49 protein-coding genes, 5 pseudogenes, 1 riboswitch and 1 other annotated feature are annotated in these 57671 nt (G+C 47.6%); of the genes and pseudogenes, 21 read left to right on the plus strand and 33 right to left on the minus strand.

Going from position 1 to position 57671, the window contains the following annotated elements; all coding sequences use genetic code 11:
- Window positions 1-81 precede the first annotated feature (81 nt).
- Both ACQ5DJ_RS15020 and ACQ5DJ_RS15025 read right to left on the minus strand, forming a co-directional pair.
- Window positions 82-1065, minus strand: a complete 984-nt coding sequence (locus ACQ5DJ_RS15020) for an ABC transporter substrate-binding protein (protein ID WP_429843174.1) — start codon at window positions 1063-1065, stop codon at window positions 82-84.
- 203 nt (window positions 1066-1268) lie between these two features.
- A complete protein-coding gene (locus tag ACQ5DJ_RS15025; protein WP_429843175.1) occupies window positions 1269-2417 on the minus strand; it encodes an MFS transporter in 1149 nt (382 codons plus the stop codon).
- 170 nt (window positions 2418-2587) lie between these two features.
- On the opposite strand from ACQ5DJ_RS15025, the gene ACQ5DJ_RS15030 reads away from it, so the two are divergent.
- Genes ACQ5DJ_RS15030 through ACQ5DJ_RS15040 form a run of 3 tightly spaced genes read left to right on the plus strand, consistent with a single transcriptional unit; the run spans window position 2588 to window position 4796 of the window.
- Window positions 2588-3139 carry a helix-turn-helix domain-containing protein gene (locus ACQ5DJ_RS15030; RefSeq protein WP_429843176.1) on the plus strand — a complete coding sequence of 184 codons (552 nt, stop codon included), beginning with the start codon at window positions 2588-2590 and terminating at the stop codon, window positions 3137-3139.
- A 31-nt stretch (window positions 3140-3170) separates the two neighbouring features.
- Entirely contained in the window at window positions 3171-4259 is a 1089-nt protein-coding gene (locus ACQ5DJ_RS15035) for a M24 family metallopeptidase (protein WP_429843177.1), read from the plus strand.
- Entirely contained in the window at window positions 4260-4796 is a 537-nt protein-coding gene (locus ACQ5DJ_RS15040; RefSeq protein WP_429843178.1) for a GNAT family N-acetyltransferase, read from the plus strand.
- A gap of 116 nt (window positions 4797-4912) precedes the next feature.
- Here the strand turns inward: ACQ5DJ_RS15040 and ACQ5DJ_RS15045 are convergent, their stop codons facing one another.
- The gene (locus ACQ5DJ_RS15045) at window positions 4913-6511 is read right to left on the minus strand and encodes a peptide chain release factor 3 (protein WP_429843179.1); all 1599 of its coding nucleotides are present in this window, start codon (window positions 6509-6511) and stop codon (window positions 4913-4915) included.
- Between the two features lie 186 nt (window positions 6512-6697).
- On the opposite strand from ACQ5DJ_RS15045, the gene ACQ5DJ_RS15050 reads away from it, so the two are divergent.
- Window positions 6698-8224 carry a carboxypeptidase M32 gene (locus tag ACQ5DJ_RS15050; RefSeq protein WP_429843180.1) on the plus strand — a complete coding sequence of 509 codons (1527 nt, stop codon included), beginning with the start codon at window positions 6698-6700 and terminating at the stop codon, window positions 8222-8224.
- A gap of 210 nt (window positions 8225-8434) precedes the next feature.
- Here ACQ5DJ_RS15050 and ACQ5DJ_RS15055 read toward each other — a convergent pair whose 3' ends face one another.
- Entirely contained in the window at window positions 8435-8839 is a 405-nt protein-coding gene (locus tag ACQ5DJ_RS15055) for a DUF6223 family protein (protein ID WP_429843181.1), read from the minus strand.
- Window positions 8840-9254: 415 nt separating this feature from the next.
- Here ACQ5DJ_RS15055 and ACQ5DJ_RS15060 point away from each other — a divergent pair, with 415 nt between their 5' ends.
- The 6 genes from ACQ5DJ_RS15060 (at window position 9255) to ACQ5DJ_RS15085 (ending at window position 13360) form a co-directional block, all read left to right on the plus strand.
- Complete coding sequence (locus ACQ5DJ_RS15060) at window positions 9255-9941, plus strand: response regulator transcription factor (RefSeq protein WP_429843302.1); 687 nt, start codon at window positions 9255-9257, stop codon at window positions 9939-9941.
- Entirely contained in the window at window positions 9938-11059 is a 1122-nt protein-coding gene (locus ACQ5DJ_RS15065) for a sensor histidine kinase (RefSeq protein ID WP_429843182.1), read from the plus strand. Before ACQ5DJ_RS15060 ends, ACQ5DJ_RS15065 begins: the two co-directional genes overlap by 4 nt.
- 238 nt (window positions 11060-11297) lie before the next feature.
- A complete protein-coding gene (locus tag ACQ5DJ_RS15070) occupies window positions 11298-12017 on the plus strand; it encodes a 3-ketoacyl-ACP reductase (protein ID WP_429843183.1) in 720 nt (239 codons plus the stop codon).
- 208 nt (window positions 12018-12225) lie between these two features.
- Window positions 12226-12375, plus strand: a complete 150-nt coding sequence (locus ACQ5DJ_RS15075) for a hypothetical protein (RefSeq protein ID WP_429843184.1) — start codon at window positions 12226-12228, stop codon at window positions 12373-12375.
- Window positions 12376-12489: 114 nt separating this feature from the next.
- Window positions 12490-13065, plus strand: a complete 576-nt coding sequence (locus ACQ5DJ_RS15080) for a mismatch-specific DNA-glycosylase (RefSeq protein ID WP_429843185.1) — start codon at window positions 12490-12492, stop codon at window positions 13063-13065.
- Window positions 13066-13246: 181 nt separating this feature from the next.
- Window positions 13247-13360 (plus strand): hypothetical protein, encoded by a 114-nt coding sequence (locus ACQ5DJ_RS15085; protein ID WP_429843186.1) that lies wholly within the window; start codon window positions 13247-13249, stop codon window positions 13358-13360.
- A 292-nt stretch (window positions 13361-13652) separates the two neighbouring features.
- On the opposite strand, the gene ACQ5DJ_RS15090 is transcribed toward ACQ5DJ_RS15085, so the two are convergent.
- Both ACQ5DJ_RS15090 and metH read right to left on the minus strand, forming a co-directional pair.
- Window positions 13653-15518: a bifunctional homocysteine S-methyltransferase/methylenetetrahydrofolate reductase gene (locus ACQ5DJ_RS15090; protein WP_429843187.1), complete on the minus strand. Its 1866-nt coding sequence runs from the start codon at window positions 15516-15518 to the stop codon at window positions 13653-13655.
- Window positions 15519-15550: 32 nt separating this feature from the next.
- Window positions 15551-18997: a methionine synthase gene (metH, locus tag ACQ5DJ_RS15095; RefSeq protein WP_429843188.1), complete on the minus strand. Its 3447-nt coding sequence runs from the start codon at window positions 18995-18997 to the stop codon at window positions 15551-15553.
- 116 nt (window positions 18998-19113) lie between these two features.
- Window positions 19114-19215: riboswitch (SAM riboswitch) on the minus strand.
- A 213-nt stretch (window positions 19216-19428) separates the two neighbouring features.
- Here metH and ACQ5DJ_RS15100 point away from each other — a divergent pair.
- A complete protein-coding gene (locus ACQ5DJ_RS15100) occupies window positions 19429-19536 on the plus strand; it encodes a YjcZ family sporulation protein (protein WP_007724452.1) in 108 nt (35 codons plus the stop codon).
- A gap of 67 nt (window positions 19537-19603) precedes the next feature.
- Here the strand turns inward: ACQ5DJ_RS15100 and ACQ5DJ_RS15105 are convergent, their stop codons facing one another.
- On the minus strand, window positions 19604-21835 hold the full coding sequence (locus tag ACQ5DJ_RS15105) for a YcdB/YcdC domain-containing protein (RefSeq protein WP_429843189.1): 2232 nt from the start codon (window positions 21833-21835) through the stop codon (window positions 19604-19606).
- The gene (locus tag ACQ5DJ_RS15110) at window positions 21826-22398 is read right to left on the minus strand and encodes a sigma-70 family RNA polymerase sigma factor (RefSeq protein WP_429843190.1); all 573 of its coding nucleotides are present in this window, start codon (window positions 22396-22398) and stop codon (window positions 21826-21828) included. The genes ACQ5DJ_RS15105 and ACQ5DJ_RS15110 overlap by 10 nt, the downstream gene beginning before the upstream one ends.
- A gap of 197 nt (window positions 22399-22595) precedes the next feature.
- On the opposite strand from ACQ5DJ_RS15110, the gene ACQ5DJ_RS15115 reads away from it, so the two are divergent.
- From ACQ5DJ_RS15115 to ACQ5DJ_RS15125, 3 genes are all read left to right on the plus strand, one after another.
- Window positions 22596-23108 (plus strand): hypothetical protein, encoded by a 513-nt coding sequence (locus tag ACQ5DJ_RS15115; RefSeq protein WP_429843191.1) that lies wholly within the window; start codon window positions 22596-22598, stop codon window positions 23106-23108.
- Between the two features lie 24 nt (window positions 23109-23132).
- Window positions 23133-23397, plus strand: a binding site (T-box leader).
- Window positions 23398-23446: 49 nt separating this feature from the next.
- Entirely contained in the window at window positions 23447-25162 is a 1716-nt protein-coding gene (gene argS, locus ACQ5DJ_RS15120) for an arginine--tRNA ligase (RefSeq protein ID WP_429843192.1), read from the plus strand.
- A 125-nt stretch (window positions 25163-25287) separates the two neighbouring features.
- Window positions 25288-25650, plus strand: coding sequence for a hypothetical protein (locus ACQ5DJ_RS15125; RefSeq protein WP_429843193.1), 363 nt, complete (start codon window positions 25288-25290; stop codon window positions 25648-25650).
- An 82-nt stretch (window positions 25651-25732) separates the two neighbouring features.
- On the opposite strand, the gene ACQ5DJ_RS15130 is transcribed toward ACQ5DJ_RS15125, so the two are convergent.
- The 6 genes from ACQ5DJ_RS15130 to ACQ5DJ_RS15155 are packed head-to-tail and all read right to left on the minus strand — an operon-like array spanning window position 25733 to window position 30604.
- On the minus strand, window positions 25733-26914 hold the full coding sequence (locus ACQ5DJ_RS15130; RefSeq protein WP_429843194.1) for a thiolase family protein: 1182 nt from the start codon (window positions 26912-26914) through the stop codon (window positions 25733-25735).
- Between the two features lie 27 nt (window positions 26915-26941).
- Window positions 26942-27682, minus strand: coding sequence for an amino acid ABC transporter ATP-binding protein (locus ACQ5DJ_RS15135; protein ID WP_144616442.1), 741 nt, complete (start codon window positions 27680-27682; stop codon window positions 26942-26944).
- A 17-nt stretch (window positions 27683-27699) separates the two neighbouring features.
- Window positions 27700-28365, minus strand: coding sequence for an amino acid ABC transporter permease (locus ACQ5DJ_RS15140; RefSeq protein WP_106833467.1), 666 nt, complete (start codon window positions 28363-28365; stop codon window positions 27700-27702).
- 49 nt (window positions 28366-28414) lie between these two features.
- Complete coding sequence (locus ACQ5DJ_RS15145; protein ID WP_429843195.1) at window positions 28415-29233, minus strand: ABC transporter substrate-binding protein; 819 nt, start codon at window positions 29231-29233, stop codon at window positions 28415-28417.
- A gap of 43 nt (window positions 29234-29276) precedes the next feature.
- Window positions 29277-29939, minus strand: coding sequence for a 3-oxoacid CoA-transferase subunit B (locus ACQ5DJ_RS15150; protein ID WP_429843196.1), 663 nt, complete (start codon window positions 29937-29939; stop codon window positions 29277-29279).
- Window positions 29939-30604 carry a CoA transferase subunit A gene (locus ACQ5DJ_RS15155; RefSeq protein ID WP_429843197.1) on the minus strand — a complete coding sequence of 222 codons (666 nt, stop codon included), beginning with the start codon at window positions 30602-30604 and terminating at the stop codon, window positions 29939-29941. The genes ACQ5DJ_RS15150 and ACQ5DJ_RS15155 overlap by 1 nt, the downstream gene beginning before the upstream one ends.
- A gap of 281 nt (window positions 30605-30885) precedes the next feature.
- Between ACQ5DJ_RS15155 and ACQ5DJ_RS15160 the strand changes: the two genes are divergently transcribed.
- Window positions 30886-32307: a sigma-54 interaction domain-containing protein gene (locus tag ACQ5DJ_RS15160; RefSeq protein ID WP_429843198.1), complete on the plus strand. Its 1422-nt coding sequence runs from the start codon at window positions 30886-30888 to the stop codon at window positions 32305-32307.
- A gap of 359 nt (window positions 32308-32666) precedes the next feature.
- Here ACQ5DJ_RS15160 and ACQ5DJ_RS15165 read toward each other — a convergent pair whose 3' ends face one another.
- Together ACQ5DJ_RS15165 and ACQ5DJ_RS15170 are read right to left on the minus strand one after the other, a co-directional pair.
- Window positions 32667-33068 (minus strand): hypothetical protein, encoded by a 402-nt coding sequence (locus tag ACQ5DJ_RS15165; RefSeq protein WP_173620325.1) that lies wholly within the window; start codon window positions 33066-33068, stop codon window positions 32667-32669.
- A gap of 51 nt (window positions 33069-33119) precedes the next feature.
- Window positions 33120-33962 (minus strand): deoxyribonuclease IV, encoded by an 843-nt coding sequence (locus tag ACQ5DJ_RS15170; protein ID WP_429843303.1) that lies wholly within the window; start codon window positions 33960-33962, stop codon window positions 33120-33122.
- Window positions 33963-34101: 139 nt separating this feature from the next.
- Here ACQ5DJ_RS15170 and ACQ5DJ_RS15175 point away from each other — a divergent pair, with 139 nt between their 5' ends.
- The gene (locus ACQ5DJ_RS15175) at window positions 34102-34695 is read left to right on the plus strand and encodes a TetR/AcrR family transcriptional regulator (RefSeq protein ID WP_429843199.1); all 594 of its coding nucleotides are present in this window, start codon (window positions 34102-34104) and stop codon (window positions 34693-34695) included.
- Window positions 34696-34757: 62 nt separating this feature from the next.
- Entirely contained in the window at window positions 34758-35996 is a 1239-nt protein-coding gene (locus ACQ5DJ_RS15180) for an MFS transporter (RefSeq protein ID WP_429843200.1), read from the plus strand.
- Window positions 35997-36054: 58 nt separating this feature from the next.
- Here ACQ5DJ_RS15180 and ACQ5DJ_RS15185 read toward each other — a convergent pair whose 3' ends face one another.
- The 9 genes from ACQ5DJ_RS15185 to ACQ5DJ_RS15225 all read right to left on the minus strand — a co-directional run bounded on the left by ACQ5DJ_RS15185 (window position 36055) and on the right by ACQ5DJ_RS15225 (window position 45749).
- Entirely contained in the window at window positions 36055-36921 is an 867-nt protein-coding gene (locus ACQ5DJ_RS15185) for a universal stress protein (protein ID WP_429843201.1), read from the minus strand.
- 162 nt (window positions 36922-37083) lie between these two features.
- Window positions 37084-38145, minus strand: coding sequence for an HD-GYP domain-containing protein (locus tag ACQ5DJ_RS15190; RefSeq protein ID WP_429843202.1), 1062 nt, complete (start codon window positions 38143-38145; stop codon window positions 37084-37086).
- A gap of 120 nt (window positions 38146-38265) precedes the next feature.
- Window positions 38266-39207, minus strand: a complete 942-nt coding sequence (locus ACQ5DJ_RS15195) for a patatin-like phospholipase family protein (RefSeq protein WP_429843203.1) — start codon at window positions 39205-39207, stop codon at window positions 38266-38268.
- A gap of 27 nt (window positions 39208-39234) precedes the next feature.
- Window positions 39235-39546 (minus strand): hypothetical protein, encoded by a 312-nt coding sequence (locus ACQ5DJ_RS15200; protein ID WP_429843204.1) that lies wholly within the window; start codon window positions 39544-39546, stop codon window positions 39235-39237.
- A 47-nt stretch (window positions 39547-39593) separates the two neighbouring features.
- Window positions 39594-41156 carry a solute symporter family protein gene (locus ACQ5DJ_RS15205; RefSeq protein ID WP_429843205.1) on the minus strand — a complete coding sequence of 521 codons (1563 nt, stop codon included), beginning with the start codon at window positions 41154-41156 and terminating at the stop codon, window positions 39594-39596.
- An 89-nt stretch (window positions 41157-41245) separates the two neighbouring features.
- The gene (locus ACQ5DJ_RS15210) at window positions 41246-42772 is read right to left on the minus strand and encodes a solute symporter family protein (RefSeq protein WP_017247859.1); all 1527 of its coding nucleotides are present in this window, start codon (window positions 42770-42772) and stop codon (window positions 41246-41248) included.
- The gene (locus ACQ5DJ_RS15215) at window positions 42772-43119 is read right to left on the minus strand and encodes a DUF485 domain-containing protein (RefSeq protein ID WP_429843206.1); all 348 of its coding nucleotides are present in this window, start codon (window positions 43117-43119) and stop codon (window positions 42772-42774) included. Before ACQ5DJ_RS15215 ends, ACQ5DJ_RS15210 begins: the two co-directional genes overlap by 1 nt.
- A gap of 150 nt (window positions 43120-43269) precedes the next feature.
- On the minus strand, window positions 43270-43998 hold the full coding sequence (locus tag ACQ5DJ_RS15220) for a LytR/AlgR family response regulator transcription factor (protein WP_429843207.1): 729 nt from the start codon (window positions 43996-43998) through the stop codon (window positions 43270-43272).
- A complete protein-coding gene (locus ACQ5DJ_RS15225; protein ID WP_429843208.1) occupies window positions 43998-45749 on the minus strand; it encodes a LytS/YhcK type 5TM receptor domain-containing protein in 1752 nt (583 codons plus the stop codon). The genes ACQ5DJ_RS15220 and ACQ5DJ_RS15225 overlap by 1 nt, the downstream gene beginning before the upstream one ends.
- Before the next feature lie 131 nt (window positions 45750-45880).
- On the opposite strand from ACQ5DJ_RS15225, the gene asnB reads away from it, so the two are divergent.
- Window positions 45881-47728, plus strand: coding sequence for an asparagine synthase (glutamine-hydrolyzing) (asnB, locus tag ACQ5DJ_RS15230; protein ID WP_429843209.1), 1848 nt, complete (start codon window positions 45881-45883; stop codon window positions 47726-47728).
- 52 nt (window positions 47729-47780) lie between these two features.
- On the opposite strand, the gene ACQ5DJ_RS15235 is transcribed toward asnB, so the two are convergent.
- Entirely contained in the window at window positions 47781-48317 is a 537-nt protein-coding gene (locus tag ACQ5DJ_RS15235) for a hypothetical protein (protein WP_392428501.1), read from the minus strand.
- 207 nt (window positions 48318-48524) lie between these two features.
- Here ACQ5DJ_RS15235 and ACQ5DJ_RS15240 point away from each other — a divergent pair, with 207 nt between their 5' ends.
- Entirely contained in the window at window positions 48525-49706 is a 1182-nt protein-coding gene (locus ACQ5DJ_RS15240) for a NupC/NupG family nucleoside CNT transporter (protein WP_429843210.1), read from the plus strand.
- Window positions 49707-49797: 91 nt separating this feature from the next.
- On the opposite strand, the gene ACQ5DJ_RS15245 is transcribed toward ACQ5DJ_RS15240, so the two are convergent.
- From ACQ5DJ_RS15245 to ACQ5DJ_RS15270, 6 genes and pseudogenes are all read right to left on the minus strand, one after another.
- Entirely contained in the window at window positions 49798-51840 is a 2043-nt protein-coding gene (locus ACQ5DJ_RS15245) for a molybdopterin-containing oxidoreductase family protein (protein WP_429843211.1), read from the minus strand.
- A 94-nt stretch (window positions 51841-51934) separates the two neighbouring features.
- Window positions 51935-52147 (minus strand): annotated as a pseudogene (locus ACQ5DJ_RS15250) (DUF418 domain-containing protein); the annotation flags it as partial.
- A gap of 102 nt (window positions 52148-52249) precedes the next feature.
- Entirely contained in the window at window positions 52250-52486 is a 237-nt protein-coding gene (locus ACQ5DJ_RS15255; RefSeq protein ID WP_429843212.1) for a hypothetical protein, read from the minus strand.
- A 125-nt stretch (window positions 52487-52611) separates the two neighbouring features.
- A complete protein-coding gene (locus tag ACQ5DJ_RS15260; RefSeq protein WP_429843213.1) occupies window positions 52612-54324 on the minus strand; it encodes a methyl-accepting chemotaxis protein in 1713 nt (570 codons plus the stop codon).
- 274 nt (window positions 54325-54598) lie between these two features.
- Window positions 54599-55033 (minus strand): annotated as a pseudogene (locus ACQ5DJ_RS15265) (recombinase family protein); the annotation flags it as partial.
- An 84-nt stretch (window positions 55034-55117) separates the two neighbouring features.
- Window positions 55118-55324: pseudogene (locus ACQ5DJ_RS15270) on the minus strand (MFS transporter); the annotation flags it as partial.
- Window positions 55325-55340: 16 nt separating this feature from the next.
- Between ACQ5DJ_RS15270 and ACQ5DJ_RS15275 the strand changes: the two are divergent.
- Both ACQ5DJ_RS15275 and ACQ5DJ_RS15280 read left to right on the plus strand, forming a co-directional pair.
- Window positions 55341-55553: pseudogene (locus tag ACQ5DJ_RS15275) on the plus strand (MFS transporter); the annotation flags it as partial.
- Window positions 55554-55568: 15 nt separating this feature from the next.
- A pseudogene (locus tag ACQ5DJ_RS15280) lies at window positions 55569-55692 on the plus strand (IS256 family transposase); the annotation flags it as partial.
- Between the two features lie 192 nt (window positions 55693-55884).
- On the opposite strand, the gene ACQ5DJ_RS15285 reads toward ACQ5DJ_RS15280, so the two are convergent.
- Window positions 55885-57624 carry an amidohydrolase gene (locus ACQ5DJ_RS15285; RefSeq protein WP_429843214.1) on the minus strand — a complete coding sequence of 580 codons (1740 nt, stop codon included), beginning with the start codon at window positions 57622-57624 and terminating at the stop codon, window positions 55885-55887.
- Window positions 57625-57671: the final 47 nt, after the last annotated feature.

Consider the following 57671-nt stretch of genomic DNA (forward strand, 5'->3'; position numbering starts at 1 on the left):
TGGTCGCATTCTCTTGAAGGTGTTTTGATTTGTCTTACGTTATGGGGTCAGTCCCTCAACGGGTGGATAGGCTTTTTCTTCTTATTTGATTACGTTGCTCATTACATTCTCAATCATTTGGCGGTTAGCAATGACGCCTGTGTACAGCCAACTGAAATCTTTCGCAAACGTATAGGCATTTCCATTTTTCACAGCAGGGATATTCGCCCATACTGGGTCCTTTTGCAGCTGTTCCACAGCAATTGGATTACTGTTTACGATAATCAAGTACTCGGCATCGAGTTCAGCCAATTTTTCCATGGAAATCGCGTTCCAGTTTGCTTCTCCTGACTTGGAGATTTCCTGTACGATGGCAGGAACCTTAAACCCGAGGTCCTTGTAAAGCACATCGCCGCTAGACAAGTCTTGACGTGCTACGTACACATTTTTCCCCGTCATCCACAGTGCTGCCGCCGATTTTTCCTCAATCGCTTGCTGCAACTTTTGTTTGGACTCGGCTGCAAATGTCTCATAATCCGCAAGCACTTTCTTCGCTTCTTCTCCCTTGTTGAGGACTTCTCCTACTGTCAGGAGTTCTTTACGCCAATCGCTGTTCTTTTCTTTTCCAATGGTATAGGTTGGCGCAATTTTTTCGTACTGACTATACTTGTCGCCTTGGATTAAGGTCGCGCTATCCAAAATAATCAGGTCAGGGCTGTGGCTCATCACAACTTCTGGTGGCAGATCATAAGGAATCGCTGGAATACCCGCCAGCTCCTTTTGCAAGTAGCCTTGTACCTCGCTATTGCCTACTGACCATTGGGCAACTGGCTTCACTCCCAAGGCTACTAAATGATCCTCCAGATAAGAAGCGATCACGCGCTGCGGTTGGGCTGGGACCGTTACTTCATTTCCCATCGCATCCTTCAGTACTCGTGGAGCTTCAGCCCCTGGTGTCGCAGTCTGACTGTCACCTGTTTGTGTATCTGGATTCGCAGCGTTCGGCTGGCCAGAACAAGCGCTCACGATTGTAACTAGGCTTGCCAATACGACACTGGCTATCGAAAGTTTGGCTGTTTTCTTCATTGGTGTATTCCTCCATCTACGTCATGCCATCAAGCAGCGGCAATTGCCAACTCGACCACATTTTCATTGAGAACAATTATCAAAATCACAATGGGTATTATATCGGATTATGGAACGATGCTCAACTTTTTGTTTATAGAAACGAAAAAAGACCCCCTGCTTACGAAGCAGAAAGTCCCTCTACTCTCTATTTTTTTATCCGCTTAGCGTGGAACCCCACTTAACAAGAATCGATGCAGTCCCCCGATCAGACACACGCCAGCTGTCACAAAAAACGCAATGAAATAGGAATGGTGCCAATTCCCCAGCAAGCCTGCCAATATTGGGCTCAATACCGCTCCGATCGACAATACCGCTGAGTAAATACTAAACACACTTCCGTATTGCTCTCGGGGTGAATGTACCGTCAAAATCGTCGCAAAAGCTGGGAACAGCATCCCAAAGCACGCCCCGAAGAAAAACATCATGACGTGAATCGGAATCGCCAAACCGATTGCGAGGGCGTACAGAAGAAGGCTAAGCACACCCAATCCAGCAAACGTTCTCGTCTCTACGGGGACGCGATACAGCCAAAACTGGCACAGAATCGCTAATGCCCCCAAGCCTTTCAAACTGAACAATATCCCAGTAACTGCCGGGGACAGCCCTTGTTTTTGGATGAGCAAAGGCACTTCATAGATGATTGTTCCTTGGGCGTAAATGATCGCAAATCCCCCAAGAAACGCAGGGTACAGCATTCGATTTTCCAGGATGGCGGTAAGGCTCTGCTTGCTTCCACCTTTGTTCCGTGGCGTGGACGGCGTGCTTCCCTCTACTCTTTGGGGCAACATCATCCAAGCGAAAACGCCAGCAATGATCATCATGTAGCCGAGAATCACGAATGATTGGCCATAGCCGAACTGCACCGCCAAAAAGCTACCGACTGCCGGGGATACGATACCCGCCGAGGTAAGGACCAATCCCTTTTTACCCATGATCTCGCCCTGCTCAAGTTCCGTCTTCCCCGTTTCTCCGAGTAAGGCTGAACAAGCAGGAGATACGAACGCCATCAAAAACCCGAGCATCAGCCGAAAGGTAAAAAAGCCTGCGGTATTTTGCACGATGCCTTGGCCAATTAGCATCACGCCAGCCAAAATCAATCCACCTGCGATAAACCATTTTTTCGGATAGCGATCGAGAAAAGGACCTGCGATCAGATTGCCTGTCAAATTGCTGATCGCATACCCGCCGAGCACGAAGCCGATCATTGCAGCGGAAACACCCAATACGTTTAAATACGGCGCAAGAAGTGGTGTCTGCGCGTGCATGTCAAAGGCAACAAGAAACAAAACCACTAACAGGAGAGCCCTCAAAGCATTCCCTTCCTCTCTAACGGCCTGTCTTTGTCCCAGTATATGAAGGGAATGGTACAAGTAGGATAATAAAAGAATATTGAAGATTCGGAATAAATGTAGCAATTATTTTCGTATTACCGTAATATTTACTGTAATACCGTAATTTTTTATATCCAGGAGGTGACTTTTTGGAGCACGTTTACAAAAAAATACGAGCGCTTCGTATACAGCAGGAGCTTACTTTAAAGGATTTAAGTGAGAAATCAGGCTTTTCCGTCAGTTTCTTATCACAAGTAGAGCGTGGTAACAGTTCGCTCGCGATTACTTCTCTACAAAAAATTGCAGAATGCCTGGGTGTCCCCATTACGTACTTCTTTGAAGTAGAAAAAGATATCACGTATCACACGCCCATTGAAAAGCGTCAAACGTTGCAGATTGAAGGTTCACCTGTGAAGTACGTTCGAATCGGTGGGAATTTCCCAGACCGAGCACTTGAACCCCTCCTCAACGTGTTGCCACCTGCACAGACGAAGCATGTCGCCTTTCAGCATCCCGGTGAAGAGTTTTACTACGTCGTAAAAGGTTGTTTCACCATCGTCGTCGACGGAACAGAATACCATCTCCAACAAGGAGACACGATCCACTTCCCTTCCTCGCTCCTTCATACGTGGTACAATCCTTCCACTGTTGAAGAAGCCGAGATCCTGTCCGTTTTGACGCCTGTCATTTTTAGAACCTAACATTGTCTACCAATTAAAAAGGGTGATCTGGATGCAAGAAAGATTGGAAAAGCTGCACGCGTATATGGAAAGCAGGAATCTGGACGCATTGATTATTACTCATCCCAAAAACGTGTACTACTTTACCGGATTTTTGACAGAGCCACATGAACGTTTTATGGGCCTCGTTTTGGTGAGAGGCGAGTCCCCCTTCCTCTTCGTTCCACTACTGGACGGTGAAAAAGCACGGGAGGCTTGTCCTGCCATTATGATTTACACCCATGACGATTCACAGAATGCACTAACCGAGCTTCAGCATTTGCTGCCGATTCGCCTCACTCACATTGGTGTGGAGAAGAACCATTTGACAGCGAAAACATATGAGGCACTCGTATCGATCGTGCAAGCTACAGAAGCAGTGGATATCGGAGATTTGCTGTGCAATATACGCCTGGCTAAGGATGCATCTGAAATCGCGACTATCAAACGAGCTATTTGGGTGATGGAAGAATCCCTACGCCGTACGCTCCCTCTGATATCCGTAGGGATGACAGAACTAGACGTCGTAGCAGAGCTGGAATATCAGATGAAAAAGCTAAAAGCCCAAGGCCCTTCCTTTTCGACGATTGTACTGGCTGGAGAAAAAGCAGCACTGCCCCATGGCGACCCAGGTGACCGCGTGATTCAGGCGGGAGAAGTTTTGTTGATTGACGCAGGGGTGTATGTCGATGGGTATGTATCGGACCTGACTCGTACTTTTGCAGTTGGTCAACTGGGTGCAGAATTGCTAGACATGTACGATACAGTCTTGCAAGCGAATCTGGCTGGGATACAAGCCGTAACACCAGGAGCGCTGATCGCAGATGTTGACCTAGCTGCACGAGGTGTCATTGCGGACCGGGGCTATGGAGAATTTTTCATTAATCGTGTAGGGCACGGAATCGGATTGGAGCTTCATGAGGCCCCGTACGTTCACAGCCAGGCAGTAGGAGAACTCATCCCAGGCATGGTTTTCACGATTGAACCGGGCATATACAACACGAAGATCGGTGGCATCCGCATTGAAGACAATGTGCTCGTCACGAAGGATGGCGTAGAAGTATTGACGTCTTTTCCCAAAGAGCTGCAAATCGTCGGATAAATGAAAAAAGAAAAGGCTGGTGGCGTTCCTTTGAAAGTGCTAGAAACAGATCGTCTCATCCTCCGCTGGCAAACTGCCGAAGACGCTGATTTTGTCTTGAAACTGATGAATGAGCCTTCCTGGATTCGATTTATTGGCGATCGTGGTCTCCGTACGACGGAAGACGCCCGCAACTATATTTTGAATGGTGCTGTCGCGATGTACGAGAATCATGGCTTTGGTCTGTATTTGGCAGAACTGAAGGAAGGAAATGCTCCTATCGGTTTATGTGGACTGATCAAGAGAGATTCGTTGGAGGATGTCGATATCGGCTTTGCCTTTCTTCCCGCATACTGGGGCAAAGGCTACGCATATGAGGCAGCCTCTGCCGTTCTTGCCCACGGAAAAGAAGTTGGGTTAAAGCGCATCGTAGCAATTACCAACCTCGATAATGCATCTTCGGCCAATCTTCTAAAGAAAATCGGCCTGCACGATAAAGGGATGATTACCCTTCCGAATGCTACGGAGGAGGTCAAGTTTTTTGCCATCGAGTTCTAGTCCATGCTGTCCAAATGAGTTGTTGAATTAGTGAATTGGATCAGACGTCCGTATTCGTTAATGTGGGAAAAAGAGGGCCTCACCGTAATCGGGAGGCCCTGCATTTCCTTTTTCAATTAAGAATGAACGGATTTCAAACCAAGAGAACTGTCATGGAACTTGATATTCGAGTACTTATCCATCGCGACACGCAGCTGGTACTCGCTCTCAAACAGCATCACCGGACGGCCATAACGGTCGCTAACGGTTCGGTTCTTCACTGCATCGATGTCTGCTTTCTCCCCTTCGAGCCAGCGAGCGATTTGATACGGCATACGAGTCAGCATGATGTCTACTCCGTACTCGGCTTTCAAACGGTATTCCAGTACCTCGAACTGCAGAACACCTACCACGCCAAGAATCAGCTCTTCCATCGGATGGGTACGGAATAACTGCACCGTTCCTTCCTCGGTCAACTGCATGATCCCTTTTTGGAATTGCTTGTGCTTCATCGCGTCCTTCACCATCACCTTGGAGAAAAACTCTGGCGAGAAGTGCGGCATTTCTTCGTACTCAAACGATTTTCCAACACAGAGTGTATCACCGATCTGGAAAATGCCCGGGTCAAAAAGACCGATGACATCTCCCGCGAACGATTCATCGACTATTTCGCGGTCCTGTGCCATAAACTGTACAGGCTGCGCCAATTTGATGTCTTTGCCAAGACGAACGTGCTTGACTGACATTCCCCGCTCAAACTTGCCGGAGCAAATACGCAAGAAAGCGATGCGATCTCGGTGAGCTGGATTCATATTGGCTTGGATTTTGAAGATGAAGCCGGAAAACGCGTTCGTATACGGATCGATCAAGCCTTCTGTACTCTTCTTCGCAGAAGGTGCTGGCGCCATTTGCAGGAAGTTGTCCAGGAATGTTTGTACACCGAAGTTATTGATGGCACTACCGAAGAAAACAGGTGTCAGTTGTCCTTTGTTGATCAGTTCAGGATCGTATTCATCTCCCGCAACATCCAGCAGGGAGATTTCGTCCTGCAACTGCTGCCACAGCTCTTGACCGACACGATCACCGATTAGTGGATCTTCTGCTCCCTCTACAGGGAAAAAGGAAATATCCTCGTGCTGTGTGTTGTTTTGATACAGCTCGACACGAGACTTCATGCGGTCAAATACACCACTGAAATAGCTGCCCATCCCAATCGGCCAGTTCATCGGATAAGAACGAATACCCAATACGCGCTCAATTTCTTCCAAGAGCTCGAATGGATCTTTACCGTGACGGTCCAGCTTGTTCACGAACGTAAAGATTGGAATACCGCGCATCCGACAGACCTTGAACAGCTTGATCGTCTGTGCCTCTACCCCTTTTGCTACGTCGATAATCATCACAGCAGCGTCAGCAGCCGTCAGCGTACGGTACGTATCTTCACTGAAGTCCTGGTGACCAGGTGTATCCAAAATATTGATGTGGTGTCCGTTGTATTCGAAATCCATCGCACTGGACGTTACGGAGATTCCACGCTTTTTCTCTATCTCCATCCAGTCGGATGTAGCGTGCTTGGAATTTTTACGCCCTTTGACCATCCCTGCTTCACGGATGGCTCCGCCGTAGTAGAGCAGCTTTTCCGTCATTGTCGTTTTACCCGCATCCGGGTGGGAGATGATGGCGAAGGTACGGCGTTTTGCTATCTCATTTTCCCATTGGGGATTGGATTGACTCATCTTCATTCTCCTGTCATCGCAAATAAGTAACACATTCGTTTCCTCTACGATTATACCGACAAATGCTTGCCGCATCCACCTAGTAATTTTTCAGCAAATCGTTATAATATTCAGTAGTAAAAATTTTTTGACTGCATGACTTACATATCTTTTACCAGAATATTACAACTTTACAGGAGGAACCCTATGTCAACGACTGTGGAAACACGTACGGCTGAATTCCGTGACTATGTGAAGAAAATAACCAGCTATACGCAAGCACTGAGCGTTCTTTATTGGGACAAGGCTACACAAGCGCCTCGCAATGGAATGGATGCCCGTTCTGAAATCATCGGGACTTTGGCTGGCGAGCAATTCAAGCTGGCAACGTCTAAAGAAATGGAAGCGCTTTTGACAGAGCTGAGTGAGCCAGCTGTCCTCGAAACATTGGATGAAATTACCCGTCACAGTGTGCTGGAATGCAAAAAGGAATTTGACCGCAACAAGAAAATTCCTGCTGACAGGCATCAGGAGTACGTCGTGCTGACCGCCAAGGCAGAAACGGTGTGGGAAGAAGCTCGTGCCAACAACGACTTTACCATGTTCCAGCCGTACCTCGAAAAAATCGTGAACTTCCAGCTCGAGTTCATCGAGTATTGGGGTCATGATGGCAAAAACAAGTACAACACCCTCTTGGACATGTATGAGCCTGGCATGACAGTCGATCAGCTTGATCCGATCTTCGCCACCTTGCGCGAGAAAACCGTCAAGCTGGTAAAAGCAATCGCCGACTCCCCGAACAAGCCAGACACATCATTTTTGACGAAAAACTTCCCAGTGGCAGACCAAGAAGCATTCAGCCGTTATATCCTTGAGAAAATCGGGTACGACTTCAAGTCTGGCCGCATGGATCGCAGTGCTCATCCGTTCTGCACCACCTTCAACCCTGGAGATGTCCGCATTACGACGCGCTACGCTGAAAATGATTTCAATTCTGCACTCTTCAGTTGTATTCACGAGGCTGGTCACGCGATGTACGAGCAGAACATCAATCCTGACCTGTTGTTCACGCCTCTGTGCGATGGTACCTCCATGGGGATTCACGAATCTCAATCCCGCTACTGGGAAAACATGGTTGGACGCAGTCTGCCGTTCTGGAATCACTTTTTCGCTGACTTGCAAAAAGCGTTCCCTACCCAATTCGAAGGTGTGTCTGTAGAAGACCTACATCGTGCAGTTAACGCTGTTACTCCTTCCTTTATCCGTACGGAAGCAGATGAGTTGACGTACAACCTGCATGTTATGATCCGCTACGAAATCGAGAAAGGCTTGATTAATCAAACCATTCAAGTGGCTGATCTGCCAAAAATCTGGAACGAAAAAATGAAAGAATACCTGGGTGTTGAGCCACCGACAGATGCACTGGGTGTGCTTCAGGATGTACACTGGTCAGGCGGAATGATCGGTTACTTCCCTACTTACTCGCTGGGTAATGTGTATGCGGCACAATTCGTCCACGTGATGGAGAGTGAGATCAACGGCTACGAAGAGCTGATCGCAAAAGGCGATTTCGCTCCAATCCGTGAGTGGCTCAAGGAAAAAATCCATCAGTACGGTAAAATGAAGAGCCCTCGTGAACTCGTTCAAGCGATTACAGGCGAAGGTACAAATGCGACTTACTTGATGAATTACCTTGAGAAAAAATACACAGACGTATACAAGCTAGAAAAATAGGCCTTTAGACTGCTCAATCCTTTCGTACAAAAAGCCAGTCAAACCCGTGAACTGCACCCTAATTGTTAGAAACATCTAACAGTTGGAGGTGCAGTTCAGTTTTGACTGGCTAGTCTTTTGAACAATCGATTCCGGTTAGTTTCAAGCATTCGATGTTATTGGTAGCATCCAGGAAGGACATGAACCACAGTACAGGGCACTACGATCGGGTCAGCTGGCGCGGCGGGAGCGAACCAAGGTTAGCCCAGCGAGGACTATGCCGGTCAGCCCCATCACGATGGCCACGATGGCTCCGGCTCGCCCGCTGCCAGTGCCGAAATCACCGGTGAAGTTGGCCAGATGAAGTCCAGCATAGACAATAACGATCAGCCCCATCACCGCAGCCACGATGGCACCGCGTCTCCCTGAGCCGATGCCGAAGCGACCGGCGGAGCGGGCCAGAGACAGCCCGCCGATGACCGCGCTGATCAACCCCACCACTGCGTCCATCGTGGCCCAGAGTCGCCCGAGGGTTAATCCGTATACGATATTACCGTTGGTCACTTCAGCAGAGGCTATGGTTGGAACAAGCAAAAGTGCACAAAGTATTCCGAATGAAACTAGCTTCATTTTCATTTGCTAATTACTCCTTTTTTTTTGCAAACCGAAAAAATTTTACAACGTTAATTTCATTGAATTTTCAATCAATTGATATCATCCATTATCATTACGGAAGCGTAGGCCTGCTTTACGCCGACTCGTATTCCTATGCATTCATAACCATCACTCCATTTCAGCTTAATGGTTACGTAATTGGTGGATAAATCCCCCCTTAGCTCCTAATTCTAGCAGCGCCTCTCAATCGACATCGCACACAATCCACTGCTCATTCCTTTCTCAACCAGTTTATAAAACAAATATCGAGAACTTATGCAGATCTTCCTCTCTTTGCGTGGATTTCTTCAAGAACCTTCTAAATCACTGTATAATTTCGGTAAGCACTATAACTCTCGTCAATGGAAGCAGACTAAAAGGGGAAGATGTGATGGGAATGGAACCGAAATTGTTGCTTGTGGAGGACGAACCAGGCATGCTGGAGGAGATGCAGACCTTTTTGCAACGTGAAGGGTTCCGGGTATTAACCGCCTGTACCGGCAAGGAAGCGCTCATGATTGCCCGGTCTGAACGGCCCGATCTCATCGTGCTTGATTGGATGCTCCCCGAGAAAAGCGGCATCGACGTCTGCCGCGAAATCAGGCAAACTTCGCGATGCGGAATTATTATGGTCACGGCTCGATCGGATGAATCGGATAAAATCGTCGGTCTGGAAATCGGCGCGGATGATTATTTGACGAAGCCGTTCAGCTTGCGCGAGCTGGCTTCGCGCATCCGAGCTTTACTTCGTCGCTTACGCGGACCTGAAGACAGGTCGATGTTCTTGGAAAGAGACAACTTGATCATTTCCGAGGCCAAATGTCAGGTATTCAAAGACGGTCAGGAAATACAATTGACACCTACCGAATTCAAAATTCTGTTCACACTGGCGGGGCGTCCAGGCATTGTCTTTAGCCGTTTGCAATTGTTAAAGGCTGCTTTGGAGGATGAGTACATGGGATACGAACGGACGATGGATTCCCATATCCGGAATCTTCGCCGCAAACTGGGAGACGATCCTGCCAATCCTCGATATATTCAAACGGTATATGGTTTCGGTTACCGATTCGGTGAACGCTCATGAAGATGACGGTCCGGATGAAAATATTTGCTATGGGACTGCTTTTGCTCATTGTGGGTAACACTATCTCCCTTACAACGCAAGTTTACACAGGCGGCTTGTTCGATCAATTTCAAAGGGAACAAATCGATGCCAATTATTTGAAGGCCACGCCCGAAGAGCAAATCGAAATCTTAAAATCTTATTTCCTTGACAAAATGGAGCTGAACGTACTTCTTAGAATGTCCTTTTTTGTTACGATCGGGTTGTCCTTTAGTTTTTGGATTTCAGGAGTACTGACCCTCCCGCTCAAAAAGCTTATAGCTGCCATAGAGCGTGTGGCGCAGGGCGACCTGAACGTCAAAGTACCTGTAGACACGAAAGATGAGTATGGGAAAGTCAGCCAAACGTTCAATGATATGACGCTTCGTCTGCGTGAAGCCGAAGAAGCCCGCAGAAGATTGGTGGCCGATGTTGCTCACGAGCTTCGCACGCCGCTGTCCATTATGCAGCTTAAACTGGAGAATTATCAACAGGCCGGTCATCCTGTCCCGCCGGAAATGCTGCTTCGGATTCATGATGAAGTGATCCGAATGAGCCTACTTGTAGATGATCTTCACGTCTTGTCGTTGGCGGAATCGGATCGGTTGTCGCTCGATCGAAAACCGATCGACCTGACGGTACACCTAGAACGAATCGTAGACGACTTGAAATTCGAAGTGGAAGAAAATGGATTGGAAATTCACCTTCATTCAATTTCAAGACCGGCTACCGTTATGGCCGATGCGAGACGAATTACACAGGTTTTCTTTAATTTGCTGACCAATGCGATTCGTTACACGCCACGTGGAGGGAAGATTACGGTTGAAATCGAAGACCGGGTCGTTGATCGGAATGCGTTCTTTGCACGTATCTCGGTGATCGATACCGGCATCGGAATACCGGAGGAACATCTGCACCACCTATTCGATCGATTTTACCGCGTAGACGAAGCGCGCTCGCGGCATACAGGCGGAACAGGGCTCGGATTATCTATCGTCCACCATTTTGTAAGAGCCCACGGCGGTTTCATCCGCGTTGAAAGTCAGCCTGATGAAGGTGCTATATTTGCCGTTTATCTGCCTATTGGCAATGATATATAATTCAATGATAACCCCGGCTCACAAACATGAAGGAATTTCCAGTAGCAATGCTCTTTTCACTCATCGAGGATCGGATAAGGCTTTTGATTTCACTAATACTTTATTGATTCTCTGAACTTTTCAGTTACCTTTCGTAACCTACGAACATAAAAGTGCATCCTTCCCCCCGGGGATAAATGCTAGTACACTGCACAATATACATGAGATTCCTATTGTCTTGAAAAAGGAGTGTTATCGATTGGCTATCGATCTAAAAGGAAAAACCGCAATCATTACAGGAGCTGGTAAAGGCATTGGTCGCGCTACTGCCATTGCTTTGGCAAAAGAAGGCGTGAATCTCGGCCTCTTGGCTCGTTCTGAGGAAAATTTGAAGCAAGTAGCCAAGGAAGTAGAAGCATACGGCGTGAAGGTCGCGATTGCGACAGCAGACGTTTCCAACTATGATGACGTCACGACAGCCGTTACTTCTATCAAAAGTGAACTGGGTCAAATTGATATCCTGCTCAACAATGCAGGCGTGGCTAAATTCGGTAAATTCCTGGAGCTTGAAACGACCGAATGGGAGCAAATCATCCAAGTCAATCTGATGGGTGTGTACTACGTGACTCGCGCTGTACTCCCTGGCATGATTGACCAAAACTCCGGTGACATTATCAACATCTCCTCCACTGCTGGACAAAAAGGAGCTCCTGTCACCAGCGCGTATAGTGCATCCAAGTTTGGTGTTCTTGGCCTGACTGAATCGTTGGCTCTCGAAGTGCGCAAACACAATATTCGCGTAACGGCGCTTACACCTAGCACAGTAGCAACCGATATGGCCATTGACTTGGGTCTGACCGACGGAAATCCTGAAAAGACCATGCAGCCTGAGGATATTGCTGAGTTCGTAGTTAGCCAGCTGAAGCTGAACAAACGCATCTTTGTGAAATCCGCTGGACTGTGGTCCACCAATCCATAGAAATGGCACGGCAAAAAAGCGAAAAGAGTCCGTTCGTACAGGCGGATTTCTTTTCGCTTTTTTTCGAAGTCCTGTGAAAACGCTTCTTTTTTGTTCACGTTCTATCCACGATTTCTTCACGCCTTATTCACACCTGCCCAACCAAAAATGCCCTCAACTGGAGTATGATGAACATGTAAAACATTTCCACAAAGTGGAGGGTATCCTTATGATACAAATGCTGTCGAATTGGTTGTGGGGTAATGAAGAACAAGAAGTCGTTCCATTCGAGACGAAAAGATACGTCCGAAATGAATTGGAGCAATTCACGTTCAATGAGCCACAGCAAGTGCTGCCGTATCCGCTTCCCCAGTTATAAGATCCAATACTTGGTCGAATATAACCTGAAGCTGCCGAATCTGGCAGCTTTTTTTGCTTCTTTCTGAAAGCGCTCACTGATGTGCTACAATGTGGTAAACAGGAGGGGTTCGCTTTGGTTCAGTTCACAGAAAAATGGTTGCCCACATACATTCGCCGCGATTTGGCGGTCTTATTTTGCGGTATCAATCCAGGGCGTATATCAGCTACGACGGGCTTCCACTACGCCAATCCAGCCAACCTGTTTTGGCGCGGATTGTACGAAGGCGGCCTGACACCTCACAAGCTCTTGCCCGAGGAAACCGCTACCCTCTTAAACTACAACTACGGTATTACCGATCTGGTATCACGCCCTACCCGCTCCGCAACAGACCTGCGCAACGAGGATTATGCCACAGGTGCAGAGCTGTTCGTCCAAATGATTCAGACTTACCGGCCTCGTGTCATTTGTTTTAACGGCATTACTGCTTTTCGTCACGCGACTGGACAAAAAAAAGAAGCAATTTCACTGGGGCTACAGCCAATCAGATACTTTGGGACAGAAGATTGGTCTGGCAGCTATGTGTTTGTCGTCCCGTCTACCAGTGGGGCTAACGCATCTTTTACACGTGAGGAACGAATCGCCAAGTTTACTGAGCTGAGTCATTTTTTACACGAGATGAATTGGCATCCTCTTCCTTCGCCTAAGTAGATTCCTTTCGTGTCAACCACTCCTCTTCTTCCGTACAATACTTGTAGCTCTCTACGCAAGGAGGGGCATCAACAGTGGACGATAAAGGAACATTTGATATCCTCTCCATACTTCTCAAAATGGAAAAAGGGGCCTCTGAGCAACCATTTTTCTCTGTCACGGAGATTTTAACAATGGGAATTTGCTCGTCAGTAATCAAAGAATTGCGACCATTGACTGGGAGGACGTTCGTTACGATTTTCCATCCAAAGGCATTGCCCGTGTTCTATCCCTTGCTATGCGAAAAAATGAGTAGTGGAACGAGGAATGGTTCTCTCATATATTGAGAGGCTATCTTCAAGAAAATCCCGATCTATTGAGCAATTGCATTTGCTCTTTATCGATCTCACTTTCCCGCATATCATTGAACGTTTTTTACGCAAAAAACTGTATGCCCAGATGAACCTTGCTGAGATTCAACAGTTTTGCAATCGGGAAGCTCTCTAGACCGCTTTTATGTTAGACGAAATGAAGGCCCATGCATATTAGACGTAAGGCTATAGCCTGTCTATACACATAGGCCTTCCTTATTTAACTGGCGTATACCGTTACGTCCGGGCGAGCTTCACTAATGAGCTTTGCTGGCGCGTATATTGAATGAGCTCTGCCGCCATCTCGTAATAATTGAAAGGTGTAATCAGATAGATGCCATTGAAGTAACGAACCGCCGTGTCGACCAATTCCTTCGCGATTGCGATCCCTTCTTGGCGGGCGGCCTCTCCCTGTACCTTTTTCATCCGTTCCAGCGCTTCTGTCGACAGCTTGATTCCTGGCACTTCATTATGCAGGAACTCCGCATTGCGCGAGCTGGTCAGCGGCATGATCCCGATAAAGACAGGAATACCGATATGCTTCGTCGCCTCGTATACATTCCGAATGGACTCTGCATCGTACACAGGTTGTGTCATAATGTAGTCCGCGCCTGCCTCGACCTTCTTTTCCAAGCGGGCAACGGCAGCATCCATATTTCGAACATTCGGATTAAAGGCTGCACCCACAATAAACTGGGCTTTTTGCTTTAACGGACGTCCTGAAAACGAAACACCTTCGTTCAACTGCTTCACCATGCGTATTAGATCAAACGAGGTCACATCAAATACCGAGCTGGCACCTGGCAAATCACCAAAGCGCGATGGATCGCCAGTAATCACCAATATTTGGTCGATCCCCAAAGCGTGCAACCCCATTAAGTGCGATTGCTGCCCAATGAGATTGCGGTCCCGGCAAGCAATGTGCAAGAGCGGATCGATTCCATGTCTGCTCTTCATGAGGGCCCCGAGAGCCATGTTGCTCATGCGCACTGTCGCCAACGAGTTATCCGCCAACGTAATGGCGTCTGCTCCTGCTTTGTGCAGCTCGCAGCATCCGTGGAGAAACTGGTCTGCGTCCAGATCACGCGGCGGATCGAACTCGACGATGATCGTCGTTGCTGTTTTTACCCGTTCGACAATGCTCGGTTTCTCCCTCTCCCTCGTGTTCTGCACAGAAATCGAAGGACGATCTCCAGCTACGATGGTCGGGTTCACACGCGCTTGCGGCTCAAGCGACTCAAGTGCATCCGCAATCGCCTTCACATGTGCAGGTGTGGTTCCGCAGCATCCGCCAATCAACCGGACCCCCTGCTCACGCAAGCGAAGCGCACTCTGTCCAAAATATTCAGGTGATGATTTAAAGGCGTATTCTCCGTCAGTCATCCCCAGACGCCCCGCATTCGGGAATACGGATAAAAGTGCATCTTCTGGAATCACTGTATTTTCAAACGAGCGTAGCAATTCAGCGGGACCAAGGCGACAGTTTAGTCCGATCACGTCAGCCCCTGCGGCTTTCAGCTCGGAAAAAGCATCTGTCAAAGCGTAGCCATCACGTGTGCGCCCTACTTCCAAAGTGGCTAACTGCGCGATTACAGGGACATCTGTGAGTGGACGGATTACCTCGATCGCCAGAAGCAGCTCCTCCAAGTCCACGAACGTCTCCAGAATCAGTCCATCTACGCCCGCATGCAACAGAGCGATCGCCTGTTCCTCATACTGGTCACGGTATTCGTCCAAAACCTTTTTCTTCACCCGTCCAGCCAAAATCGATCCGATGCTCCCAGCCACATAAGCATCATCCTGTGCGGCTTCCCGTGCAATGGCGACTGCTAGCCGGTTAATCCTTGCTACCTTATGCTCCAGACCGTAACGGCTCAATGCATCTCGGTTGGCAGAATACGTATTTGTCTCCAGGAACCGTGCACCGGCCTGATAGTAAGACATATGAACTTCATGTACCAAACGCGGGTTGGATAAACACAGCTCCTCAAAACTGACGCCAACCGGGACGCCCAGCCCGTGCAGCTGGGTCGCCATTGCACCATCTCCGACTAGCAGGTGGTCTTTCAAATAGGCTCGTAAATCTTTCTTTCTCGTCGTCAACTCAATCCCTTCTCTCCCATTTACATTTATCTTTAGACTTCAAAAATAGATGGACCTGCGTTGAAATAACGTGCTTCAGGATGTGCAAATACCATCGCCGATACGGAAGCTTCTGGCTCCATCATGAAGCCCTCTGTCAGCTGAACGCCGATATCCTCTGGACGCAACAGACGGAACAACTGCGCCTGATCCTCCAGGTTCGGGCAAGCAGGGTAACCGAAGGAGACACGAATGCCCTGATATCTAGCACCGAAGCGCTCGAGCATCGTCATCTCAACCGGATCCGGTATGCCCCACACGTCGCGCATGACGTGGTGAATTCGCTCTGCAAATGCCTCTGCCAGCTCCAATGCCAAGGCTTGGAGGACATGAGAGCGCAAGTAGTCACCACGATCTTTTAGCTCTGTAGATTTTTCGCGAATCCCGCCTCCAGCCGTTACGGTCAGGAATCCAACATAATCCATTTCCTTACTCTCCACTGGTCGCAAGAAGTCGGACAGGCAAAGATGAGGTTCTTCCAGCTGACGCGGGAACGAAAAGCGCTCTAGCAGCTTGCTGTGGTCTTTTGGATCATAGACCAAAATATCGTTACCATCTGACTGAGCCGGGAAGAACTGATACACGCCGTGTGTCGTAATGGTTTCTTTTTGCTTCGCTTCATTTAATAGGTCTTCCACAATACCGTACAGTTCCAGTACCTTCTCGTCGCCTGCCTCTATCAATCTATCTACATTTCCGCGAACACCGAGGTGCTTTCCGAGGAGCATCCGCAGGTTCAAATACGGTTGCAGATGGCTGAGCGGGTATTGTCGCAGAACATGTCGTTCACAATCTGGCGGCAGATGGATCGGAACAGTTCTACTGACAGCTGAGCGAGCTGGCAATGGTGCTTTTTTCTCCTCGACAACAGGCTGAGCCGTTGCAACTGCTTCCAGTAGATGCTGCTGTTCCTCTACCAAGCGATCACGTTCATCCGGATTTTGCAGACGATTCACGAGATCCAGACCATCCATGGCATCTTTTGCGTATAAAACAATACCACGGTATTCCGGTGCGATCCGGTTCGATGTGAACTTGCGCGTCAACGCCGCGCCGCCAACCATCATCGGGGTATCAATGCCTGCATCACGCAGGTCTTGTGCTGTAATGACCATCTGCTGTGCGGATTTTACCAAGAGCCCAGACAGCCCGATGGCATCCGGCTTTTCTTCTCTGCATGCGGCAATCAGTTGCTCTGGCGGTACCTTGATCCCCAGGTTCACGACATTGTAGCCGTTGTTTGACAAAATAATTTCCACGAGGTTTTTTCCGATGTCGTGCACATCGCCTTTGACGGTCGCCAGCAAGATTTTCCCCTTTGCAGCGGCATCGCTTTTTTCCATGAATGGCTCCAGAAACGATACGGATGCCTTCATGACTTCCGCACTCTGTAATACTTCTGCCACGATCAACTGGTTGCCGTTGAACAGGCGACCGACCTCTTCCATCCCAGCCATCAGCGGACCGTTGATGATCTCGAGCGGTGTGTATTTATCCAGAGCCAGCTTTAGGTCTTCCACCAGACCATCCTTGGAGCCTTCGACTACATAACGGGATAAGCGTTCTTCCAGCGTTAACGAGGAGACTTCCACACTGACTTCCTTTTTCTTTTGGCGATAAAATTCGGTAAAGGCCGCCAATGTTTCATCATTTGTCTCGAATAGAAGGGCTTCTGACAGCTTTCTCTCGTCTTCTGGAATCGATGCGTAGCGCTCCAGCTTTTCCGTGTTAACGATGGCGTAATCAAGCCCTGCGAGAGTGGTGTGGTACAAGAAGACCGCATTCAGCACTTCCCGACCAGCAGGAGGTAAGCCGAAGGAAACGTTACTGACACCCAGGATCGTCTTGCAAGCAGGCATTGCTTGTTTGATCAAACGAATTCCTTCTACGGTTTCCTTTGCAGAGCCGATGTATTGTTCATCCCCTGTCCCTACTGGAAAGACGAGTGGATCGAAAATAATATCCTGTGGCTTTATGCCATACTGGTTGACAAGAATGTCGTACGAGCGTTGCGCGACCTCCAGCTTCTTTTCGCGAGTGATAGCCATACCCGCTTCCTCAATCGTTCCAACGACAATGGAGGCACCGAACTTGTGAATAAGTGGAACCACTTCCTCAAATCGCTCCAAGCCGTCTTCCAAGTTAATCGAGTTGAGAATGGCCTTCCCTTGCGAATAGCGAAGTCCCAGCTCCATGACCTTGGCATCTGTCGAGTCGATCATGAGGGGCGCTTTTACTTTTTTCACGATAAACTGTAGGAATTTTTCCATATCTTCGTATTCATCACGGTCGGGGTCAGCCAAGCATATATCGATGACATGTGCGCCTCGCTTCACTTGTGCTCGGGCAATATCAGATGCTTCTTCATAGTGACCAGCTGCAATCATTTCACGGAATTTTTTAGAACCGATAACATTGGTCCTCTCCCCTACTAGCAGGGGGCGATTGTCATCTTCGACGTAAACGACCTCGATCCCGGAGACTGCGCTCAGCGGTTCTACAGCTGCACTGCGCGGTTTGCAGTTTTTCAATGCTTCTGCCATTGCGTGAATATGGTCAGGCGTTGTTCCGCAGCAACCGCCAGCGACGTTTATCCAGCCTTGTTCAGCGAACGCCAGCATTTTCGAGGCAAGTCCCTGTGGCGTTTCATGGTAATGGCCGTTCTCGTCTGGCAAGCCTGCGTTCGGATAACAGCTAACCGCACATTGGGCAATTCCTGACAGTGTCCGCAGATGATCACGCATGAACTCTGGTCCTGTCGCACAGTTCAGACCAATGGAGACTGGCTGTATATGCTCCAAGGAGATGTAAAACGCCTCGATGTTTTGGCCCGCCAGCGTTGTGCCCATCGGCTCGATCGTACCTGACAGCATCACCGGGAGCTCCTGTCCAAGCTCTTCAAAAGCTTTGCGAATCCCGATTCCGCCAGCCTTGACGTTTAACGTGTCTTGCGAGGTTTCCAAAAGAAGAACATCGGAGCCACCAAGAATCAGACCTTTTGCCTGACGATAATACGCCTCGACCAGTTCCTCGAACGTGACACCGCCTGTCAACGAAAGGGTTTTGGTCGTAGGTCCCATTGCACCTGCTACAAAACGCGGCCACTCCGCTGTAGAATAGGCATCCACCGCTTCTCTGGCCAAGCGGGCTGCCGCTATATTAATCTCAAGGTCTTTCTCTGGCACATCGTACTCAGCCAAAACGATGGAAGCAGCACCAAACGTATTTGTCTCAACGATGTCTGCGCCCGCCTCTAAATATTTCTCGTGAATGGAACGGATCACATCTGGTCTGGTCAAGTTCAGGAGTTCATTACAGCCATCATAGGCTTCACCGCCGAAATCATCAGCAGTCAGGTTTGCCTGTTGAAGCATGGTGCCCATTGCACCGTCCAGAATCAGAATTTTCCGGGAAAGTTGTTCGCGAAAAGTTGGTTTCATTGACGTGCCCCTTTTCTACCTTGCATCGGCTTATTCTCCGTAATTGGGTAAATAAAAAAATCCTCTTCTTTGAAAGAAGAGGATTTGTCAGCAGATACGAAAACGCCTGAGACATCCTCTTATCTTTCAAAGCACGTAGCTTTGCTGGAATTGGCACCGGATTTTTACCGGTTGCCGAGGCTTCATCAGGCCAGTCCCTCTGCCTCTCTGGATAAGAGTCGTACACTTGTCATTTAGTTGTTTTGCGAAATGTCTTGAATGTTTGCAAGTATCTTAACACCCCCTTTGTCTTCCCGTCAATTGTGAATTGTCTATTTTTTACTGAGCCTCTCCTCTTACGCGCCCATTTTTGCCTAAGCTGGGCATCCGCCCAGTCCAATAACGGCATTCGTGTATAGACTGGAGTATAACGGAAAGGAGGGGAAACAAAGATGAGTACATCATTCTGCGGAAACGGATTCTTCGGTGACTGCTTCGCAATCGTGCTCGTGCTGTTTATCCTGTTGGTAATTATTGGGTGCTCGTGTGACGACTGTTAGATAAGCGCTTAAAAAAGGCTATCCCAAAAGCCATCAGGAATGGCTGCGGGATAGCCTTTTTTTCGTTTTAGTCGACGATGATCTTGCCTGTTACTGCATCGATGGTAACCGTTTTATTTGCCAACTCTTCGTTGCTCCATGGCACATACGCCAGTTTTGGTTGGCGTAATGTCTTCCTATCTACATCTTTCATCAAGTAGACCAACTTCAAAGGCATGACGCGTAAAAATTCTTGGACTGCCTTGTCTTTGGAGACGATATTGTCAGATACGGGCAGTTCAACCAAATCGTGCGTCTCACGGAAGTTATGAAACTTCGTCACTTTGCCCGTGGACGGGTCAATCGTCACTGAATAAGCCGCATCCGGATTATCATCGTCCAGGACAGGAATCCCGTCTTTGCTCATAAAATATCGGAATTCCCATTCGCCGGATGACACCGGATTGGCTCCACCTGGCTGTATGACTTGCGCCAATTGTACTTCTGTTACGCCGGGATCGACGTATTTATGCAGGAAGGCGAGTGCAGCCTCTTCCGCCTGTTTACGATTAACTGTCACTGCCGTATTAGAACGCGGTGTTCCCAGCCCGACGACACTGCCTGTTTCTCCAATGACTTCTACGCCGATATACTTGTCATTTTTATCATTCCAGACATATTCCTTGCGGCCATTGCGATCAATCTTATTCTCTCCGTAGGTCGAGTCATCTACCTGTATGCCAAATTCGGCTTGCAACAGTGCTTTTGCCTCCTCCTTGCTGCGAACCTTGACGTATTCCTTCGGGGATTGAAACGCATGTGCTTCCTTCGTATCCAACTGATCGAATGCAAGGCCGTTATCTCCAGTTCCATAGGCAATCTTGCCGCTTGTCGCGTCAATGTGCCACTCCATGCCATCCTCTCGTCCCTTTTGCATGAACGAAACCCCTGGCGTGTACTCCAGGACAGGCCTGCCTTTTTCTACTCTTTCATCTGATCTGGCATCAAGATTCTGCACGTATCGAAGCTTCATATGCTCACTCAGCTCTTGGATGGCGACCTCTTCAGAAACCGCGGTAGACACATCTGGGTACTGCGAAGGGTCGAATGTCTCAGGCTCCTTCCTGAAAAAGCGAAGGAGACCAGATTCATCTGTTGTCATGTGTATCTCATCCGATAGCACTGGCAGTCCGTTATGATAACGCTGGTACACACCTGGCTTGCTCTCATCCTCTAAACGATAGTTCTCGCTATCAGCCCCAAGCAGATTGTTCAGGAACTGTCGCTCTTGCTCCACAGCTTTTGCTCCTTTTGCTTGCTTCCAGCTCGACTCATCCTTTTTATCCTTCTCCTCGATTGAATAGGATTCCAAGGCTTGGCCATTGCCGACGATACGAAGGGAAGCCTGATGCCCCTCCTTATTCACGTTTCCGACCGCTAATGACATGCCATCGCGGTTCTTCTCTTTATCAAAAAGAAGAAGCGACGGATTCAAATCGGGCATGGCAGCTGTCAGCTTGGTGAAAAAAGCTTGTTCGCTCTTGTTCAATCGCCCGAAAAACGAGACTTGCTCTTTCGAATTGATTCGTACAGATAGGATGTCGTACGGAACGGGCTTGCCATTTTCCATTCGTTGATAGCTCACGCTCAGCCAGATGCTTTCTTCCCAAAACTCATTCAAATAGGTATCAGTACCTAGATACTGATAGGACTTGCTCTCTTCCCCCAAGAAACTTTGGAGAAATGCGTTCGCTACACTCTCGGCAGTTTTGGCTGATGGCATTTTTACGGACGTCTCGTCCCAATTCTCTGGGTAAGGATCTGGCCTTTCTCCATTGATTATAAAGCTCTCAATTTGTCCAGTCTGGATATCATAAGCGACACTGGCACGTGCATTGTTACCTTCCAGTAAGGTTATGTCACTGATCCCATGGCTCGTGCTATCCACTCTTATTGTTGTCTTGCTTATGGCTGTGATCGCCTTTTTCAAAGGTAAAATAGCCTCTTCCGGCGACACCTTTACGCTGTTCTGCTTAGCCTCTGTATTTTTTTTATCGGTTGCAGTCGTTGAGACCGCACTCGCTAAATTTTTTCCACTCGGCATCTGTGGAAACCAACCTTGCTGGTGCATGCCTACAGCAGTTACCGCGAAGCAAGCAGCAAGTGATCCAGCCATAAATAATCGGTTTCGATTCTTGTGTTTATTTTGTGCGATCTCACCTCTGATCCGTAATTCCATCTCTTTTGTAAACCTCACGTCTTCTATAGATTCTTGACTCCCACTCCGTACTGCTTCGCGCATTTGCTTATCTATATCCATTCCAATCCCTCCTTTTCACACAATGCTTTAAAATGTTTTCGGGCCCGGGACAATTGGGTTCGTACGGCATCTTCTGAAATATCCAGCACTTGCGCAATCTCTTTTATCGACAAATCTTCATAGTAATGAAGTACCATGACTTTTCGGTACAGTGGTGAGAGCTTCATCACCTGCTCCGCTACCTGTACCTTGCTCATTCGTCCGATGACAGCCGATTCAACATTTGCGGTGTCGACCTTTTCCGGCGGTGCTTCCTCTTTGGAGAGGTATGTAGAAAAAATCTGGCGAAAGGACCACGAACGCAAATATTTGCGGGACTCGTTGATCGCGATTCGGTAAAGCCACGTTTTCACGCTACTCCGATGGCGGAACTGATCCAGACCCCGATACGCCTTCAGGAATACTTCCTGGGTAATGTCTTCCGCGATTCCCCGGTCCTTGACGATCAAGTAGGCGAGCTGCACGATGTTGTCTCCGTACTCGCTCATGAGTCTCGTTAGCTTCTCCTCGTTGGTCAGTTGCAGCGTCCAGTCTGCTTCGCTACTTTTGGCACTTGCATTCACGCGATGTTCACCTCCTTGTTTCGTGTTGATATGTATTTGATCCAGCTGGCTTATTTTTGTGACAAGAATATCCAATTATTTTATCAATCATTCTTTTCCTGCTCCCACTGCTGCACTCCGTTGCGTTGCTTTCATTGTCAGAGCACATTGCTTTTGCTATCATGAGGCTTATTGTAGAGCGAAAGGAACGAGATGACATGGCTGACTTGCAAGCACGTGAAAAAGACAAATTTCTATCCTGTTTAGAGACCATAAAAGAACTATCCAAATCCGAGTTTGAAACCTATTCCATCGTTAAGAATACCGAAACCGGGGAACATTATCTCCACTATTTTTTGTCCCACATTAATTTATCCGAGGGAGGCAGAAGAGACGATTACGATCACTTCCTGCCGATTGAATCCGACGATATTCTAGCGATTATGTTTAGCGAACAGCCGTACCAGTTTCCGGAGAACTGGCGCTCCGCATATTTGCGCAGTGGTAACGACAATCGATTGATCCCGTTCGATCCATCGGAAAATTACGATCTGGACGATGCCGCTGCTGCCGAGCTGGCCATGCTCGAAAAGCTGGAACAGTACAAAGAGCAAATGATGAACGCGGATAACCTCAGCGCGGAAGAAAGGGAAGAGCTGACCAAACAATATTTCGCTGAATTAGATAAGATTTTGCAAAACCGGAACAGTGAGTTGCATCCTGACGGTTAAAACAGCTATAATTCTAGAGAAACAAACGAATCGTTGATGAGGAAAGTACTCCTTGTGCGAGGCTGTAGCGAGTCGGGGACGGTGTGAGCCCGATGCCAAACCATGTGAGGAAGCGCCCCTCGGAGATGCAGCCTGAACATCCTATGCCAGTCATTATGGGCAACAGATCGTGTAGGGCTATGCCGGGACTGCCCGTTACAGCAGGTCAAGCGGTTTTTGCCTTCCAAATTTCATGGAGGGGAAAAACAACAAGAGTGGCACCGCGGGAGTATAACCTCTCGTCTCTTTTTCACAGGAGACGTAGAGGTTTTTTTATTTGAAAGGAGCAGAAATTTAAGATGAGCTACAAACACCAAGTCGCTGAAAAGATTGCCGCTACGCTCTCCTCGATGGGCGTAGACACACTGACCAAAGAAGCCGTTTATGACATGCTGGAAACACCACCAAACCCTGCAATGGGCGATGTGGCCTTCCCTTGCTTCCAATTGGCAAAAGCATTGCGCAAAGCCCCACCGATGATCGCAGCAGAGCTGGCTGGACAGCTCTCCGGTGCACCATTGCGTGAATCACAAGCAGTTGGACCGTATGTGAACCTGTTCCTGGATCAAGAAAATGTGGCTGAGCAAGTAATCGGAACAATCATTACTCAAGGCAGCACATATGGAAGCAGCAATGTCGGTCTAGGACGCAAAGTACCAATCGACCTCTCCTCACCGAATATCGCCAAGCCATTTTCCATGGGTCACCTGCGCTCTACTGTAATCGGGAACGCGATTGCCAACATCATGGAAAAGCAAGGCTACGAGCCAGTGCGCATCAATCACTTGGGTGACTGGGGTACGCAGTTCGGCAAACTGATCGTCGCGTATCGCCTCTGGGGTGACGAAGCAAAGGTAAAAGCAGAACCGATCAAGGAGCTGCTCAGCCTCTACGTTCGCTTCCACGAAGAAGTCGAAAACGATTCTACTCTGGAAGACCAAGGCCGTGAATGGTTCAAAAAGCTCGAGGATGGCGACGAGGAAGCACAGCATCTGTGGAAATGGTTCCGTGATGAGTCCCTCAAGGAATTCATGAAGATCTACGACCTGATGAACGTAGCCTTCGACTCCACACACGGGGAAGCATTCTACAACGACAAAATGGATCGCGTCGTTACGTTGCTCGAGGAAAAAGGTCTCTTGACTGAATCCGACGGCGCAATGGTCGTGAACCTCGATGAATACAACATGCCGCCATGCCTGATCAAAAAATCAGACGGCGCTACCCTATACGCTACACGTGATTTGGCTGCTGCCCTCTTCCGCCACGAATCGTACGATTTTGCAAAAGCACTCTATGTCGTAGGGAACGAGCAACGCCTCCACTTCCAGCAGCTCTATAAAGTGTTGGAAAAAATGGGCTATGCGTGGTCCGCAAATATGCACCACATCCCATTCGGCATGATGCTCAAGGACGGCAAGAAAATGTCCACGCGTAAAGGGAAAGTTGTTCTCTTGGAAGAAGTGTTGGCACAAGCTATTTCTGATGTCCAAAAAGTCATCGAAGAGAAAAACCCTACGCTGTCCAATAAAGAAGAAGTGGCTCGTCAAGTCGGGGTAGGCGCAGTTATTTTCCATGACTTGAAAAACTTCCGCCTGAATGATGTCAACTTCTCCTGGGAAGAGATGCTGACCTTCGAAGGGGAAACAGGACCATACGTGCAATACGCACACGCGCGTGCTTGCTCGCTGCTGCGCAGAGGTGGTTACCAGCCAGCAACGACGGTGAACCTGGCTTCCGGCGCACTCGACAGCAAAGAGGCTTGGGCAGTGATTACCCTCTTGAACGCGTTCCCAGAGGTAATCGAACGTGCTGCCGATAACTTCGATCCGTCGCAAATCGGTAAGTATGTAATCGACCTGGCGCAAACGTTCAACAAGTTCTATGCGAATGTGCGCATCCTGGCTGAGGAAGAAGATGTGAAAGCATCCCGTCTCCAGCTCGTAGCAGCAGTCGTTGCTGTACTAAAGGAAGGTCTGCGTCTGCTCGGTCTGGCTGCTCCAGAAGAAATGTAAGAAAGAAGACGAAAAGCCGGTTGGCTTCCTCTTGTGGGGAAGCGCCGGCTTTTTTGAGTGTCCCGTGTCATCATGATTCATCTGTGGGATAATGAAACGATGGCAGATGAAAGAGGTGAGCAACGATGGGAAGAAGTGTACATTTCGGCAAGACGGATTTTACCTTGCGTCTCACTGGCTTGCATACATTCTTAGCCTTGAAGAGCACGATCACGTTACCCTACCAATCGATCAAGAATGTTCAGGTCGGTTCTTTTGTTCCGCCAAAATGGATGTTGCGACTGCCAGGGACGTCTTTTGCACCTTTGAACATATATGAAGGAAGCTTTCAGCATAAAAATGAATGGTACTTCCTTTCTTTTACCCAGACTGATTCGTTGTTGATTCTAGAAATAGAGGGGCATGTCAAATATCAGCATGTCATTGTGCAGTTGGAAAACCCAACAGAAGTAGCGGCCACATTGCGAAAATACTTACGCGAACAATAAGTCCCCTATTATGCGATCACACTTTCATGGCAAAAAGCCCCGACATATCAACGTCTGGGGCTTTTTCATTTGCATATGAAGTTTACATCGTTAAATTTTCATAGATCACTGACATCCCCATGCCACCTGCCATGCACAGCGTTACCATGCCATACTTCTCGCGACTGCGCATCATTTCGTTCATCAACGTCACTGTCAGTTTAGCACCAGTTGCTCCCACAGGGTGACCCAAGGCAATCGCGCCTCCATTGACATTCACCTTGCTCGTGTCCAGCTCCAAGCATTTGATTACAGACAAAGCCTGAGCGGCAAATGCCTCGTTCAATTCGATGAGTCCAATGTCACCCTGCGTCAATCCAGCTTTCTCCAGTGCTTTTTGCGTGGCGGGAACTGGTCCGATCCCCATCACACCAGGCTCGACTCCTGCGCTGGCAAAAGCCTTTATTTTCATGAGCGGAGTCAAACCCGCTTCCTCCGCCTTTTCACGAGACATCATCAATACAGCGGCTGCGCCGTCGTTCATCGGACACGCATTTCCGGCAGTGATGGTTCCTTCTTTTTGAAAAACACTTTTCAGCTTAGCCAGCTCTTCCAGCTTGATATCATGACGCACGGATTCATCCTGCGCAAATACGCGGGTGCCTTTGCGATCCTTGATTTCAATCGGTACGATCTCACTCTCGAACGTGCCTGCTTCGATTGCTGCTGCTGCCCTTACATGGCTCTCGTAGGCAAAACGATCCTGCTCCTCACGGGAAATACCGTACTGTACAGCCAGCCGTTCTGCGGTCATGCCCATGTGCTCACCGGTCAGCGAGCAGATCAAGCCATCGGACAAGAGGGCGTCCTCCATGGACAAATTGCCGAATTTGCTGCCCCAGCGATTCTTCACGAGGTAGGGAACATTGCTCATGGACTCCACTCCCCCCGCAATCACCACGTCCTCTTGACCTGCTGCTATGGCTAGCGCACCGTTGCCAATCGCCTTCAATCCTGAACCACACGCTTTGATGACGATGTGACCATAGACATTGCGAGGAAATCCCGCCAGCTGCGAGCTGATACGTGCAGCATTGAGTCCTCCCCCATGTACGTACCCATTGCCAAAAATCACTTCATTGACTTGTTCCTTCGGCAAATCAACCTTATTCATCAAGCCTTCCAATACTTGCCGCCCCAGCTCTGTTGCCGGTACGTCACGCAGGCTTTTCCCGAATGCACCCACTGCACTGCGCACACCCGCGACTATAACCACGTCTCTCATGCCACAGCTCCCTTTCGTTTTCTGCCATTACAGTACACGGTTTAAAAATTCTCTCGTGCGCTCTTCTTTCGGATTGTTGAAAATTTCTTGGGGTCTAGCCATCTCGATGATCTTACCTTGATTCATAAACGCAACCCAATCGGCCACTTCTTTGGCGAATCCCATTTCGTGCGTCACAATAATCATCGTCATTCCTTCTTGTGCGAGCTGCTTCATTGTCTCCAGGACTTCGCCTACCAGCTCTGGGTCAAGCGCTGAGGTTGGCTCGTCGAAGAGCATGATCTCAGGCTTCATCGCCAGTGAACGAGCAATTGCCACGCGTTGCTTTTGTCCACCGGAGAGGCTAGACGGGTAGGCGTCCGCTTTTTCAGAAAGACCTACCTTTTGCAGCAGCCGGAGCGCTTCCTGCTTCGTTTCTTCCTTATCCGCTTTCTTAGCAATCAGCGGTGCCTCCATGATGTTTTCCAGTACCGTTTTATGCGGGAACAGATTGAAGTGCTGGAACACCATGCCTACCTTTTGCCGCACTTTGGTCAAGTCATCCTTCTTCGGGTCGATGCTTTTTCCTTCGATATAGATCTCTCCGCCGTCCTTGATCTCCAGAAAATTAATGCATCGAATCAGTGTGCTTTTTCCTGATCCACTGGCACCGATCAAGACGACGACCTCACCCTTTCCGACTTGCAAGGTAACATCCTTGAGAACTTCCACTTTTCCAAAGCTTTTCTTCAAATTTTGCACGCGTATCATTTCTCTTTGCTTTTCCATCGTCTTTCCCCTCCGCTTTACGCCTCTCCTTTTGCCAGACGCTTCTCCATGATGTGGACCACATACGTAAACGCCATGACAATAACCAAGTAATAGAGCGCCACAATCAAAAAGTACGTCATTTCATCAAAGGTTTCCGCAGACAAGCGGCGGGCCAGTGAGAACAACTCATCCATGGCAATGAAAGCGGCCAGAGACGATTCCTTCAAAGACAAAATAAACTGGTTGCCAAGTGGCGGGATCGATCGTTTCATCGCTTGCGGCAAAATGATCCGACGCATAGTCTGACGAGTGGACATGCCCAGAGAAAGCCCTGCCTCCATTTGTCCTTTATCAATCGACTGAATAGAGCCCCGGAAAATCTCTGCGATATAGGCTCCGCTGTGAATCGCCAGAGCAAGCGCTGCCGACCAAAATTGACCCAGGTCAATGACTTTGTAAAAGCCGAAATACAAAACAAAAATTTGCACGACTAACGGCGTACCGCGAATGATCATGATGTACGCATTGGCTATGAAACGTGCAACTGGAAGCTTGGACACCTTTAACAAGGCGACAAACAATCCGATAATCGAGCCTACGATAACAGAAGCGATCGTCAGCTGAAATGTCAACAGCAACGGCTTCCAAAAAAACGGCAATGTCCGGAGAAACTCTTCTGTCAGATGGGCAATACTGGGCACTTGATGCCACCCCTCACTCGTAATGGAATATACTTGTTATACCAACTCACTATTCGGCTTTGCTGATGTCGCGATTAAAATACTTTTCGCTCAATTTGACGTAGGTACCATCTTCCATCATTTGCTTGAGCACTTCGTTGATCTTGTTCAGCAATTCCGTATTCCCTTTGCGCACTGCGATTCCATGCTTGACTTCCGAGAGTGGCTTCCCGCTTTTCTTAAGCTTCAAGCCTTGCCCAATGGCAATCTCCCCTACGACGCTATCAGTAATCACGACATCGTGTTTTCCCTGCTCCAATGCACGCAGAGCCGTTACATCGCTGTCATAGGTTTTGATGTTATCCGTATACTCCCGCGCCATCTTTTCATGTGTAGTACCGAGTGCAACTGCCACTTCTTTGCCTTTTAATCCTTCCAGCGTACTAATAGTCCCATCCGGGCGAACGAACAGTTGACCACCGGACAAATAGTATGGGTCTGCGAAATCAACCTGCTGCTTCCGCTCTTCTGTAATCGCATGGCTGGCAATCGCCGCATCGTAGCGACCTTCCTTTACCCCTGCGATAATACCGGAAAAAGGCGACGTGACTGGCTTTGGCTCAAGACCCAAGCGCTTTGCGATCTCATTGCCTATCTCGACATCAAATCCAGTCAATTGACCATCCTTGAAGTAGCTGAATGGCTGATATTCACCGGAAGCCGCGTATACAAATACGCCTGCCTCTTTTGTCATGGACGATGCATTACCAGCCGTAGCCCCACCCGCTTGACCTCCCGCACTGTTAGTGGAAGCGCCTTGGCTACATCCGCTTACAAGTAGTGACAACGAGAATACGACTCCTGCGATTGTTTTCCATGTTTTTTTCATCTGTTCCATCCCCCAATTCTTTGTGTTCACGCTTACATTTTCATTACTCTACCATTTGTAAATTTTCTGAAATCATCAGAGGTGCTCCGGTATTCGCGATGACGTTTTCCAAGGTGTACGGGTACATGACCTCTGTCAAAAGCAAGCCTCTTTGCGTGACCTCGATAACGGCCCTCTCGGTGATAATGAGATCGACGCAGCCCTTCGCCGTCAGCGGCAATGTGCACTCCCTGCGAATTTTGGGCTCGCCTGCCTGATTGACATGGCTCATGAGCACGATTACTTTCTTGGCATAATAGGCCAGCTCCGCTCCTCCGCCAATTCCATGAACGCGTGAGCCTGGAACAATCCAGTTTGCCAGATCTCCTCGGCGATTCACCTGCAAAGCCCCGATAAACGCTACATCCAGCTTTCTTCTTCGGATCATGCCATACGCGATGGTGCTATCGAAATAAGATGCCCCCGGAACAACGGTAACAGGTGCTCCACCTGCGTTGGAAATATGCTGGTCCTCTTCTCCCTTTAACGGCGTAGGTCCGACTCCCAAGATTCCATTCACCGAGTGAAACATGACTTGCCATTCATGCGGGATAAAATCAGCGACGAGCTCAGGTATCCCAATCCCCAAGTTCACTGCCATTCCAGGAGCGACCTCTTTGGCTGCACGCCACGCAACCATATTTCGCTGATCTATTTCCAACCCCATTAGCTGTTCCCTCCGCCACGAACCACGATATAATCCACAAAAATGCCAGGCGTCACGATTTTTTCCGGGTCCAGCTCTCCTACAGGAACGATCTCCTCCACCTCAGCGATCGTGAAATCTGCGGCCATCGCTACTAGCGGATTCAAATTTCTTGCCGCCTTGTCATAAATGAGATTTCCGTAAGTATCGGCCTGTTTCGCATAGATGATCCCTACCTCCGCTGTAAGGGCAGCTTCAATCTGACAAGTTCTTCCGGCAAAAGCAAATGGCTCTACTCCTTCCATTCGCTCTCCTCTCACATACGCATCTACAACGATTCCCGGAATGCCAACACCTCCTGCCCGAATCTTTTCTGCGAAAATTCCTTGTGGACAAAATGTCACTTCCAGCATCCCGTCCATCATTTGTTGACCTGCTTCGGGATTGGAGCCAATATGTGTGGTTATCAGCCGCCTCACCCGTCCATGACTGATCAGCTTTCCGATTCCGATTTCCGGATACCCCGCATCAATTCCGATGAGTGTCAAGCTTTGCACGCCTTTGTGCAAGATCGCATCAATCAATTGTGCTGGGGAGCCAATCGTGCCGAATCCGCCATACATCAGCCGGGTGCCATCCAGAACATGCTCCACTGCTTGTTCGTGCGTCACCAGTTTTGATAACATCGCATGCATTTCCTTATCTCTTATTCTTGGGTAAATCGCTTACGTCCAAGTATGTAATAGCAACTCTTGTGCCAAGCCTTAAAACAGCAAGAAAACGCATTCAAGCTAAAATCACTTCACTTTCACTGAGTCGAAATAGACTCACCTTTGAATCGAAAAGTAGGAAAAGTCTAACTTCTCGCTTGAATCTATTTCGACTCAAGTATTTTTAATTTCGATTCACTATACAACGATCAATTTGATCTTGTACAATCAGTTGAAAAACCGGGGAGCTACTCAACATGGAAAAAGCTGCGGAGATACTAGCACTGTCTTCTGTTGATCGTTTTATTGACATCCTGAACACACTGGCAGATGGCATATTCATTGCTGATGCACAGGGAACTACTTTATGGTTAAACAATGCGAGTGAAAACCTGTGTGGTCTACCAAAAGCCGAACTCATCGGGCAAAACGTATCTGATCTTGAAGAAATGGGGATTTTCAGTCCTTCAGTCACCCGCTTGGTTTTGGAAACGGGAAAACCGACCACAACCATTCAGCTCGTCAATAATAAGGGGAAATTCCTGGTGACTGGACATATCATCCCGGATGAGGATGGGAGACCGGAGCTGATCGTTTCCCACTCGCGCGATATAACAGAGGCAGCTCGTGCCAGTTCACAGCTGGAAGAGACAGTCGCTTTGCTAAAGCGGTACGGCGAAGAAATTCAGCTCATGAAATGGGAGGCAAACCAAAGCTCCTCCCAAACCTTGATTGGCAACAGCCGTTCCTATCTCGCCCTGCTAGAATTAATGAAAAAAGCAGCCCCTGTCGACACTACCGTGTTTATTACAGGAGAAACAGGTGTAGGAAAAAGCTATCTTGCGGAGCAAATCCACCAATTGAGCGAACGAAGAAGTGGGCCGTTCGTCCACGTCAACTGTAGCGCCATTCCCGAAACCTTGATCGAGTCAGAGCTGTTCGGCTACCACAAAGGGGCATTTACAGGGGCGAGTCACTCAGGGAAAATCGGATTAGTGAAAATGGCGGACAAAGGTACGCTTTTCTTGGATGAAATCAGCGAGCTTCCCTACCACTTGCAATCGAAATTATTGCTGCTTTTGCAAAACAAAACATTTATGCCGATCGGCGGCACCAAAACATACACAGCTGACATCCGTATCATTACGGCAACGAATGCCAACCTTCAAGAGCTCGTGCGGTTGGGCAAATTTAGGCACGACTTATACTATCGCCTTAATATTTTGCCAATCAATGTTCCGCCATTACGGGAGAGAAAGGACGATATTTTCCCTCTACTCCACCACAATTTACAGCGATTCAATAGTAAGCATAACCAGAAACGACGTTTTTCCCCGGAAGCGCTGGATGTTTTGCATCAATACGAATGGCCTGGGAATGTGCGGGAGTTGGAAAATTTGGTAGAGCGGATCGTTATTACGTCCAAGTTGGATGAAATCCAAGTCAGTGATTTGCCAGAAGAACTGCGGAGTATTCGTGAGCTGGAGGAAGGGATTCTTTCACTCGGTTCTCTTTCCCTTACAGAGCGGATGGAGAAAATTGAGATGGAATTTATTCTGCAAGCATTGCGCACGCATAAAACGACTCGCAAAACAGCAGCGGCACTCGGTATAACCCAGTCGTTACTTATGCGTCGGATTAAAAAGTATGGGATTCTGCTGGAATCTGAGGACGAGTGATTGAAAAAAAGCTGAGTCAACATAGTGGAGGAGAAGAAAAAGCGCAGTTCTCTTCGACTCTGACACGCTCGCAAGGAGGATTGACTGTCCGGCTCCACTTAAAAAAGGGGACCGTCGAGCCAAAGCCACCCTACGGGCGGATGTTTCTCAAGGAAGAAGTGTTCGACAAGCGTGGTCCCCTTTTTTAAGTTCCGACTGGGCAGGCGTTGTCAAGGTCTACGAGCCCTGCGCTTTTTCTTCTCACCAGCTTTGTTTGTTCATCGGTACTTTATAAAAAAAACTAGGAAGATCATCTTTATCTTTTCAGATTCGTTCATAAAAAAGGAGCGCTACCTCGCAGCGCTCCTTTCTTTCTTCGATTACTCCTCAATCTTCTTTGCTTTTTTGCCAAACCACGTATTGGCAACCAGCTCGACTACTTGCTTCGGCAAGGATTGTGGTGCTTGTATTTCCGTCCCAGCCTTGTCCACTGTGCGATACAGCAAAGCCTTGTCATCCGCTGGGTCAGACATGGTTTGCAGTGTCCACTCGCCGATTTGTCCGGCGTTTGTCCACTCCTCGATCATTAGCTGATACTCCCCCGGAGCCAGCTCGATGTAATCCTCGTCTGTTACATCTACAATCGCATATCCATCATGCTCGATTTCAGCATCGTATGTATTTCCGTTCGCCCCTTCGTACAGAGCGAGCTCCTCCGGGTTATTCAAGTTTTCTGTAAGATGAGTAAAATCAGCAATCGTCACCTTAATACGCTTTTTCATAGGTACCCCTCCCGTGTTGAACACATCATTTCACACTCTACCACAACATGGTCACCCCTGCCAATTGTCTCTAAGCAGACGAACATGTTTGATTTCTTCGCTATGGCCCCCTTCTGAGCCTCTCGCCGTTTCTAGGACGATAGGAAGTCCTTGCAATTCGGGTGTTTGCAAAAAAGCGGCAATGGCTGCATCACCGATCATTCCTTTTCCGATGGAGGCATGCCGATCTCGAAAGGAACTACTCGGATAAACGGAATCGTTCAGATGAACGGCACGCAAGCTCGTAAAATAATCGAGCTCTCGCATCCGATCGGCTACTTCCCCCCAATCATTTCCTTTCCACAATCCGCTGGCAAATGCATGACACGTATCCAGGCAAAAGCCTACCTTCTGTGGCTCAGCAAGCAATTGTCGAACCTGTATAAGCTCTTCGAGTGTCGTGCCCATGCGGTTGCCTTGTCCCGCATTGTTTTCGATTAACAACTGGGCTTTTCCATTCCAGCCATCCAAAATTTGATTGACCATCTGGATCATGATTTTGTAACCGGTCAGTACATCAGCGCCTTTATACTGACCAAAATGAACGACCACGCCCAACGCTCCACAAGCTTCGGCAATTTCAAAGTCATTTCGTACGGAGCCTACTGTGACGGCGAATAGCTCCTGCTCCTCGACACAAAGATTCACCGGGTATGGCGTATGAGCAATCGACAGCATGCCGTTTTGCTGACAAAAAGCGCGACATCGCTCTGCGTCCCGGGCATCGAATTGCTTGACGCTCAAGCTCCGAGGGTTTTTCGGGAAAAATTGAAATGATAACGCTCCTTCTTTGTATGCAGTTCTCGCCGCCTCCTCATACCCATGACGAATACTGACATGACAACCGATTTGCAAAGTAATCCCGCCCTTCTCTCGCTTCTTATCATTTTTCCCTCTGACCCTTCTTCTCAATCGAGCACTTGCGTTTCCCAGTCAGATCGAATAAACTGAAACTAAACCGAACGTTCAGTCTAGAAGAAGGAGCATTTCTAAAATGTCAAAGCGTCGTCTCGATGGGGAGAAAACCAAACAACATATCGTAGAGAAAGCCACCGAGTTATTTTCTCAGAAAGGCTATTCAGCCACTTCCATTGAGGACATTTGCCAAGCAACAGGAGCGAGTAAGGGCAGCCTCTATTACCACTTCAAAAACAAGGAGCAGTTGTTCCTGTATTTGCTTGAAAAGCAGTACAACGAATGGGTATATCTGTGGCAGGAAAAAGAAAAAGAATTCGAGACATCCATCGATAAACTGTACGGCTTAGCTACTTTTTTCTTGGAGGATTTTTTGTCCCACCCTCTAAAAAAAGCAGGTGAAGAGTTCTCCGGTAGCCAGCTCGCCGATCCAGTCATTTTGGAACAAGTGCTGGAAATTCTCGGCTCCACGTATACCCTCTATACTTCCCTCTTCCAAGAAGGAATCGACCGAGGCGAGTTCGCTCCATGCGATCCCGAAGAAATGGCGATGATACTGGAAGGGCTCATGAACGGAATCATTAACGTAGGTTATCAAATGGAAGACGAGCGTCTTCATGCTCTGCTGAAGAGGAGCATTGACGTTTTGCTGCATGGCATTGTTGCCAAGTAGCATTTTTTTCAACTTTTATTAGACCGGACGTTCGGTATAACTTTTCGGGAGTGAAATGACCTATGAAAGGTCTTTGGGGAAACAAGGTTTTTCTCACCGTCTTTATCACGGATACATTAGAAAATATCGGTATATGGATACGTAACATGGCCTTGCTCTACTATGTGATGGAGACGAGCGGCAACAATCCGACCGCCGTATCGCTCTTGACCGCTATCGAACTTGCGCCTATCTTGGTTTTTTCGATTATTGGTGGGGCATTAGCTGATCGCTGGAATCCGAAGCGAACGATGATAGCCGGGAACCTGTTAAGCGCCCTCTCTGTCTTGGTCATCGTGTATTTGCTCTGGCAAGGGATGTGGATCGCTGTATTCTTTGCGACATTTATCTCAGCTGTCGCGTCGCAGTTCTCCCAGCCTTCTTCTGCCAAGATGATGAAGCGTCATATTCCTGATGAGCAAGTTGCAGCAGCTGTGTCTATTTCACAAAGTACGGGTTCCATTTTTCTACTGGTTGGCCCGATTGTCGGTACCTTCTTCTTTGAACATTGGGGCATCTATCCTTCCCTGTTAACGATGGCCGTCCTCTTCTTCGTCTCGGCACTGATCCTCTTGACACTCCCTACCTCAACTGCCAGTGCAACAGAGGGAGACGGAACGCTCCTTTCTGAGATTAAAGCAGGTTTTGCCTATGTAAAAAAACGACCAGCCTTGCGCGGGCTTGCCGTTACCTTTTCGTGTCTGGGACTATCCTCGGGTCTTATCAATTCACTGGAGGTATTTGTTATCACGGATCGTCTATTACTCTCCAAGGAAGCCATTCAATGGTTTACCGCGTTAGACGGATTGGGTATGCTGTTGGGCGGTATTTTGGCTTCCATTTATCTGGACCGCCTGAATGGTCGTTGGGTCATTACAGGTGGATTGATATTCTTCGCTCTTTCCGTCGCCGTAGAAGTTCTCTCTGTTTGGGTATACGTCACCGCAGCGATGCGCTTTTTCACCGGAATTGGGATGGCATTTTTACAGATCGTAATCGGTATGTTCATGATCAAGCTCGTGGATGAAGCGTATATCGGACGAGTGAATGGAACGATTTCACCGCTCATGGTCGGGCTCATGATGATCGGTTCCTTTGCAGCAGGTCCGCTCATGCAGATGACTTCGTTGATTTCGGTATTTCTGATCGCTTCTGTCATCCTTCTGCTCGCTGCATGGGGATGTACACGAATCAAGTGGGATGTTACACAAGATGGGGCTAACCATCTTCTCGAACACAAACAAGCGCAAACTGTATCGTAAGAGAATGCGTCCAAGCAAAAAAGCTGTCCACCAAGCGGACAGCTTTTTCTAAAAAATGCTATGTTTTCACAATGAGGAGTGGTGTTTTCGTACGATGAATCGTTTTAAATGTAACACTGCCAAGCAGCGTACCTGCAACTGCGCCTTGGCCATGATGACCGAGCACAACCAGTCCAGCGTCGATTTCTTCAGCTGTCTGGCGGATCACAGTAGCTGGATCTCCAACCACGACCTTGCTTTCAAAAGGGAGCGATGCAGCTTCGAGCAGCTCCTCGCAAGGTTTTAACGTTTCACGTCCCCAACCTTCGAGTGTATTCATGTTATCCCAGCCTACACCATATACACCTGCGTATGTGACTGGTGGAATGACAACGGACAAGAGTGTAAACGATACATCCGGGAGGTGCTGCCCCATCTCAATAGCTTTTTTCGCAGCTTCCATCGAATGATCGGAGCCATCTACTGCAATGAGTACTTTATTCCAAGGGAAGCGGCTCGCATCTGTCTCCTCCGCAATGAGGAAGACCGGAACATTGACATCGTGGAGTGTCGGATAGCTGACGCTTTGCAACAGGAAGCCTGTAATGCGACCGTAGCCATGTGTTCCCATTACGATGGCAGCATAATCATTCGCAGCATGCTTCGCAATGACTTCATGTGGCTCTCCGAACTCAATCTCCAGTTCATAAGTGATACCTGCTTCTTCAACGATTGCCAGGAATTTTTTCAGATCATCTCTTGCTTCATCCAATTGATAATCTTCTACGACTTCTCTTCCCAACCTTCTGACAACATTGCGTGAAGGGAACGGCGAGATGGCATGAAGCAATGTGATATCATGCTTATTTTTGGCGTAGGCCAGCGCGAAGCGGACCGCCTGAATGGACTGCGCTGAGAAATCGACAGGGACTAGAATACGGGACATAATGACACGTCCTTCCTCTTTTTCATCTGGCAAATGTGGTGAAGCTCTATGTATCCATCTGCCTTGAGTCCATTGTAGCCCTGTGGGCCCTACGTGTATGTAGGGGTTTTCCCTGATCTTGGTAGGGATATTCCCTGATAGGGAGTCCTATTCTTTCAAGCCCTAGTCCATGACAGCGGTAATAAAAATAGTAGGCTTTTCACTCAAATCAATGTCCGTGATCTCATGATCATCCACCATCCGCCGATTCGCCTGCTGCTCTCTTCGAATGACCCGAACGACTGGGCGCGAAGGCAAGCCTCTATTTTGGTCAATGATCACACCGATCTCTCCTGTCGACAGCTTCAGCGAGGTTCCTGTTGGGTACATGGCAATCGAGCGCAAAAAATGAATGACCATTTTAAGATCAAAGCGTTTCTCCGCTAGCCCCATGACTTTTTCGCAAGCCTCATACGCAGGCAACGTCTCTTCTTCCTCTGAAAAAGGAGAGACGAGATTATCATAGTAGTTACAAATCGCAACAATCTTGGCGAAATCATGAATCTCATCGCCAGTCAGGCCTCTTGGCTGCCCACTACCATCCACCCATTCATGATGCTGCAAAGGAACGTGTGCGGAAACAATGCTCATTTCATGTTTTTTTCGCAACAGATCAAAGCCCAGCCACGTATGATGATTGGTCTTGCTGTTCTTTTTGTAGGCTGGGGCTTCCTTGTCGACTGACAGCTTCCCGATGTCATGCAAGAGCGCTCCGATAGCGAGCTCTTTTAGTTGAGCTGTATTATAGCCTAAACCTACGCCCATAACTGTTGCCATCATGCACACATTCAAGGAATGAATGTACATAGCGTTGTCGGTCGTGCGAATCTCTCCCAGATTCAAGAGCACGCGACGATTTCTCAAGGTTTCGTCGATGATACTCCCCACTGATTTTTGAATGCCACGAACATCAAAATTTTTTCCAGTCTGCACACACGAAATCGCTTGTGACAGATTGCGAATGGCGTCCTTCCGAGTCGTCTCCGTGACGACCTCCTGCTCTTTCACTTCATCGAGCAGTGGGTCTTTGATACTTAACATCGTGACGCCGAACCGACGCAATTTATTAATCATTCCGACAGTCAGCTGGACACCTGCATGCAAGAGCGTTAAGCCCTCGCTTGTATAAATGCTTCGAGCCAAAACGTCTCCTGGCTCTACTAGGTCTACATTCACATATTTCATGGGGTCTTTCCTCCTGATTCCATCCTCCCCTGATGCTTCTTCCCTATCTTCGCTTTGGAAAAACCTGTTTCGCATGATTTTGCCGAAAAAACATCCACGGGACTGATGTTTCCTCATTTTTCACTTGTTCCTGCCAAGACCTAGCCATGTACAAAGCCCAAAAAATTGGGTACGAGCATCATGGAAGCCTTGTCTGTAATAATGCTCTAGCTTATCCTCTTGACGTTCAAAACCTCGTAGAAAAGTACCCACTGGTGGTGCGATGACAAACGCTCTGCCTTCCTTCTGCATTTCTTTGATCTGCTCAATCGTCTCGTAATAGGTACGATAATGACGAATGAATGCTTGGCACAAGCGCGTACTTCTGGAAAAAAGACGCTCGACACGCGAAAGCTGGCGCATCCACTCACCTGGCGGACAAGAAGAAGTAAGCACAATAATATGCTTTTGATTACCATCAAGCATGGACTTCATGAAAGGGACTGGATGCACGATGCCACCATCCCATAGCTTACGTCCGTTAATCGTAACCTTAGGTGATAGAAACGGAAGACTGCACGAAGCCCGAATCACATGGAAAATATCCTCACAGTCGTCTTTCGTAAAGTAAACGGCTTCTCCTGACGCGCAATCTGTTGTGACGACGACAAACCGTTCCTTCGCTTCGCGAAACTGATCAAAGGCGAATGGCTCCAACTTGTTGGGCATCTCATTGAAAATAAAATCCATGCCAAACAGCGAGCGCTTCGTGATCAAATTTTTATAGTGAAAGTAGCGGGGGTCGCGAATGTATTTCATATGATAAATCTTGCCCAATCCGTGCTGCCTCGCCAAGTATGCCGCTCCATTGCACGCACCTGCTGACACGGCAATCACATACGGGATATATAGCTCCTGCTCCATGAAGTAATCCAGAACGCCAGCGGTATAAATCCCACGGCTTCCCCCTCCCTGCAAAACGAGCCCGACCTTTTCCATACCAATCACCCATTTTTGATGTCGTTTATCCGTAGTATGAATGGTTGGCCACCGAAACATGCAGAGCGTGATCGTGCCAATCAAAAAACGACCCTCAAACGGGGTCGCCACTCAATCGTCTTTTTTCATCATGCTGTACTGATCACGGACCATTGCTACGTTTTCCCCTTGCTGCGTCAACTCCAGCTTATAGAGGATATCGGCAAGCACCGCTGCATAGATCAAGGTTAATTCCCCGGTATTGACCGGCTCTCGAAAGTAGCTCCCGATCATTTCATAGCCTTTTCGCTTATAGGATTCAGTATCTTCCTCTTCCAGTGCTTCACATAACTCTTCTATCAGATCATCCAGTGCCAGCCTTGCGCGCTCATATACATCTGGCTGGTCATGTGATAAAGCGTCTGACTCTTTCGTCCTACCCACTTACCCCCTCCTCCTTCTACTCCTATAGTGGGGCACGCGGAGAGGCTTTATGCAGATTCTTGTTCCGTTTTCTTCGCAGGTGGAACTCGGATTCCCGTCAACGCCTGAAACAGTACACGTTGATACTTCATCTCAGCATCAGGATCAGGCCGATCCAGTAGTGTTCCGAGCACAGCTCCTAAAAAGCCGAGTGGTATAGAGACCAATCCCGGATTCGTCAGTGGAAAAAGTGGCTCCGCACGGATAAGTCCGGTGAGGGGATGCATAACAGTCGGTCCTAAAATGACCAGTACCACTGATGCCGTTAACCCAGTCAGGACGCCACAAATGGCTCCACGCACGGTAAACCGCTTCCAATACAACGTAAACAACAGCAGTGGCAAATTGGATGATGCTGCTACCGCAAACGTCAGCGCAACAAGAATTGCCACGTTCATTTTTTCTGCACCGATAGCCAACCAAATAGAGATCACACCCACTGCCACTGACGAAAGCTTTGCCATGGTGACCTGTTCTTTTTCCGATGCCACCCCTCGTCTGATCAGATGACTGTAGACGTCATGTGCAAACGCAGAAGAGGCGGAGAGCACGAGCCCTGTCACAACTGCCAATATCGTCGCGAAGGCAACGGCTGCAATGTACGCCATCAAAAACTCTCCACCGAGAGCATCTGCCAAGAGCGTAACGGTCAGATTCCCCCCAAAGCCCACATTTCTCAATGCCTCGTAGCCTACAAACGTGCTCGCCCCGAACCCGAGGAAGATCGTCATCAAATAAAAGGCGCCGATGACCCACGTAGCGGTGTAAATCGAATTACGAGTCGTCTTTGCGTCCTTGACTGTGAATAACCGGGAGATAATATGCGGGAGTCCGGCGGTACCGAGAAGCAAAGCCAGATGCAGGGAGATCGTTTCCAGCGGATCATGAAGTTGATTACCCGGCTGTAAGAACTGTTCCTGTAGAGGTGTAATCGTACTCACATGTGAAAACATTTCGGAGAAGCTCCAATTAAAACGGGCAAACACGATCAGACTTAGGATCAATGTCCCTGTCAGCAGCAAAATCGCTTTAATAATCTGAACCCAGGAGGTCGCCACCATCCCGCCGAACACGACGTAAAATGTCATCAGGCTCCCAACAATCAGGACAGCCGTATCGTAACGAACTCCTAATAAATAATGAATGAGGGCACCTGCCCCAACTAATTGCGCCAGCATGTAAAAAATCGTAATTAGTAGAGTCGTACAGGCAACAACGCCACGCAGCCAAAGACTGTCAAACCTGACGGCAATCGCGTCTGCCAGCGTATAGCGCCCCAAATTATGCAAAGGCTCCGCAACTAAAAACAAAATAATCAGATAAGAAACAAAAAAGCCTATCGCATACACGAACCCGTCAAAGCCGTACATCGCAATCGTTCCCGCAATCCCCAAAAACGAGGCAGCACTCATGTAATCGCCTGCAATGGCAATGCCATTTTGTAACCCGTTTAAACGATTTCCTGCTGCATAGAAGTCTTTCGTCGTCCCCGTCTGTTTGGCAGCCGAATAAGTGATGGCCATCGTTCCGATAATGACGGCAAGGAAAAAGATGATCGTCGTCACGGACAATACCTCTCCCTTCTTGCAAAAATGAAAAAAAGACCAGGGGTTACCCCCAGCCTTCTCTTCGTGGCATGAGCTTCCTACGTTTACTGTTTCTACGCTGAATCTTTCATTCCTGTATTCGCTTTCACCAAAATTTCATCGTACTTCTTATCATCACGGGAGCTGGACAACAAGGTTCCGATCCATGCTGCCAAAAACCCTAACGGGATCGAGACAATGCCCGGATTCGGCAACGGGAACAGCGCTTCGCCGACCAAAATGGCTTTTCCAGCTACAGGATTCCAAACGTTCGGACTCAACGCAACCAGAATGAGAGAGCTGAACAAGCCAACCAGCATCCCGCTGATTGCTCCTGCCGTATTGAACCTTTTCCAGAAAATCGTGAACAAAATCACTGGTAGATTTGCACTCGCCGCTACTGCGAAAGCCAGCGCAACAAGGAAAGCCACGTTCAGATTTTGCGCAAACAAGGCGAGCAAGATAGAGACAATCGAGACGCCGACAGACGCCCATTTGGCCATCTTCATTTGCTCCTTTTCTGTTGCTTTTCCTTGTCGTAATACGTGTCCGTAAAAGTCGTGAGCAAAGGCAGAAGCGGCAGTCAGCACCAGCCCAGCCACTACCGCGAGAATGGTAGCAAAAGCAACCGCAGATACGAAGGCGAACAAGAAGTTACCGCCTAGTGCTTGCGCTAACAGTGGAGCTCCCATGTTACCTGCGGGGTCCATATTCCCCGCTCCTACAAACGCTGCCGCTCCGAAGCCGAGGAAGATCGTCATGACATAAAAGGCACCAATGATCCACGTCGCGTACACAACTGATTTGCGAGCAGTCGTAGCATCTTTTACAGTGAAGAAACGAATCAAAATATGCGGCAACCCTGCTGTTCCGAGCACAAGCGCGAGATTCAGTGAAAGCGTATCGAGCCCCACTTTAAACTTGTTGCCAGGATTGAGGAATTGCTCTCCCAATGGGGTCACCGTCTTCATTTGCTCGAACATTTTCAAGAGATTAAAATCGAATTTGGCAAAAACCATCATAGAGATGATGAATGTCCCGACCATTAACAAAACCGCTTTGACGATCTGCACCCACGAGGTTGCTGTCATCCCGCCGAACACGACGTAGATCGTCATCAATGCCCCTACGATCAATACAGATGTCGTGTAATCCAGCCCCAACAGCAGCTTGATCAAGGCCCCTGCTCCGACCAATTGCGCAATCATATAAAAAATCGAGATCGCAATCGAATTGAGAGCGGCGACACCACGAACCTTTTTATTGTCAAAACGCGCAGCTATCATATCGGCCATCGTGTATTTTCCTAAATTACGCAAAGGCTCTGCTACCAAGTAGAGCACAACGAGATACGCAACAAGAAAACCGATACTGTAGAAAAAGCCATCAAATCCGCTCAATGCAATCATCCCGGCAATTCCCAGAAAGGAAGCAGCGGACATGTAATCTCCCGCAATCGCGAGGCCGTTTTGCCAACCCGTCAAGCCGCCTCCAGCGGTATAAAACTCACTAGTTGTGTTCGTCTTTTTCGAAGCGTAAAAGGTGATGACAAGTGTCAAAAGAACAATGCCGAGAAAGAGTAAAAATGCAGTAACGTTCATTAGCTCCTTCCACCTGCCTCTTGTTTGATTTTCTCTACGAGTTGATCAAACTGCTCTGCCCGCCTGGTGTACAGAATACAGAGACCCCATGTCATGACGAACTGAGCAAAGGCAAATACCCACGCCCACGAAATGGCTCCAAACGCTGGTTGATTCAGTACGGTGAAGTAGGAGGTTAAAATCGGAAGGGTAAAGTAAAACACGAAGAAAAAAATAGAAGATGGCAAAATAAACGCTTTTTTTCTTCTTAAGAGTTCTTTGAAAGTGGCTGACTGAATCACTTTTGCATAATCAACAGCATCCTTCTTCTGATCCTCGGCTTTTTTTGCCGAAGCGAATTTGCCCATAGGAACCTCCCCCTCATCTACAAAAATGTAAGCGCTTCCTACATTGTAGAGAATCCTTTTCTAACCGTGTATTTTTCTGCGTAAGATGTCGGGGAGAGTGTGTCAGTGGCAGATTTTTAGCCACGATCTGCAAACGATTGATCACCAGGCTTACTCCTCAAGACGTTTGAGTAAATCCTTGGCGGAGGTCCGAGATACGGGAATACGAGGTCTTCCGTCTCCCTTCAGAATCAAATTGTAGGCACCGTTGAACCATGGTTCGAGCTCACTCACGAATTGTAGATTGACCAAATAGCTCTTGTGGGTACGGAAAAAGTCGTATGCGAAAAGCTTATCCGCCAGTTGTGTCAGGGTCATCCGCGTCGAGTAGGTTGCCGTTTGGGTGACGATTTGCACATATCGCTCCTCCCGCACTGCATATACAATCGTCGCTGGATCAATGACCACTAATCTGCTATTGTCTTCTACCAACAGCTTGGTTCGTTTTGTCTGGACAGGCTCTGCTTTTGGCTTGACCAGACGCTCGCGTATTCGTTGCATCGTTTCTACCAGCCGCTTGGGCTCTGTAGGCTTCAACAAATAATCGACGGCGTACAGCTTAAACGCATCGATGGCAAATTCCTCGTACGCGGTACAAAAAACGATGAGGGGGTGCTGCTTGCGTGATGCGAGCATTCTTGCTGCCTGCGCTCCCTCCAGCTCAGGCATTTTCATATCCAGGAAGACGACATCCGGTTCGTGCACATCGACCATTTCCAACAGCTCTCGCCCGTTGGTGGCATACGGCAACAGTTCTACGTCTCCTTCTTGTAGCAATAAATAGCTCAGTTCTTCGCGTGCTAGTCGCTCGTCTTCTGCAATCATGACGCGTATTGGCATCAGGCACTCACCTCTGTTGTAATTGGAATGGTAAAGGTAATCGTACTCCCACCTTCTTGTTTATTGGCAAAATGAAGTTGGGCCTCTTGTCCACACAAGCTGATCAGACGTTGGTTGACATTATGGATGCCAATTCCGTTGCCCTCCTTACTCTCCATTGGCACCTTTCCCAGAACTGGCAACAAGTTGTCGGGAAAGCCTTCGCCATTATCTTCGATTTGAAAAACAACGTACACATCCTGCCGTTTCACATGGAGGATGATCTCACCGCCGTTCGTGATGTCGCGAACACCATGCTGAATGCAATTCTCAAATAACGGCTGCAACGTGCCAGGAGGAATTAGGGCTTCCTCTACCCCCGCATCAATGATCGTACGAACAGCGAATTGCTCGGAAAATCTGATTTTGATAATTTCCAAATAAGCATGCAGGTGATCTAGCTCCTGTCTCACAGTGACAAGCGGACTCGCTGTGAGCTTTAGGTTGAATCGCATGAACACGCCAAGCTGAATGGTCATATGCCGGGCTAGCTGTGGATCAATTCGTATCAAGGTCACAATTGAATTCAATGTGTTGAACAAAAAGTGAGGATGAATCTGTGCCTGTAGCATCCGCAACTCTGCATCCTTCATTAAACCTTTCATTTGCTCCGTGAGCGATAGGGTCAATTGATTGGAGATTAGGTTGCCTAGCCCTTTTGCTAGTGCTTCCTGGACTTTTCCTATTTGTTGCGGCCTCCGATAATAGAGTTTAATCAGACCGACGACGCTGTCTCCCTCTTTAATCGGCACGAGAATCGCTGCATGCAGGTTACAATTTTTGCGCTTGCACCCGACACTCTCTCGCGTGAATCCCTTATCGATTCCACCGCTATACAGAGCCCGCTTATCGAGCTCACTCTTGAGAGCTTCTCCCGGATGATGATGATCTGCCCCCACTCCAACGTGCGCAAGAAGCTGTTCTCGATCGGTGACTGCAACGGCGGCTGCTTTCGTTTCTTTTTGTAAGACGAGGGCTGCTGACTGAGCCGTTTGCGGGGTAAGCCCCCTTTTCAGATGTGGCAAAATTCTTTCCGCTATCGTAAAGGAACGCTCCGCCTCAATGGCAGCCGAACGCTCTGCCTCTTGCAAGGCAACCCGTATCATCGTCGTAAAAATCGCAATCGAAACACTGTTCGTCAACACCATCGGAATCCCAATCACGTTGACCATGGTTCGCGCCAACTCGGGCGGAGCTGCCATGATCAATAAAAGCGACATCTGAATAATGGGCGCGAACATGCCGATGAACATGGCTTTGGACGGAGAAATAACCCTCTCCTGTGAGAAGAAACGCGCTACGTATCCTGCCAGCAACCCCGTGATCGGGATCGACAAGCCCATCGGTGCTGCGGCGAATCCTCCCAATTGAAAGACATGAAGCCCAGCAATGACACCTGCCCCCAGGCCAACGAGAGGCCCTCCGAGCAAACCTCCAATGACGACCCCTACCAAAGTAGAATTGGCGATAATTTCGTCATCCGACAAACGAAAAATCCAAAAAGCCGGGAGATAGCTCTCCCCTTGCACGACCACTCCTGCATATGTACCTGCAATCCCAAACAATCCGAACATGAGGGAAAATGCGATTGACGTCCCTACGTGCAGTTCGCGGTCTAAAAGCTGGCGAAACAACGGCGTCCTTGTCAAAATAAATGCTAGCGTCAAAAGAATACCCATTCTTTCAATGAGCAATAACGTGAGATTGTCCACCGCAGCCTCCATTAGTTTAAATCTTCTATAAATTCCGCATATTACCCTCATTTCCCTGCTGGACAGACAACCTCGCTAGGCTGATTGCATACGCTGTGTGTGCAATGCTTCAGGAGAAGGGTGATCATACCATGTGTGGAATTGTAGGATGGATTGATTGGGAAAAGGACTTATCTGGTGAACGTAATGTGCTGCAAAAAATGACCCAATGCCTCAAGGATCGAGGCCCTGATGCAGAAGGCTTTTGGCTGACTCCTCGTGCGGCCCTCGGTCATCGTCGCCTTGTGGTCGTAGATCCCGCTGGCGGACAGCAGCCTATGTCGGCTCTCATAAACGAACATGCCTGCACCATGATTTACAATGGTGAATTGTATAATACCGAGGATTTGCGAGCAGAACTGCTTGCTTGCGGACATACCTTTCAATCTCACTCGGATACGGAGGTACTTTTGCACACGTATTTGGAGTGGGGTCCAGATTGTCTGCGAAAGCTAAACGGCATCTTTGCTTTTGCCATCTGGGACGAACGCAAACAAAGATTGTTTGTCGGCCGTGACCGAATGGGGGTTAAGCCGCTGTTTTATGCGCAAAGAGGCAGTGCATTTCTGCTCGCCTCTGAGCTAAAAGCCTTGCTTGCTCACCCCGAAGTCAAACCAGAGCTCTCTCGTGAAGGCTTGGCGGAGGTTTTCGGAATCAGTCCCGCTCGTACGCCTGGCCATGGTGTTTTTCACAACGTACATGAGGTTCGGCCCGGCTCCTATCTGGTGGTGACGCGTGATAGCGTCAAGCAAAAACGTTACTGGCAGCTCGAAAGCCATCCACATACGGATGACCTGGAGACAACTGCTGAACGTGTCAGGGAGTTAGTCACGGATTCGATTGAACGCCAATTGGTTGCGGATGTGCCCGTTTCGACCCTCTTGTCAGGTGGGTTAGACTCGAGCATTATAACAGCGGTTGCGGCAGACCATTTTCAAAAAACAGGTCGTGGAACCCTGCACAGCTACTCCATTGATTACGTAGACAACCGAAAACATTTCAAGTCGAGTGCTTTTCAACCGAATGAGGATGAACCTTATGTGCAACTCGTTACAAAGTTTCTCGGAACCCTGCATCACACGATTGAGTTCGACACAGACGATTTGATTGAATCCCTGAAAACAGCGACACTCGCACGCGACTTGCCGGGGATGGCTGATGTGGATGCGTCTCTTTACCTGTTTTGCCGCGAAATAAAAAAAGAGACGACCGTCGTCCTCTCTGGAGAATGCGCAGATGAAGTATTTGGCGGGTATCCGTGGTTTCATCGCGAGGAACTGTTGAATGCCGGAACGTTCCCTTGGTCGAGAGCGACGAAAGAACGTTCCTCCTGGCTATCACCTGATCTTCGTGATTGGGTAAAACCCGAGGAATACGTTGCCATGCGATATGAGGAATCTCTCGATGAAGTCCCACATCTACCAGGCGAAGATCCGCTCGAAGCTCGCCGACGGGAAATGTTTTATTTGAATATCACGTGGTTTATGAACACGCTGTTGGATCGCAAAGACCGAATGAGTATGGCTGCCAGTCTGGAAGCGCGCGTTCCGTTCTGTGACCACCGCATCGTGGAATACGTCTGGAACATCCCGTGGGATATGAAGACGCACGGGAATCGGGAAAAAGGAATTTTGAGAAAAGCTATGGAAGGAATCTTGCCGGACGAGGTGCTGTATCGCAAGAAAAGCCCGTACCCGAAAACACATAATCCCGCCTATACGGAAGCTGTTCGCTCTTGGCTACTGGATATATTAAACGACTCTTCCTCTCCACTGCTTCAACTGGTGGATGTTCCAACGATTCGAAAAATTGCCGAGTCAGATGCACAGGCTTCGAGCATTCCGTTTTTCGGTCAGCTCATGAGTACACCTCAGTTGTTCGCCTATCTCGGTCAGCTGGATTATTGGCTGCGGGAGTACCGTGTTTCCATTCGAGCCTAAATACCAAAAGCTCCTCGCCCCTTATGATTCGGGGGAATTGAGGAGCTTTTCGTTACTTTTTGGTTCTTCCCCGTTGCTTGGTTCTAGGTGCCGATTGTGGTTTCGGGTTGAGGGGAATGGTAGCAAGAGATTGATATCTCAGATCAAACTGCTCGCCTGAGCGTTTCATAATCGTGAACGTTTTGGTTGCGCCGACTCGGATCAAACGGTAGTCCACCCGTGTTTTTTTCCCTCCCCCGCTCAGTATCGCAGCTACGGTCCGATGATTTGGCAGGTTCACTTTTATCTGCAACGACAGTACGGTTGCTGGAAAAGGTGGGATGTCACGATAAGGAACACAGAGCTTTCCTTTTAGCATCCGCAAATGGAGATTCCGAATCATCACTTCCGTCAATTGCGTTCCCCAATACCGCCGGAAAATACGGGAGATTTTTCGTTTGGTGTTGTATTTTTCGGGCAATGGCGTGTAATCCACACGGTTTACGGTATAAACAGGCTTTCCTCTCGGCGAATTCGCGATCTGAGTCCAGACATGCTCTGCTGAAGTGATAAACTGCTTGAGCCTCTGCAACTCATCCAAGGATTTCACCTCCTCCATAAACCGTATGGTGGTGGGCTTATGCTAGTACGCCCGATTTCAGCGTTCCAAACGTAACGGACAACAATTCTGAACATACATATAAATTGCAATCATATTATCGAGATGATAGAATATAAACCGCTTTCACTTCTCTTGTCGGGGAGTGCGTTTTTTTGCCTTTTAAGTTTAGCACTATTTAATTTCTTGGAGGTTGTAATGAATTTCATCATTCCCATCGCTGGCTTACTCATCGTGATCGGGTTAGCATTGTTAGGGAGCAATGGACGTAAACAGGTCAAATACAAACCGATCTTCGTCATGATTGCTCTGCAATTTTTGCTTGCCTTTCTTCTTCTGCACACCAAGTTTGGGTTTATATTCGTTTCAGCTATTTCCAAATCGTTTGAAAAGCTCCTTGCTTTTGCTGCGGAAGGGATCAATTTCGTATTTGGCAATCTGGTAAACGACGGACAAATGTCCTTTTTCCTTGGTGTGTTGCTCCCAATCGTCTTCATTTCCGTCCTCATCGGTATTTTGCGACACTTCAAGATTTTGCCGATTATCATGAAGGCAATTGGCTTTGTTTTGAGCAAAATTAACGGCATGGGTAGGCTGGAGTCTTACAACGCTGTCGCTTCCGCTATTGTCGGTCAAAATGAAGTATTCATCACTGTAAAAAAACAGCTCGGTTCCTTGCCGGAGCACCGTCTGTATACGCTGTGCGCATCAGCCATGTCTACTGTTTCAATGTCGATTGTCGGTGCGTACATGACGATGATTGAGCCGAAGTACGTCGTCACGGCACTGTTCTTGAATCTGTTTGGCGGCTTTATTATCGCTTCGATCATCAACCCTTATACAGTGAACGAAGAAGAAGATTTATTAGAGATTCAAAGCAATGAAAAGCAGTCCTTTTTCGAAATGCTCGTCGAGTACATCATGGACGGCTTCAAGGTAGCAGTAGTCGTGGGCGCAATGCTTCTCGGTTTTGTTGCCTTGATCGCGGCTGTGAATAGCTTGTTCGGCATGATTTTCGGCTGGACGTTCCAAGAAATGCTCGGCTTCGTCTTCGCTCCTTTTGCCATCCTGATGGGCATTCCTTTTGCGGAAGCGATGACGGCTGGTAGTATCATGGCGACGAAGCTCGTAACGAACGAGTTTGTAGCGATGATTGAGCTGGGTAAAGTCGTTTCTGAACTGAGCCCACGTACAGTAGGAATTCTCTCTGTATTCCTCGTTTCGTTCGCGAACTTCTCCTCCATCGGCATTATCGCTGGTGCGGTGAAAGGTCTGAATGAGAAACAATCCAATGTAGTCGCTCGTTTTGGGTTGAAGCTGTTGTTTGGTGCCACGCTAGTTAGTCTTTTGTCTGGTGTCGTCGTCAGCTTCGTCCTGTAAGTGACATGAGAAAATGTCCCTCTGCCGTGTGCAGTAGGGACACTTTTTATGAACAGCGAGTGCCCTGCTACAGTCGGACACTCGCTGCTTTTTATCCAATAATCTTTTCCACATCAACACGACCAGAGAAAAACGTCGCTCCTCCACCCATATCCGCGATTCGGTCAGGTGTGAGGGCATTTACATAATGCTTCGGACCCTCGTTGTCTGCCCATAAGCCTTGGCTCACGACGACACCCGAGAGAACATTTTCACCCACAGCTGCCACGAGCTCGCACTCTCCCCGCTCATTCCATATGCGCACGGTATCTCCATCACAAATGTCTAGAGCACTAGCATCTGCCATATTCATGTGTAAACGAGGTATTTTTTCCATCTTCTTATGTTTTTCATTATTCGAGAACGTGGAGTTCAAATAATTGTGATTCGGCCCCGGGACAAATAAATACGGGAAATCCCCATCATTCACCAATGGCGTATATGTCGGTAATGGGGGCAGCCCTCGTTTTTCCATTGCTTGCGAGTAAAGCTCAATTTTTCCACTTGGGGTTGGAAGATGTTCCAAAAAGAAAGGTTCCATATTGGCTTTGGCATATTGTTTATCAAGCAAAGTTTCATACGTGATTCCTTCCAGATGCTGATTGCCGTGCCCCTCCAACGCCTGTCTGACCATCTCTGCATCACTGTCTTGAAAAACAGGTTCGTCATACCCCATGGCAGCAGCGAGCAAGCGGAAAACATCCGTGTTAGACTTGCTCTCTCCAAATGGGGCGATCACCGGTTGCTGAAGCTGAATGTAATGATGCCAATACGACGTGTAAAAATCAGTATTTTCATATGAAGAGGTCGCTGGCAAAACGATATCGGCATAAAGAGCCGTCTCCGTCAAAAACAAGTCATGTACGACCGTAAACAAGTCCTCTCTCGCCAAGCCTTGCCGCACTTTGTTTCCTTCCGGTGCGACAATGGCTGGATTACTCGTATAGACGAAGAGCGATTTCACCGGTGGATCTGTATCGAGCAACGCTTTTCCAAGTTCATTCATGTTGATGACTCTCGTCTGTTTATTTGCCAGCAAATCTGGTCGCTGCACAGCAAGCTTGTTGTGCTCCAAGAAACCTTTATTCCCTTTATTGGCCCCACCGCCTTTGACAAGCCATTGCCCTGTCAAGGCAGGAAGACAAGCAATCGTCCTTACACACATTCCACCATTGTCGTGATGCTGAATGCCATTGCCAATGCGAACAAAGGAAGGGGATGTGGTGCCATACATTCTCGCTAATTTGTAGATATCGTCGATAGGGACACCCGTTATGGCTGATACGGTAGCAGGATCGTAGGTACGTACATGCTCCCTGAGCTCTTCATGTCCTATCGTATACTTCTCCATAAAGGCTGAATCTACCAAGTTTTCAGCAAAAAGTACATGCATGATACCCAAAGCCAAAGCCGTGTCAGTTCCAGGCAAAATTGGGATAAACCAATCAGCCCATCGACCCGTCTGATTTTTATGGACATCAATCACGACGATTTTCGCCCCATTTTTTCGAGCCTGTTCCGCAAACACCACTTGATGCATGTTGGTGCTAACCGTATTGATCCCCCACATGATGAACAGCTTGGTATGAACGGTGTCTTCCGGATCTGTTCCAAAAGCTCCGCCCATCGTGTAGCTGTACCCTACCGCCCCTGCACTATTGCATATCGTACGGTCAAGCTGACTAGCTCCCATACGATGGAAAAAACGGCGATCCATTCCTTCCACACTAATCCGCCCCATGTTTCCGTAAAAGCTGTAAGGCAAAATGCTCTCGGGACCGTCTGAGTCGATCAAGGCACGCCAGCGTTCGGTTATGGTAGTGATGGCTTCCTCCCAACTGATTCGGACAAACTCCCCGCTGCCTTTTTTGCCAATACGCTTCAACGGATGCGTAAGTCGCTTGGGATCGTAAATGCGCTCTGTCATGTTGCGGACTTTGTTGCAAATGTTCCCCTTCGTCACCGGATGGCTCGGGTCCCCTTCAATTTTGACGATTTTCCCCTCTTTTTTATGAAGGAGCAATCCACATTGGTCCGGGCAATCAAGTGAACAGACTGCTGGAAAAACACCGTTCTCCTGGGTCGTATAAGTCATGGAGGTTCCCTCTTTCTCATAACAGTAACTAGCTTTTATACGGCTATTATAATCGATTGAAAAAAGAAGGCACTACCCCTGCGTGAATGAGAAGTTAATGATTTTTATTTACCAATCGTCTCATTACGATTTCTAATGGTCCGTTCAGCTTATGTTTTTCTAAAATCGTGGCCAATAGTAGAGAAAGCATCCAAATACCTACGGCCATCAAAGCAGCGATCCAGTTACGAAGACGTCCCCCTAAATCTAGTGCTACTCGTGACAAGAAAAGAACAAGCATCGCTTCATTCCATACAAAGAAGGTTAATTTACAAAACATTTTTGTATGCAAGGAATGTGTAGACTTATTACACCATGATCTTCCTGTTGTCTAAAACAACTAATCCGAAAAGTTATCTTTTCGGATTAGTTAAAATGAAGAAAAGAAGCAATGTAACCCCCTCCCAGCTGTTAGATCGAATGCAGGCCAAATGTCACCGCCGGCACAAATCTTTGGCGTCGGAACAATTGCGAATGCCTGTGGTTGAGCATCGACTACAAAGAGGATTTTACTAAAGTTTCCACTGGCGTGTTCATTATCGGCAGGCCAAGCCTCCCAGTCTTGAACTTGTATCGTTCCTGAGATTGAAACAAATCTGTTGCTCATGATGAGTCCTCCTCCATTTGTGGAGCTTAAAATTTATTCTAATTCGAACAAGATGAGGACATACTTTTGGACAAATTAAAAACCTCTTGGCTTACCTAAGAGGTTTTTAACTGTTTCCCGTACTTTTATGCTTTGAACTCAGTTATAGATTGCTGCAATTCTTCCGCCATTCTGCTTACGACTTCAATAGCAGAAGCGATTTCTTCCATCGATGCATACTGTTCTTGCGCTGCGGCAGACACATTTTGCGTATGGGTCATAGATTGCTGTGAAGTATCTGCAAGCCCTCTTATCATTTTCACTACATGCTGCGAACTCGCCGTTACTTCTTCTACAATCGCAGACACTTCTTGTGATTGTACCGATACATGTTCCACCATCTTCGTAATATCATGAAACGCTTCACCTGCCTGCTGAACCATCTCAATCCCTTTATGAACAGCAGACGTTCCTTCTCCCATCGAACGCACTGCATGCCCTGCTTCTGACTGAATTTCAGAAATCAACTGTCCGATTTCCTCAGATGCCTGTCCTGACTGCTCAGCCAGCTTTCGCACTTCATCTGCTACAACCGCAAACCCTTTTCCATGTTCGCCCGCTCTTGCTGCTTCGATCGCTGCATTTAAGGCAAGTAAGTTCGTTTGATTGGAGATTTCGGTAATCAGCGTAACAATTCTTCCTATTTCTTTCGACTTCTCACCAAGCGTATCGATAATTTCCGCTGTTGTATTCACTTTTTGCTGAACAAGCTCAATCTGGGCTACTGTTTCTGTAACAACCCGGTTCCCTGTCGTCGCCTTATGATTTGCCGTTACTGTCAGATCGGCTACATCCTGCATAGAAGATGCGGCTTGCTCCATTCCTTTGGAAATTTCTGCAACGGCTTGATTTACTTGATCTGCGCCAGACAACTGATACTCTGCACTTCCTGCCACTTCTTGAATGGATATTGAGATCTGACTTGCCGCGTGTTTCACCTGTTCACCCGTTGCCAATAGCTCCTCAGCGCTTGCGGATAATTCCATTGCATTTGTGTTTACCTGTTGGACGACACTACGTAAACTTCTCATCATATTGTTAAATAATTGGGTTAACATCCCTATTTCATCTTTCGCTTGATACTCTCCATGTACTGTTAAATCGCCTTGCTCCGCTTTTGCCATCAATTCTTTCATAATGTGAAGCGGACGTGTAATGGTGCGGCCAATGACTAAAGCAAAAAACGCACATAATACAATCGCAACCACTGTAAGAACAATCGTCCAAGTAATCGCGCTCTTTGCATAAGCGGTATTTGTCATATTGAGTTCTTCCGCTCTTTCCTGATTGTAATCCGCCAGTTTCTCTAGCGAATCATTCAACTGGGTACGAATCTCTCTAACGTTTTGAATATAATATTGGTAAGCTTGATCATTTTTATTAACCATCGCCAGATCAATTACTTTCTCAACATTTTCCCAGTATGTACTGCGCAGCTCTTGATATTGACCAAATATCTCGTTTTCCTGTTTATCCCTTTTCGTTTTTTCATAGCTTTTTAATAACTGTGAGGTGGCTTCCTTTCTGTCGCTCATAGTTTTCTTCATTTCTTCATTCTCTTTCGGATCTTTCGTGAGAATTAAGCCTAATGTATTTACCTCAACGATACGATTATTCAGTCGGATTTCAGAAAGCCATCTTACTGAAGTCATCCGATCTTCATACATTTCAGTTGAATTTTCCGCCATACTTTTGATGTATGTAACTCCGACGAACCCTACCATGGTTAAAAATACAACTGCCATTATTATGAGCAGCATTATTTTTTTTCTTACTTTTATATCCCTTATCCACTGCATTCCATTTTAGCTCCTTTATGCACTAATTTCCTAAGTGTATATTTAAGAAGAACATTCCATCTTTGTCCATATTCGTTGGATTTGTTAAAAACGTTTGAATAGTCTTGGTATCCTATACGGTGGATTACACAAAGGAGATTTATTAATCATACATACTAGAATCATTACCGCCGAAAAACCAGGGTGTTCTGCGAAAATCGACTTTTAGGCTTAGTGACAGGGTTCCTGCTGTAGACCGCAAAGTAAAATTGAAGAAATAATAAAACACGCCCCATTTTTTTATTTCTTCAAGCCTTCTTCTATTGTCTGCTCTATATAAGGAACCTTGAGATATTTCAGTTGCTGAGACTATCCCACTTATAGAATATTCTTTACTGACATACATACGTAGCGCAACAGCAAGCTTTTCTTTATCCAACTTGGGTCTACCTAATGTTTTCCCACGCTTTTTACTTGCTTCGAGTCCTTCCTTTACTCTCTCGGCAATAAGGTTTCTTTCTAATTCAGCAATGACGCACATCATCTGGAACATGGCTTTGCCCGTAGAGGTTCTAGTATCCATATTTTCTTTTAAAGAAATGAATTGTACCCCCGTCTCTTCTAACTGTTGAATAATATTGAGGATATCCAATGTTTTACGTCCTAAACGGGAGATACTCTCCACTATAACCGTATCGCCTTTCCTGATGACATCAAAAAGTTGATGAAGTCGTTTTCGATCTTTAATTTGATTAAGTCCAATTATCACTAGCCCAACATAAAATAGTAAGCTACTCCAGAATATATACGACCAAGTCAACGAGTAAGCAATTAAACCAGCCAATGCAGGCCAAATCGCAGGAGCTGGTGTAACAACAAGCCCCATTACCCCCATCACAGTTCCCCGTTTATGAATTAGGAAAATTAGCAAAAGCACATTCATCATTAACAGGAATATAATTCCTGTTCCAAAAGCTTGAATTATACGACCTATCAATATGACTGGGAAACTTGGTGCCAAAGAAAGGAAGTATTTTATGGCTTCACCAATGTCTACATCAATTCAAGTACGAAATCCTAAAAGTATGGCTTTTGTACTTATGTTTGCGGCTTTAATAGGGTTATTTAGTGAGACAGCATTAAATATGGCACTTACAAACATTATGTCTGAGTTTAATGTTTCAGCGGCGACAGCACAGTGGCTTACTACTGGCTATCTATTAACAATTGGTATCCTAGTACCTGATTCTCCCATCCGATGACAAAAAATGCTCTATTTGGCTACGATAGATGTTCTCAGAAAATGGACAGACCGTGTCCAAAATTGGGGACAAACTTGCGCAATTGTCGGTGTACTATCATGATCGTATCAAAGATTACATTCGTTAAAAAATCCTTCATTCCCCATAGAAAGCGTGCTTTTCTCCAGCTATCTTGTCAAGGAAATGCTACGCCTCGCTGACGCTCACCCTTGACAAAATTGCTTTCAAATAGGATTTTTCCATGTAAGGGAATAAAGGATTACTGTCACCTGGCTTCACAGGGTGCTTACACAAAACTTTTGACAGACCCGGCAGATCTTTATTCTAATGTCTCATCCCGGAAGGTTTCTTCTCCTGCTTCCATCGTCAACAATACTTTTGCACTTCCAATTTCTGTTGAAGGAATCTTAAAGAGATTCTTATCGATTACAACAAGGTCTGCTTCCTTCCCTTTTTCAATGGAACCAGTGATTTTATCTGAAAAGCTGGCATAGGCACCGTTAATCGTGAAACTAGCAATCAAATCAGCAACCGATGCTCTTTCTTCAGATCCCAGCACTAACTTAGGATCGGTATTTCCAAACTCCTCTCTAGTGACACCTACTTGTATTCCATATAATGGATCAAATTCCCAAGTAATCGGATAGTCACTGGCAGAGGCCACTTTCACTCCGCTATTGATAAGACTTTTCATTGGATATTCACGATTCGCCCGTTCCTCTCCGAGATAAGGCAGTTCAATTTTTTCATGATACCCCGGTGATTTCATGAACCAATATGGATTGGCAACAGCCACTACACCCAATTTACTTAAACGTTGGATGTCACTTGGCTGAACGATTTGGAGATGAGTCATCTGGTGGCGGGAATCTCTTTTTCCATTCTTCTCTACAGCGTACTCAAAACCATCCAAGGTTTCTTTTGTGGCAGCATCTCCGACAGAATGAACGTGCATCGCAAAACCAGCTTTATCCAATGCAGCAGCCGTCTCGTTAAAGACTTGAGGATCCCATTGCGGTTTGGCATTGTGCTTATCCATATATGGTTCAATTAGCGCAGCTGTCCCACCCTCGATTACTCCATCCATGAATACCTTCACCGAGTTTACCTGGACATCAGGTCCGTTTAGTTTTGCCCGTTCTTCTACCAACGATTTTACTTGAGACGGACCCTTGGCAGGATCAGTGGCCAAGGAAACACGATATTTCAGTTGAAGCTTGTTTTCTGCTTCAAGATCCTTTAATGCTTTTAAGGCATTACTACCTGGAACAGCTAGTGCGAGATGGACAGAAGTAATTCCTCTTTCTGCTGCCATATTCTCATAGGCTAAAATCCCTTCTTTATACTCTTCTTCAGAGTAATCCGGAATAATCTTCATCACCAAATCTTGAGCGGTCTCACGAAGAGTACCAGTAGGTTCCCCCGTAACATCGTCTCGCTCAATTACGCCCCCTTCTGGATTCTTGCTATCCTTGGTAATACCCGCCAGTTCAAGAGCTTTCGAGTTCACCCACACCGAGTGATGGTCTTCTGAGGTTAGAACAACAGGTATATCTTTTAGGATTTGATCAAGATCCTCTTTTTTCGGGCCCTTTCCGGGGAACACAGGGTTTACCCATCCAAATCCCTTCAAGCCTTTAAGATCAGGGTTCTTTTGAACAAATTCCTTAATTGTATTGAGATAATCCTCCCGCGATTTTTTTCCAACCAGATTTACTGAAAAGATTGTTTCAACGGTTGCAGTCACATGAGAATGGCTATCAATAAAACCAGGAAGAACCATTTTCCCCTCAAGATTAACCACTCTGGTCTTTGAGTTTTGATAAGGCTTTACTCCTTTGTTCGTGCCAACATAAACAATTTTCCCATCGCTTATAGCAACGGCGTCAGCAAAACTACGTTTTTGATCAACGGTGTACACGGTTGCATTTTGCAAAATAATATCTGCCTTTTTACCGATGGAGTTCGTCTGATTTGTTGCTGCCTGCGCAAATCCTGACAGCAGTGTACTCATTAAGAGAGATGCGATAGTAACTTTCAGGGTCTTTTTTAGCTTCATACAATCACCTTTCATGGCGTGTTTACCATTCACTTCAGGAAAAATTG

Origin of the sequence: Brevibacillus sp. FIR094, assembly GCF_050477165.1 — a bacterium.
Taxonomy (GTDB): domain Bacteria; phylum Bacillota; class Bacilli; order Brevibacillales; family Brevibacillaceae; genus Brevibacillus.

Bases quoted from the DNA above. Each gene is read 5' to 3' on its own strand.
- ACQ5DJ_RS15130 (WP_429843194.1), bottom strand. From the start codon at position 26,914: ATGAGAGACGTGGTTATAGTCGCGGGTGTGCGCAGTGCAGTGGGTGCA.
- ACQ5DJ_RS15050 (WP_429843180.1), top strand. From the start codon at position 6,698: ATGTCAACGACTGTGGAAACACGTACGGCTGAATTCCGTGACTATGTG.
- ACQ5DJ_RS15180 (WP_429843200.1), top strand. From the start codon at position 34,758: ATGAAAGGTCTTTGGGGAAACAAGGTTTTTCTCACCGTCTTTATCACG.
- ACQ5DJ_RS15190 (WP_429843202.1), bottom strand. From the start codon at position 38,145: ATGAAATATGTGAATGTAGACCTAGTAGAGCCAGGAGACGTTTTGGCT.
- ACQ5DJ_RS15040 (WP_429843178.1), top strand. From the start codon at position 4,260: ATGAAAAAAGAAAAGGCTGGTGGCGTTCCTTTGAAAGTGCTAGAAACA.
- ACQ5DJ_RS15075 (WP_429843184.1), top strand. From the start codon at position 12,226: ATGATACAAATGCTGTCGAATTGGTTGTGGGGTAATGAAGAACAAGAA.
- ACQ5DJ_RS15045 (WP_429843179.1), bottom strand. From the start codon at position 6,511: ATGAGTCAATCCAATCCCCAATGGGAAAATGAGATAGCAAAACGCCGT.
- ACQ5DJ_RS15160 (WP_429843198.1), top strand. From the start codon at position 30,886: ATGGAAAAAGCTGCGGAGATACTAGCACTGTCTTCTGTTGATCGTTTT.
- ACQ5DJ_RS15285 (WP_429843214.1), bottom strand. From the start codon at position 57,624: ATGAAGCTAAAAAAGACCCTGAAAGTTACTATCGCATCTCTCTTAATG.
- ACQ5DJ_RS15145 (WP_429843195.1), bottom strand. From the start codon at position 29,233: ATGAAAAAAACATGGAAAACAATCGCAGGAGTCGTATTCTCGTTGTCA.
- ACQ5DJ_RS15125 (WP_429843193.1), top strand. From the start codon at position 25,288: ATGGGAAGAAGTGTACATTTCGGCAAGACGGATTTTACCTTGCGTCTC.
- ACQ5DJ_RS15210 (WP_017247859.1), bottom strand. From the start codon at position 42,772: ATGAACGTTACTGCATTTTTACTCTTTCTCGGCATTGTTCTTTTGACA.
- argS (WP_429843192.1), top strand. From the start codon at position 23,447: ATGAGCTACAAACACCAAGTCGCTGAAAAGATTGCCGCTACGCTCTCC.
- ACQ5DJ_RS15055 (WP_429843181.1), bottom strand. From the start codon at position 8,839: ATGAAAATGAAGCTAGTTTCATTCGGAATACTTTGTGCACTTTTGCTT.
- ACQ5DJ_RS15100 (WP_007724452.1), top strand. From the start codon at position 19,429: ATGAGTACATCATTCTGCGGAAACGGATTCTTCGGTGACTGCTTCGCA.
- ACQ5DJ_RS15260 (WP_429843213.1), bottom strand. From the start codon at position 54,324: ATGCAGTGGATAAGGGATATAAAAGTAAGAAAAAAAATAATGCTGCTC.
- asnB (WP_429843209.1), top strand. From the start codon at position 45,881: ATGTGTGGAATTGTAGGATGGATTGATTGGGAAAAGGACTTATCTGGT.
- metH (WP_429843188.1), bottom strand. From the start codon at position 18,997: ATGAAACCAACTTTTCGCGAACAACTTTCCCGGAAAATTCTGATTCTG.
- ACQ5DJ_RS15155 (WP_429843197.1), bottom strand. From the start codon at position 30,604: ATGTTATCAAAACTGGTGACGCACGAACAAGCAGTGGAGCATGTTCTG.
- ACQ5DJ_RS15035 (WP_429843177.1), top strand. From the start codon at position 3,171: ATGCAAGAAAGATTGGAAAAGCTGCACGCGTATATGGAAAGCAGGAAT.
- ACQ5DJ_RS15215 (WP_429843206.1), bottom strand. From the start codon at position 43,119: ATGGGCAAATTCGCTTCGGCAAAAAAAGCCGAGGATCAGAAGAAGGAT.
- ACQ5DJ_RS15105 (WP_429843189.1), bottom strand. From the start codon at position 21,835: ATGGATATAGATAAGCAAATGCGCGAAGCAGTACGGAGTGGGAGTCAA.
- ACQ5DJ_RS15175 (WP_429843199.1), top strand. From the start codon at position 34,102: ATGTCAAAGCGTCGTCTCGATGGGGAGAAAACCAAACAACATATCGTA.
- ACQ5DJ_RS15065 (WP_429843182.1), top strand. From the start codon at position 9,938: ATGAAGATGACGGTCCGGATGAAAATATTTGCTATGGGACTGCTTTTG.
- ACQ5DJ_RS15185 (WP_429843201.1), bottom strand. From the start codon at position 36,921: ATGTCCCGTATTCTAGTCCCTGTCGATTTCTCAGCGCAGTCCATTCAG.
- ACQ5DJ_RS15245 (WP_429843211.1), bottom strand. From the start codon at position 51,840: ATGACTTATACGACCCAGGAGAACGGTGTTTTTCCAGCAGTCTGTTCA.
- ACQ5DJ_RS15165 (WP_173620325.1), bottom strand. From the start codon at position 33,068: ATGAAAAAGCGTATTAAGGTGACGATTGCTGATTTTACTCATCTTACA.
- ACQ5DJ_RS15060 (WP_429843302.1), top strand. From the start codon at position 9,255: ATGGAACCGAAATTGTTGCTTGTGGAGGACGAACCAGGCATGCTGGAG.
- ACQ5DJ_RS15150 (WP_429843196.1), bottom strand. From the start codon at position 29,939: ATGGGGTTGGAAATAGATCAGCGAAATATGGTTGCGTGGCGTGCAGCC.
- ACQ5DJ_RS15135 (WP_144616442.1), bottom strand. From the start codon at position 27,682: ATGGAAAAGCAAAGAGAAATGATACGCGTGCAAAATTTGAAGAAAAGC.
- ACQ5DJ_RS15240 (WP_429843210.1), top strand. From the start codon at position 48,525: ATGAATTTCATCATTCCCATCGCTGGCTTACTCATCGTGATCGGGTTA.
- ACQ5DJ_RS15220 (WP_429843207.1), bottom strand. From the start codon at position 43,998: ATGCCAATACGCGTCATGATTGCAGAAGACGAGCGACTAGCACGCGAA.
- ACQ5DJ_RS15020 (WP_429843174.1), bottom strand. From the start codon at position 1,065: ATGAAGAAAACAGCCAAACTTTCGATAGCCAGTGTCGTATTGGCAAGC.
- ACQ5DJ_RS15115 (WP_429843191.1), top strand. From the start codon at position 22,596: ATGGCTGACTTGCAAGCACGTGAAAAAGACAAATTTCTATCCTGTTTA.
- ACQ5DJ_RS15255 (WP_429843212.1), bottom strand. From the start codon at position 52,486: ATGAGCAACAGATTTGTTTCAATCTCAGGAACGATACAAGTTCAAGAC.